Source organism: Kitasatospora sp. MBT63, from assembly GCF_000710465.2.
Lineage (GTDB): Bacteria > Actinomycetota > Actinomycetes > Streptomycetales > Streptomycetaceae > Kitasatospora.
The window spans coordinates 1-44,324 of record NZ_JAIZ01000137.1 but is presented as its reverse complement, the minus strand read 5'-3'; the positions used below and the strand labels follow the sequence as shown (position 1 = coordinate 44,324).

Genomic DNA, 44,324 nt, shown 5'->3' with positions numbered 1-44,324 from the left:
TACGGCGGGGTCGGGCGGCGAGGCCGGGGGGAAGGGCGGGTACGCGGTGGACGTCCCGTCTGCGGCGTAGCCGCCCGGGTCGGGGTGGCCGCTGTCGTACCCGGTGGTGGCCGGCGCGGCCGGGGCGCTGTCGTAGGGGAGGTAGCCGCCGTAGCCGTCGCCGGTGTCCGCGGGGGCGTACAGCTGCTGGTCCTGGCCGGCCCCGGCCGGGTGACCGGGGGCAGCGGGGTAGCCGTACTGCTCGGCCTGGTACGGCTGGTAGTAGCCGGCCGTCGGGTCGGGTTGGGGGGCGGCGTTCTCCCACTGGTCGCCGGGCTGCCAGGCCGGGGTTCCGGCCTGGGTGCCGTACGGCTGCTGCTGGTAGCCGGTGTCCGGCGCCCACCCGGTGGCGGCCTCGGTCTGCTGGGGATACCAGGGCTGCTGCTGGTCGTAGCCGACCGGCTGCTGCTGCCCGTTGGTGTCGTGCGGGTATCCCTGGCCCGAGGCTGGGGGATGGTCCTGAGCCATGCGTTCCGTCCGTCCCGACTGCGTGCTGCCGTGTGCCAGCATCTCATGGTGGACGGGACGGGCCCGCCGCCGCGGGCTCGGGTGGGCGCTGACCGGGGGTCAGTCGGCGGTCCGCAGGGCCTGGTCGATGAGCCCGGCGAGGGTGAGGTCGAGGGCGGTCAGGCCGCCCTCGCTGTGGGTGGAGAGCACGAACCGCAGGGTCCGCCAGCGGATGTCGATGTCGGGGTGGTGGTCCAGCCGTTCGGCGTCCTCGGCGACCGCGTCGACCACCCGGATCGCGGTCGGGAAGCTCGCGGTCTCCGCGGTGCGGACGATCGAGTCGCCCTCGCGCCGCCAGTCGGGCAGGCCGGCCAGGCCTGCGGCGATCTCGTCCTCCGTAAGCCTGACCCTGCTCATGCGTCGGTACCTCTCGTTGGTCCCGGCCGGTCGGCCGGGGGGCGGCGGCGGGGCCCGTCGTCCGGGCCTCCGGGTCAGCCGGTGGTCCGTCGCGGCCGGGTGAGCAGCTCGCCACCGCAGTTGGGACAGGTGGCGGCCATCGCCCCGGTGCAGGCCGGGCAGAAGGTGCACTCGTAGGAGCATATGAAGGCGGGGCCGTCCGCCTTGAGCGACACCTCGCAGCGTTCGCAGATCTCGCGCATTTCCAGGGCCATCGGGGTCCTCCCGGGTGGGGTGGCGGGTGACGGTGGATCAGGGCGGTCCACCGGTACGAGGGTGGGGCAGCCTGATCGAGTGCGCCTGGGGTGTGGGCTGAGCAGGGCGTTCCGCCGAGGACGGCACCGTTCGGGTGCGTCAGCCGAAGAGCATCCGGCCGACCGCGACCAGGCCGACCACCACGATCAGGCCGCGCAGCGCCGCGGGGGGCAGCCGGCGGCCGACCTTGGCGCCGAGCTGGCCGCCCGCGGCGGACCCGACGGCGATCAGCAGGACGGCGGTCCAGTCGATGGTGGAGGTGAAGAGGAAGAAGACCGCGGCGACCGCGTTGACGATCATGGCGAGGACGTTCTTGGTGGCGTTGATCCGCTGCATCGAGTCCTGCAGCAGCATGCCCATCAGCGCGAGCAGCAGGACGCCCTGGGCGGCGCCGAAGTAGCCGCCGTAGACGCCCGCCAGCAGGACGCCGGTGAACAGCACCGGGCCGACCTCCTCGGCGGGCGCGCCGTCGCCGTTCGCCCGGCGAGCGGCCATCGCACGGGCCACCCGGGGCTGGAGGACCACCAGGACCAGGGCGAGCAGGATCAGGACGGGGACGATCGCGTCGAAGGCCTCGGCCGGCAGCCGGATCAGCAGGACGGCGCCGGCCAGGCCGCCGATCAGCGAGGCGACCGAGAGCCGGGCGAGCCGGCGGCGCTGGCCGGTGAGCTCGCGGCGGTAGCCGATGGCGCCGCTGAGCGAGCCGGGGACCAGGCCGAGGGTGTTGGAGACGTTGGCGGTCACCGGGGGCAGGCCGACCGCCAGCAGGACCGGGAAGGTGATCAAGGTGCCCGAGCCGACGATGGTGTTGATGGTGCCGGCACCCACACCGGCGAGCAGCACGGCCACACCCTCCCAGAGTGTCATCTGCCATCCCCTCGCTCGGTCCTGTCGGGACGATCATGCCGGAGGGAGCGGCGGACGGGCCAGCGGCCATCCAGGATGCGGACCCCGGACGGCCGGACCCCGGACCCCTGACCTCGCACGGCCGGACCTCGCACGGCCGGACGGCCGGTGCCCGGACGGCCCGAGGGCCCGTACCGGCGGTGCGGTGCGGGCCCTCGGGGCGGTTCCGGTACGGCTACCGGCGGGGTGTCCCGGTCACTCGGGGTCGATCTTCGGGTACTCGCGGGTCGGCTCGACCCGCGGGCGGGCCGCCGACTTGGTGTCGGTGTCCACCGGGCGCGGCCCCGCCGTCGGGTCGACCGGGATGCGGCCGCTCGGCGCCGCGGCGGGCGCCGCGCCGTTCCCGCCGCCGGTCAGACCGGTGAAGGCACCGCCGAGGCCCTTGAGCGCGTCGCCGACCTCGCTCGGGATGATCCAGAGCTTGTTGGAGTCGCCCTTGGCCAGCTCGGGCAGGGTCTGCAGGTACTGGTAGGCGAGCAGCTTCTGGTCCGCGTCGCCGTCGTGGATGGCCTCGAAGACCGTCCGGATCGCGGCGGCCTCACCGTCGGCGCGCAGCACCGCGGCCTGCGCCTCACCCTCGGCCTGGAGGACCGCGGCCTGCTTCTCGCCCTCGGCGCGCAGGATGGCGGCCTGCCGGGAACCCTCGGCGGTGAGGATCGCGGCGCGCTTGTCCCGGTCGGCGCGCATCTGCTTCTCCATCGAGTCCTGGATGGAGGTCGGCGGCTCGATCGCCTTCAGCTCGACCCGGTTGACCCGGATGCCCCAGCGGCCGGTGGCCTCGTCCAGGACGCCGCGCAGGCCCGCGTTGATGACCTCGCGGGAGGTCAGGGTGGACTCGAGGTCCATCGAGCCGATGATGTTGCGCAGCGTGGTGACGGTGAGCTGCTCGATCGCCTGGATGTAGCTGGCGACCTCGTAGGTGGCGGCCCGGGCGTCGGTCACCTGGTAGTAGATGACGGTGTCGATGTTGACGACCAGGTTGTCCGAGGTGATCACCGGCTGCGGCGGGAACGGGACCACCTGCTCGCGCAGGTCGATCCGGTTGCGGATGGTGTCGATGAAGGGCACCACGATGTTCAGCCCCGCGCCGAGCGTGCGGGTGTAGCGGCCGAAGCGCTCCACGATCGCCGCGCTGGCCTGCGGGATGACCTGGATCGTCTTGATCAGTGCGATGAAGGCCACCACGACCAGGACGACCAGCACGATAAGGACGGGTTCCACGACTCTCCCCTAGACGACCAGGGCGGTTGCGCCCTGGATTTCGACGACGTCGACCTGCTGCCCCGGCTCGTAGACGCTGCCGGGGTTGAGCGCGCGGGCCGACCAGATCTCCCCGTTGAGCTTGATCCGGCCGCCCTCCCCGTCGACCCTCTCCTGTACCACCGCCGAGGCGCCCGGGAGCGCATCGACGCCCGTGCGGATCTGCGGCCCCTTCTGCAGCAGCCGGTACGCGACCGGTCTGACCAGTACCAGCAGGGCGACGGAGACCCCCACGAACACCAGGAACTGGAGGACCACCCCCGCTCCGAGCGCGGCCGCCAGGGCCGCCGCGCCGGCGCCGAGCGCGAACATGGCGAACTCCGGCATGGCCGTGAGCACCAGAGGTATGCCCAGGCCGACGGCGGCGAGGAGCCACCAGATCCAGCTGTCCACAGGTCCATCCTAGGGAGGGAACGGTCTTGCGGCGGAAAGTTCCCGCAGGTGGACGGGCGGAAACCGGCCGCACGTACGACCGGCCCGCTTCAGCCGAAGTTCAGTTGTTCAGTACCGCGTGCCGGGCCGCGCGTCGCGGGGCTCAGCCGAGCGGCAGGCCCTGCGCGGACCAGCGGTCGCCGTGCCGCTCCAGGGTCAGCGGGAGGCCGAAGCAGAGCGAGAGGTTGCGGGCCGTCAGCGTGGTGTCGAGCGGGCCGGCCACCAGCACCTTGCCCTGACGGATCATCAGGACGTGGGTGAAGCCCGGCGCGATCTCCTCCACGTGGTGGGTGACCATCGCCATCGCCGGGGCGTGCGCGTCCTGGGCCAGCGCGCCGAGCCGGCGGACCAGGTCCTCGCGGCCGCCGAGGTCGAGGCCGGCGGCCGGCTCGTCCAGCAGCAGCAGCTCGGGGTCGGTCATCAGGGCGCGGGCGATCAGGGTGCGCTTGCGCTCGCCCTCGGAGAGGGTGCCGAACTTGCGGGTGGTGTACTCGGACATCCCGAGGCGGTCCAGCAGGGCCAGCGCACGCTGCTCGTCGGTGGTGTCGTACTGCTCGCGCCAGCTGACCGTCATGCCGTACGCGGCGGTGAGCACGCACTGCAGCACGGTCTGCTCGGCGGGCAGCTTCTCGAACATCGCCGCGCTGGCGAGGCCGATCCGCTGGCGCAGCTCGAAGACGTCCACCTCGCCGAGCTTCTCGCCGAGCACCGCGGCGGCGCCCGAGGTCGGGAACAGGTAGGTCGCGGCGACCTGGAGCAGAGTGGTCTTGCCGGCGCCGTTCGGGCCCAGGATGACCCAGCGCTCGCCCTCGGCGACCGACCAGGAGACCTGGTCGATGAGCGCGCGGCCCTCCCGGACCACGGATACGTCCACCAGCTCCAGCACGTCGCTCATGCCTACGCCTTCCCCAATGCAGATTCGGCCGTCCTGGGGCCTGCGCGAAGGCCCAGGGGTGCGGTCCAGTCGTGTCGACAGTCCGTGCGGGCGGGCAGCCTACTCCGCCGACCGGTGGGCGGGGAGCGGGTGCGGCGCACGCACAGGGCAAACCTACGCCACCCGGATGTCGGCGTTGTCCGTAGGCTGGCTGGATGCTCGCTACTCCTTCCGAGAATCCGTACGAAGAGCCGCGATCGGGCCGGCTGACCGCCTGGGGCAACGCCCTGCTGAGCGGCGCCGCCTCGCCCGACGACGCGGCGGCGGCCGTGCTGGGCGCCGACGAGAACCACCGGGTGACCGGGCTGCCGGGCGACGCCGAAGGGGAGCTGCACGGGCTCACCTGGGCGCTCGGGCGGCTGCGGGTGCTGGGGGTGAAGGGGCTGCGGCTGGCACTGCCGACGGCCGGGCACCCGCTGGGGCTGACCGGGCCGGCCGCCTTCAACGCGCTGGCGCTCGGCGCCGGCGAGGCGGTGCTGGCGGTCGGGGTGCCGGTCGGGCTGGTCCCCGAGGTCGAGGTGTTCGGGCCGGCCGGGGACCGCTCGGCCACCGTGCTGTGGCGCTGCACCGAGGTGAACGACGGGCCGCCCGCCGACGTGCCGTCGCTGCACGAGGCCGAGCGCGAACTCGCCGACGGGCTGCGCGAGGCGACCGCGCTGCTGGCCCGCCTCGACGTGGCCGGGGCCGGGCCCGAGACGCTGCGGGCACTGGAGGCGTACCGGCGGCGCGGGCACGCCGAGCTGCTGGCGCCCGGCTACCCGCCGCGGGCGGTACGGATCCTGGAGTCGGCCCGCCAGGTGTCGGCGCTGCTGTCGATCGCCTCGGGCAGCCACGGCGCGGCCGTCAGCGCCTCCGAGATGGCCGCCCGCCGCGCCACCCTGGCCCCGCTGGAGCGCACCGCCCGCCGTGCCCAGGTCGCCGCCTACAACGCGATGACCGACGAACGCTGACCCCAGGCCCCATCAGGGGCGCCCCGGAGGGTCAACACCCGTCAGGGCTCGCCGGCCGCGCCGTTGCGGACCGCCCAGAGGGCGGCCTGGGTGCGGTCGGCGACGTCGAGCTTCATCAGGATGTTGGAGACGTGCGTCTTGACCGTCTTCTCCGAGAGGTGCAGCGCGCGGGCGATCTCGCGGTTGGAGCGGCCGGCCGCGATGTGGCCAAGCACCTCGCGCTCACGGTCCGTCAGGGTGCCGCCGCGGCCCTGCGGGACGTGCGGCCCGCTGTCCGCAAGCAGGGCCGCGGCCAGCTCCGGCTGGAGCAGCACGTGCCCGGCGTGCACCGAGCGGATCGCTCCGGCCAGCGCCTCCGGATCGACGTCCTTGTAGACGTACCCGGCGGCGCCGGCCCGCAGGGCGGGGACCATGGTGCGGTGCTCGGTGAAGCTGGTGACGATCAGGATCCGGGCCCGGCTGCCGTCCTCCTTGAGCAGCCGCAGCGCCTCGATGCCGTCCACGCCGGGCATCTTGAGGTCCATCAGCACGACGTCGGGGGCGAGCTCCTGGGTCCGGGCGACGGCCTCGGCGCCGTCGGCGGCCTCCCCGACCACCTCGATGTCGTCCTGGACCTCCAGGAAGGTGCGCAGGCCGCGCCGGACCACCTGGTGGTCGTCGACCACCAGGACGCGGATCGGTGCGTCGGTGTCAGGCACCGGGGACCTCCATCTCGACGACCGTCCCCTTGCCCGGGGCGGATTCCAGGGTGAGCCGGCCGCCGACGGAGGCGGCCCGGTCGCGCATCGACACCAGGCCCAGGTGGCGTCCGCCGCGGCGGACCGACTCCGGGTCGAAGCCCCGGCCGTCGTCGGTGATCCGCAGTACCGCGCCGCGGTCGGCGGTGCCGGTGAGCGAGACGGTGACGGCCCGCGCCCCGGCGTGCCGCAACGCGTTGTGGAGGGCCTCCTGGGCCACCCGCAGCAGGGCGGCCTCGCGGGCCGGCGGCAGGGCCCGGACCTCGGCCGGGCGGAAGCTGACCTCGGCGCTGTGCGCCCGGTCGAGCACCTGGACCTGCGAGGCGAGGGTGGCCACCAGGCCGTCCTCCTCCAGTGCGGCCGGGCGCAACTCGACGACCACGGCGCGCAGTTCGTCCGCCGCCTCGGCGGCCAGCCGGGCCACCTCGGCCAGTTCGGCCCGGGCGCGGGCCGGGTCGCGGTCGACCAGGGTGGCGGCGGCCTTGGCGGTCAGACGCAGCGAGAACAGCTTCTGCGAGACGGCGTCGTGCAGGTCGTGGGCGATCCGGGCGCGTTCGCCGGCCAGGGTGAGTTCGCGGCTGCGCTCGTACAGGCGGGCGTTGCCGAGGGCGAGGGCGGCATGGGCGGTGAGGATCCGCAGCAGTTCCTCGTCGTGGGCGGTGAAGCCGGCCGTGGAGCCCTGCTTGTTGGCGAGGAAGAGGGCGCCGAGCACCTCGGTGCCGTCCAGGATCGGCATGCCGAGGAAGTCGGTCATCTCCGGGTGGGCGGGCGGCCAGCCGCCGAAGTCGGGGGCCCGGCGGACGTCCTTGAGCCGGGTGGGGGTGAGCCGGTGCAGCATGCCGGCCAGGACGCCGTGCTGGCGGGGCAGCGGGCCGATGGCCTTCCACTGCTCGTCGCTGACGCCGTCGACCACGAACTGGGCGAAGCCGCCGTGGTCGTCGGGCACGCCGAGGGCGGCGTACTCGGCGTTCAGCAGGGTGCGGGCGGACGCGGTGATCCGGCGCAGCACCTCGCGGACCTCCAGGTGGCGGCTCATGCCCAGGACGGCGGAGCTGATCGCTTCGATGCCGCCGAGGCAGGGGTCGCAGCCGGGCCCGGGGTGGGCGTTCTCCAACGACATGCCCTCACGCTACCGCCGGGCACCGCCGCGCCGCGTCAGCCGTCGGCCCTCCTCCCCGGGGACTAGGACCGGTGGGGAGGAGGGCCGACAGCGACTGTGCGGGGGGTGCGGGGCGGGATCAGCCCTTCTGCATGACGTCGGGCTCGTGGCGCTTCTGGAAGCGCTGGATGGCGAAGGCCAGGCCGGTGGACAGGACGATCAGGGCGATCCAGTTGAGGATCATGTGGCCGGCCGAGTGGTCCCACAGCGGGTCGATCGGCGGCTGCTCGGGCGGGCGGACCGCGACCACCGGCGAGATGTGCGCCAGGTCGAGGGTGTTGCCGCTGGCCGCGACGCCCCAGCGGGCGGGCATCAGCCAGGCGAGCTGCTCCAGGCCCGGCTTGTCGAAGAGCTGGAAGATCGCACCGGTCATCACCATCTGGACGATGGCGAACATGACCAGCAGCGGCATGGTCTTCTCGGCCGTCTTGACCAGCGAGGAGATCGCCAGGCCGAACATCATCGAGGTGAAGCTCAGCAGGATGACGCCGATCGACATCTCCAGCGCCGGGGAGTGCGTGAAGATCAGGCCCTCGGCGGGCAGCGTGCGCACCTTGAAGGCGATGGCCGAGATCAGCCCGCCCTGGACGAAGCTGATCGCGCCCAGCACGATGATCTTCGACATCAGGTACGCCGACCGGGACAGGCCGGTGGCCCGTTCCCGTTCGTAGATCGCCCGTTCCTTGATCAGCTCACGGACCGAGTTGGCCGACCCGGACAGGCAGGCGCCGAACGCGACCACCAGCAGGATCATCCGGGCCACGTCGTTGCGGCCGCTGCCGGCGCAGGCGGCCAGGCCGCACTTGTCCGGGATGACGGTCGACACCCCGCCCAGTACCAGCGGCAGCAGCAGCGACAGCGCGATGAACCCCTTGTCGGAGGCGATCACCGCCAGGTAGCGGCGGATCAGCGTCCACAGCTGGGAGCCCCAGCTCTGCGGCTTGGGCGGGCGCACCTGGGTGTGCACGTTGGGCGCGCTCTGGGCGGCCACCGCGTCCACGTTGGCCGAGTACTCCTGGTAGTGCACGGATCCGCGGTAGCGGCCGGCCCAGTCGTGGTCGGGGTAGTTCTCGAAGGCCTGGAAGACGTCGGCCCAGGTCTCGTAGCCGAAGAAGTGCAGGGCCTCGGCCGGCGGGCCGAAGTACGCCACCGAGCCGCCCGGCGCCATCACCAGCAGCCGGTCGCACAGGGCGAGTTCGGCCACCGAGTGGGTGACCACCAGGACCGTGCGGCCGTCGTCGGCGAGGCCGCGCAGGGTCTGCATGACCTCGCGGTCCATGCCCGGGTCGAGGCCCGAGGTGGGCTCGTCCAGGAAGATCAGCGAGGGCTTGGTGAGCAGCTCCAGGGCGACCGAGACGCGCTTCTGCTGGCCGCCGGACAGGGCGGTGATCCGGTTGTCGGCGCGCTTGTCCAGGCGCAGCTCGTACAGCACCTCGTCGATCCGGCGCTCGCGCTCGGCGGGCTCGGTGTCGCCGGGGAAGCGCAGCCGGGCGGCGTACTTGAGGCCGCTGCGGACGGTGAGCTCCTTGTGCAGGATCTCGGACTGCGGCACCAGGCCGATCCGGGAGCGGAGCTCGGCGAACTGCTTGTACAGGTTGCGGCCGTCGTAGCGGACCTCGCCGCGGTCGGCCGGGCGGTAGCCGGTGAGGGCGCGCAGCAGGGTGGACTTGCCGGAGCCGGACGGGCCGATCACCGCGACCAGGGACTTCTCCGGGACGGAGAAGCTGACGTCGTTGAGCAGGACCTTCTTGCCGCCCTTGTGGTCGACCTCGACGGTCAGGTGGTGGGCGGAGAAGGTGACGGCGCCGGTGTCGACGAACTCCTGCAGCTGGTCGCCGACCAGCACGAAGCTGGAGTGGCCGACGGTGAGCCGGTCCTGCGGGCCCATCAGCTGACGCTGGACCGGCTGGCCGTTGAGGAAGATCCCGTTGTGGCTGCCGAGGTCGACGATCTCCCAGCGGCCGTCGGCGAGCTGGCGCAGCTCGGCGTGGTGGCGGGAGACCTGGAGGTCGGAGACGACGATGTCGTTGTCGAGCGCGCGGCCGATCCGGATGGTGCGCATGCCGGCGGTGAGGCTGCGGACCATGGTCGGGTTGCCGAGGCCGGGGGCCGGGGCCGCCTGGCCGGGGTGCGCCTGCTGCGGTACCGGCGCGTGCTGCGGGCCGGTCCGGAACTCGCCGGGCTCGCCCGGGAAGGACTGCTGCTGCGGGAAGCCGGGCTGCGGGGTGGGTGCGTCCCAGCGCTGCTGCACGGGCGGCTGCTGGGCCGGTGCCTGCTGGGCGGCCGGCTGCTGGACCGGCGGCTGCGGCTGGGCGGCCCACGGCTGCGGGGCGCCCGGGGTGACCCGGCGGGTGGTCGCCTCGTGGATGGAGCCGGCGGCCTCCGCCGGGGCCGCGGGTGCGGCGGCGGGGGCGCTGAAGCTCAGCCGCGGGCCGTTCTCCGGGTTGCCCAGGTTGACCACGCTGCCCGGGAACAGCTGGACGTGCAGCGTCCGGGTGCCGCCGGCGAAGGTGCCGTTGGTGGAGCCGTGGTCGTCCAGCTGCCAGGCGGCCCCGGTGAAGGAGATGGTGGCGTGCCGCCAGGAGACCCTGGCGTCGTCGAACGTGAGGTCCGAGTTCGGATCCCGCCCGATGGTGTAGCTGCGGCCGGGTTCCAGTACCCGCCGCTGCCCGTTGAGTTCCAGTACGAGTTGCGGCACTGTCGGCCTGCCCCGCTCTCTCGGTCCCCCGGTTCGCCCCCGGTCGCGGGGGTCATGTGATGTGACGGGGGGAATCATTCCAGCCGTTGTGCCGTACCTGAAAGTCACCTAGGAGACTGTGACCGGGTGGCAACACAGCTCGTGGGGGCCGGTGACACGGGCGGTGCAGGCGAACGGTCCGGCCGTCCCAGGGTGCGGACCGGTGCGGTGGGCCCGGCCTCCGGCCCGGTAGCGTGGGAGGCACCATGGACGCAACTGATCCGGCCGCTGAGCCTCTCCCCGCCGCACAGTCCCGGACCGCCGACGAGCGCACGCTGCTGGTCAAGGTGTTCGGCAAGGACCGCCCCGGTATCACGGCGGGCCTGTTCACCATGCTCTCCGACTTCGGCGTCGACGTGATCGACTTCGAGCAGATGGTCACCCGGGGGCGGATAACGCTCTGCACCCTGGTCACTCCCCCGCACGCCGCGGACGCCGAGGGCGAGCTGCGGGTCGCCGTGCACCGCTGGGCCGAGGAGATGAAGCTCCAGACCGAGATCATCTCCGGGCTCGGCGACAACCGGCCCCGCCGGGAGGGCCGCTCGCACGTCACCGTGCTCGGCCATCCGCTGACCGCCGCCGCCGTGGCCGCGCTGAGCGGGCGGATCTCCGACGTCGGCGCCAACATCGACCGGGTGTTCCGGCTCGCCAAGTACCCGGTCACCGCGGTCGAGCTGACCGTCTCGGGCGTCCCCACCGAGGTGCTGCGCACCGAGCTCGCCCAGGAGGCGGCCGCCCAGCGGGTGGACGTCGCGGTGGCGGAGGCGGGGCTGCACCGGCGGGCCAAGCGCCTGGTGGTGATGGACGTCGACTCCACGCTGATCCAGGACGAGGTGATCGAGCTGTTCGCGGCGCACGCCGGCTGCGAGCAGGAGGTCGCCGAGGTGACCGCCGCGGCGATGCGCGGCGAGCTGGACTTCGCGGAGTCGCTGCGGGCCCGGGTGGCGCTGCTGGCGGGCCTGGACGCCGGTGTGGTGGAGAAGGTCCGCACCGAGGTACGGCTGACGCCGGGCGCCCGCACCCTGATCCGTACCCTGCAGCGGCTCGGCTACCAGGTCGGCATCGTCTCCGGCGGGTTCACCCAGGTCACCGACCACCTGGTGGAGCTGCTCGGGCTGGACTTCGCGGCGGCCAACACCCTGGAGGTGGCGGACGGGAAGTTCACCGGCCGGGTCACCGGGGAGATCGTGGACCGGGCCGGCAAGGCCCGCTGGCTGGCCAGGTTCGCCGAGCAGGCCCGGGTGCCGCTGGCCCAGACGGTGGCGATCGGGGACGGCGCCAACGACCTGGACATGCTGAACGCGGCCGGGCTCGGGGTTGCCTTCAACGCCAAGCCGGTGGTCCAGGAGGCCGCCGAGGTGGCGGTGAACCTTCCGTTCCTGGACACCGTGCTGTACCTGCTGGGCATCACCCGCGAAGAGGTCGAGGCCGCCGACGAGCTGGACGGCACGCCCACCGAGTGACCGCGCCCGTCCGGTGGCCGTGCCCACCGGACGGGCACGCCGGCACACGACGGCGAAGGCCGGGACCACCGTGGCGGTCCCGGCCTTCGCCGTGTGCCGGCCTACTCCGGCAGCGTGTGGTACGAGTCGAGCTGGGCCGCGCCGGGCTCGATGCCCTTCCAGTGGCCGGTGAAGCTGAGCACCGCGATGGCGCCGGTGGGGAAGCCGTTCAGCCGCAGCCGGTTGAGCGCGTCGGCGTCGCCGGCGTCCCCGGCGAGCACCTGGGTGAGTCCGAGCACCCCCGGGTTGTGGCCCACCAGCAGCAGGTCGGCGCTGTCGTCCGGGGTCTCCTGGAGGACCTCGATGATCTGGCCGGGGCTGGCCTCGTACACCCGCTCCTCGAACACCGTCCTGCGGTGCCGCTTGGGCAGCTCGTGGGCGACCAGCTTCCAGGTCTCCCGGGTGCGCAGCGCGGAGGAGCAGAGCACGTGGTCGGGGTTGATGCCGGAGTCGACCAGCCACTGGCCGGCCTCGGTGGCCTGGACACGGCCCCGGTCGGCCAGGGGGCGCTCGTGGTCGGCGACCTGGTTGGGCCAGTCCGCCCGGGCGTGGCGGAGAACGATGATCCTTCGGGGTGTGTCGGCGCTCATACCCCCAGAGCTTCGCAGAAAATCAGCCGCCGGGCGCGGGCTCCACGGCGGCGCCACCCGCAGGAGTGGAGCGGTTGCGGTGGGCCACCGTCAGCCGAGGTTGGCGGCGACGATGGCGACCACGGCCACCGCCACCACGACGCCGGCGATCATGCCGAGCAGCTGCAGCAGCTTCTTCTGGCCGTTCGGGGGGTTGGGTTCGAGAACTGGCATACCGGAAAGTCTGCCATCCCTTACGACGCCACCCGCCCGGGGGCGGCGGGCTGCGCCTCGTCCTCGATGTGCCTGGCCCTGGCGGCCCGCAGACCGACCGCCATCTGCGGGACCAGCAGCACCGCGAGGAAGCCCAGCGGCAGGTACCAGCCGCCGGTCCACTGGTAGAGGCTGCCGATCAGGATCGGGCCGGGGATCGAGATCAGGTAGCCGACGCTCTGGGCGAAGGCCGACAGCTGGCCGACGCCGCCCGGGGTGCGGGCGCGTAGGCCGATCATGGTCAGGGCCAGCGGGAAGGCGCACATCGACAGGCCCACCAGGCAGGCCCACAGCCAGGACGCGGTACCGGCGGCCAGCGCCAGGCCGGTGTAGCCGGCGATCCCGCACAGGGCCAGCACCACCACGAAGATCCGCTGGTCACCGCGGCGCACCGCGAGGTTCGGCAGCACGAAGGAGGCGGGCACGCTGATCGCCATCACGATCGCCAGCAGCACCCCGGAGCTGGACCCGGAGACCCCGGCGTCCTGGTAGATCTTGGGCAGCCAGCCCATCGCGGCGTACGCGCTGGTGGACTGCAGGCCGAAGAAGACGGCCAGCGCCCAGGCGGTGCGGCTGCGCAGGATGGGCAGCTTGGCGGCGCCCGGGCGGTTCGGGCCGGCCTCGCCGCGGTCGCGGCGCAGGAAGGCCGTCACCGCCCACAGCGCCAGCGCGGCGGCGGCCAGCAGGCCCCAGACGCCGAGGCCGAGCCGCCAGCTGCCGCCGAGCGCGGAGGTCAGCGGGACGGTGGCCGCCGCGGCGGCCGAGGTGCCGACCGACAGCGCCATCGAGTACAGGCCGATCATCGGGCCGACCCGGTCCGGGAAGTACCGCTTGATGACCACCGGCAGCAGCACGTTGGAGACCGCGACCCCGGCCAGCGCCACGGCGGTGAGCAGCAGGAACAGGGCGGTGGAGCCGGTGAACGCGCGGGCCAGCAGGCCGACGGCGATGGCGCCCATGCCGGCGGCCACCACCGCGATCGGTCCGGTCCGTCGGGCCAGCGCGGGCGCGGCGATGCCGAAGCCGGCGAAGCAGAGCGAGGGGACGGCGGTGAGCAGCCCGGCCACCGTGGCGCTCATCCCGAGGCCGGAGCGGACCTGGTCGAGCAGCGGGCCGAGGCTGGTGACCACCGGGCGCAGGTTGAGGGCCGCGGCCACGATGGCGGCCGCCAGCAGCCAGGAGAGGTGGCGGGAGCGGGTGCCGGCGGGCGTGGTCGCGTCGGCGGCGGGGTGCTCGGCGGGTGCGTGCTCGGAGGGTGCGTGGTGCGGTGCCCCGGACGCGGGCCCCTCGGTCGTGGTGGTGTCTGCTGCGGTCGCCATAGCGGCCATCATAGAATCATGGGATGAATTAATGCACGCCGGTATCCTGGAGACCCTCACCACAGCAGCAAGGAGCCCTGACCCATGGCCCTGTCGACCACGCGTCGCGCACCGCTCTCCGATCAGGTGATCGCGCAGTTGCGCGCCCAGATCACCTCGGGCGAGTGGCCGGTCGGCTCGCGCATCCCCACCGAGGCGGAGCTGGTCGAACAGCTCGGGGTGGCCCGCAACACCGTCCGCGAGGCCGTGCGGGCCCTCGCGCACAACGGGCTGCTCGACATCCGCCAGGGCTCCGGCACCTACGTGCTGGCCACCAGCGAGCTGGCCGGGGTGATGCACCGCCGGTTCGCCGACGCCGACGGCGCGCAGGTCGCCGAGTTGCGGGCGACCCTGGAGACCGCCGCCGCCGGGCTGGCGGCGCTGCGCCGCACCGACCGGGACCTGGAGCTGCTGGAGTCGACCCTGACCCGCCGGGACGCCGCCTGGCACGCCGGCGACCCGGAGCACTTCGTCCAGGCGGACGCCGCCTTCCACCAGGCCGTGGTGGCCGCGGCCCACAACGACGTACTGGCCGCGGTCTACGCCGACCTCGGCGAGGTCACCCGTGCCCACCTGCGCCGCGACGTCGGCCCCGAGCTCACGCCGGACCGCTTCCTCGACCACCGGGGCATCATCGACGGCATCCGGGCGATGGACGCCCAGGCCGCCTCCGCCGAGGCCGGCCGGGCCATCGGCTGCGGGCAGGACGGCTGACCCGCCGCCCGCCGCGCACGCACCCACCACAGCACGCTGCCCGGCCCGCTCCGAGGAGCGGGCCGGGCAGTGGTGCTTCGGGGCGGGACGCGGGGCGTCAGGCGCCGATCGCGTGCAGACCGCCGTCGACGTGGACGATCTCGCCGGTGGTCTTCGGGAACCAGTCCGAGAGCAGGGCGACCACACCGCGGCCGGCCGGCTCCGGGTCGTTCAGGTCCCACTTCAGCGGGGACCGGTGGTTCCAGGTGTCGGCCAGCTCGCCGAAGCCCGGGATGGACTTGGCGGCCATCGAGCCGATCGGACCGGCCGAGACCAGGTTGCAGCGGATGTTCCGCGGCCCCAGGTCACGGGCCAGGTAGCGGGAGGTGGCCTCCAGCGCGGCCTTGGCCGGGCCCATCCAGTCGTACTTCGGCCAGGCGAACTGCGCGTCGAAGGTCAGGCCGACCACCGAGCCGCCGTCCTGCATCAGCGGGAGCAGCGCCATGGTCAGCGACTTCAGCGAGAACGCCGAGACGTGCATCGCGGTCGCGACCGACTCCCACGGGGTGTTCAGGAAATTGCCGCCCAGCGCGTCCTGCGGGGCGAAGCCGATCGAGTGGACGATGCCGTCCAGGGTCGGCAGGTGCTCGCGCACCTGGTCGGCGATGCCCGCGAGCTGCTCCTCGCTGGACACGTCCAGCTCCAGCACCTTGGCCGGGGCGGGGAGCTTCTTGGCGATGCGCTCGGTCAGGCTGGGGCGGGGGAAGGCGGTCAGGATGACCTCGGCGCCCTGCTCCTGGGCCAGCTTGGCGGTGTGGAACGCGATGGAGGACTCCATCAGCACACCGGTGATGAGGATCCGCTTGCCTGCAAGGATTCCGCTCATGTCGGTCAGTGACCCATGCCCAATCCGCCGTCGACGGGAACGACGGCTCCGGTGATGTATGCGGCCTCGTCCGAGGCGAGGAAGCGCACGGCCGAGGCGATCTCGGCGGGCGCCGCGTAGCGGCCCAGCGGCACGCCCGCGACGATCTCCGCGCGGCGCTCGTCGGTGAGCACGGCGGTCATGTCGGTGTCCACGAAACCCGGGGAGACCACGTTGACGGTGATGTTGCGCGAGCCGAGCTCGCGCGCCAGCGACCGGGCGAACCCGACCAGGCCGGACTTGGACGCTGCGTAGTTGACCTGCCCGGGCGAGCCGGTCAGACCGACCACCGAGGAGATCAGCACGACCCGGCCCTTTCGGGCCCGCAGCATCTTCGCCGAAGCCCGCTTGACCACCCGGAAGGTCCCGGTGAGGTTGGTGTCCAGGACCGAGGTGAAGTCGTCCTCGGTCATCCGCAGCAGCAGCGTGTCCTTGGTGATGCCGGCGTTGGCGACCAGCACCTCGACCGGTCCGTGCGCGGCCTCGACCTCGGTGAACGCCGCATCGACCTGCGCGGCGTCGGTGATGTCGCAGCGGACCGCGAGCACGTCGAACTTGGCCAGCTGCTCCGGGACCTCGCCCGAGCGGCTGGTGATCGCGACCTTGTCGCCGGCCTCGGCGAAGGCCTGGGCAATCGCGAGGCCGATGCCCCGGTTGCCTCCGGTGACGAGAACCGAGCGGCTCACCATCCACCTCTCTCCTGGTTGACCTGCATGCGTACGCACTGTGACGGTATCGGTCCGGCCGAAGGTCGGGCCCATACGGCTCCGACAGGTACGCCTCGCGGTATCTGTCGCTTCCCGACAATACGTACGGCCGGACCTGGCCCGGGAGGCCCCCGAGGGGGAACCATGGACCGGTCACACCCGTTGCCCACTGGGCCTCGCACCCCACGAGGCACGGTGAGCAGCCGGCCGGGCGGCCGGAGAACCCACACAAGGGAAGCGGAACGCGGATGACCAACCACCCCCGTAACAGCGGCAGCGGCCGACGTGCCCGCCTGCTGGCCCTGACCGCGCTGGCCACCGCGGCCGGCGCCGCCGCCTGGTCGCTGCGCGACCTGCCGGCCGCGTTCGGCCGCCGGCCGGACGGCAGCAAGGACGCCCGGGTCCGCAACTCGCCGCAGTTCCGCGACGGGGTGTTCCACAACGCCCCGAGCGCGCTGGCGCAGCAGGAGCCCGGCCGCCCCGACGGCGACACCTTCCGCCGGATGCTGCTGGACGACCGGGCGGGCCGCCGCCCCAGCCTGCCGGTGCCGCTGGAGCGGGCCGCCGGCGGCGCCGCCCGCCCGGCCGCCGAGGGCGTCGAGGTGGTCTGGTACGGGCACGCCTCCGCGCTGGTCGAGGTCGAGGGCGCCCGGGTGCTGATCGACCCGATCTGGTCCGACCGCTGCTCCCCCGTCCACCAGGTCGGCCCGAAGCGGCTGCACCCGGTGCCCGTCGCGCTGGCCGAGGTGCCGCCGGTGGACGCGGTGCTGATCTCCCACGACCACTACGACCACCTCGACATGGCGACCGTCAAGCAGCTGGTCGAGCTGCAGTCCGCGCCGTTCGCGGTGCCGCTCGGCATCGGCGGCCACCTGCGCCGCTGGGGCGTGCCCGAGCACCGGATCATCGAGCTGGACTGGGACGAGACCTGCACCCTCGGCGAGCTGACCCTCACCCTCACCTCGGCGCACCACTTCTCCGGCCGCGGCACCACCCGCAACACCACCCTCTGGGGCTCCTGGGTGATAGCCGGCCCGACCCGGAAGGTCTACTACACCGGCGACTCCGGGTACTTCGAGGGCTACGCCCGGATCGGCGAGCAGCACGGCCCGTTCGACGCCGCACTGGTCCAGATCGGCGCGTACGACGTGGCGTGGCCCGACATCCACATGACGCCCGAGGACGCCGTCCGGGCCCACCTGGACCTGCGGGCCGAGCTGCTGATCCCGGTGCACTGGTGCACCTTCAACCTGGGCCTGCACCCGTGGGCGGAGCCGATCGAGCGGCTGCTGGCGGAGGCCAAGGCGCAGGCCGTCCCGCTGGTGGTGCCGCGGCCCGGCCAGCGGGTCGACGTGGACAACCCGCCGGAGCTGGACGGCTGGTGGGAGACGGTGATCTGACGGCGGGTCGGACCGGCGCAGCCGGGCCGACCCGCCGCGGCCCGAAATTCCCTGGCCACAAACGGCTGGACGGGAAATGATGCGATGCGGGTTCCCCTGCGGTCCGCGGGGTGCCCGCCGCCGACCCCCCGACCCAGGGAGCCCGATGCCGCCCACCTCCAGCGCCGGCGCGCCGCACAGCCGTGCCGTCGACCCGCTGTTCCTCGCGTACCCGCTGCGCACCCTCGCCGACGCGGCGCTCACCCGGGCGCGAGAACTCGGCGTCTCGCACGCCGACTTCCGCCTGGAACGGGTGCGCAGCGCCTCCTGGCGGCTGCGCGACGCCCGCCCGTCCGGCAGCTCCGACACCGTGCAGCTGGGCTTCGCGGTCCGGGTGCTGCTGGACGGCGCGTGGGGCTTCGCGGCCGGGGTGGACCTGACCACTGCGGCGGCGGCCCGGGTCGCCGAGCAGGCGGTGGCGGTGGCGCGGCTGTCCGGCGGGATCAGCCGGGCCGCGGGCTCCGAGGACCTGGTCGAGCTGGCGGCCGAGCCGGTGTACGCCGACGCCACCTGGGTCTCCTCCTACGACGTCAACCCGTTCGACGTCCCGGACGCCGAGAAGAGCGCGCTGCTGGCGGACTGGAGCAGCCGCCTGCTGGCCGCCGACGGCGTCTCGCACGTGATGGCCTCGCTGCTGACCGTGCAGGAGAACAAGTTCTACGCGGACACCGCGGGCACCGTCACCACCCAGCAGCGGATCCGGCTGCACCCCTCGCTGGAGGCCACCTCGGTCGACGAGCGCACCGGCGCCTTCGACTCGATGAGCACCATCGCCCCGCCGGCCGGCCGCGGCTGGGAGTACCTCCAGGGCAAGGGCTGGGACTGGGACCAGGAGCTCGCCGAACTGCCCGGCCTGCTGGCCGAGAAGATGAAGGCCCCCAGCGTCGAGGCCGGCCGCTACGACCTGGTGATCGACCCGTCCAACCTGTGGCTGACCATCCACGAGTCGATCGGCCACGCCACCGAGCTGGACCGGGCGCTCGGCTACGAGGCCGCCTACGCGGGCACCTCCTTCGCCACCTTCGACAAGCTGGGCTCGCTGAAGTACGGCTCCGAGCTGATGCACGTCACCGGTGACCGCACCGCCGAGCACGGCCTGTCCACCATCGGGTACGACGACGAGGGCGTCGCCACGCAGTCCTGGGACCTGGTCAAGGACGGCGTCCTGGTCGGCTACCAGCTGGACCGCCGGATGGCGGAGCTCAAGGGCCTCGGCCGCTCCAACGGCTGCGCGTTCGCCGACTCCCCCGGCCACGTGCCGGTGCAGCGGATGGCCAACGTCTCGCTGCAGCCGGTCGAGGGCGGCCCCGACACCGAGGGCCTGTTCGAGGGCGTGGAGAAGGGCCTGTACATCGTCGGCGACCGGTCCTGGTCGATCGACATGCAGCGCTACAACTTCCAGTTCACCGGCCAGCGCGCCTACGCGATCAGGAACGGCCGGCTGGCCGGTCAGGTCAAGGACTTCGCCTACCAGGCCACCACCACCGACTTCTGGGGCTCGATGAGCGCCGTCGGCGGCCCGCAGACCTACGTCCTCGGCGGCGCCTTCAACTGCGGCAAGGCCCAGCCGGGCCAGATCGCGGCGGTCAGCCACGGCTGTCCGTCCGCGCTCTTCCGCAACGTCAACGTGCTCAACACCCAGCAGGAGGCGGGTCACTGATGTCCGACACCACACCCCGGCCGCACGAGCTGGTCGAACGCGCCCTGGAGCTGTCCCGCACCGAAGGCTGCGTGGTGATCGCCGACGAGGAGTCGACCGCCAACCTCCGCTGGGCGGGCAACGGCCTGACCACCAACGGCGTCACCCGGGGCCGGCGGCTCACCGTGATCGCCACCGTGGACGGTGCCGAGGGCACCGCCTCCGGCGTGGTCTCCCGGGAGGCCGTCACCCGGGACGAGCTGGAGGACCTGGTCCGGGCCGCCGAGGCGGCCGCCCGCGACGCCGGCCCGGCCGAGGACGCCCGGCCGCTGCTGTCCGGCCCGCCGGAGTCGCCCGGCTTCACCGATGCCCCGGCCGAGACCTCCGCCGAGGTCTTCGCCGCCTTCGCGCCCGCCCTCGGCGAGGCCTTCGCCCGCGCCCGCGCCGGCGGCGAGCTGCTGTACGGCTTCGCCCGGCACGAGCTGACCACCAGCTACCTGGGCAGCTCCACCGGTCTGCGGCTGCGGCACGAGCAGCCCACCGGCTCGGTCGAGCTCAACGCCAAGACCGCCGACCTGACCGGCTCCGCCTGGGGCGGTGCGGCCACCGCCGACTTCACCGACGTCGACCTGGCCGCCCTGCACGGCTCGCTCAGCACCCGGCTCGGCTGGGGCCGCCGCAAGCGGATCGACCTGCCGGCCGGCCGGTACGAGACCCTGCTGCCGCCCTCCGCCATCGCCGACCTGATGGTCTACCTGACCTGGTCGGCGGGCGGCCGGGACGCCGCCGAGGGCCGCTCGGTGTTCAGCCGGCCCGGCGGCGGCACCCGGGTCGGCAACCGGCTCAGCGCCCTGCCGCTGACGCTGCGCTCCGACCCGGCCGAGCCCGGCCTGGCGGCCGCGCCGTTCGTGCTCGCGCACTCCTCCGGCGACAACTCGTCGGTCTTCGACAACGGCCTGCCGCTGACCGCCACCGACTGGATTCGCGACGGCGAACTGGCCAACCTCTCCACCACCCGGCACTCGGCCGCGCTGACCGGCCTGCCGGTGACGCCGTCGGTCGACAACCTGGTGCTGGAGACCGCCGACCAGGCCGGCGCGCCCACCCTGGAGGAGATGGTCGCCCGCACCGAGCGCGGGCTGCTGCTCACCTGCCTCTGGTACATCCGCGAGGTCGACCCGGCCACCCTGCTGCTCACCGGCCTCACCCGGGACGGCGTGTACCTGGTCGAGAACGGCGAGGTGGTCGGCGCGGTGAACAACTTCCGGTTCAACGAGTCCCCGGTCGACCTGCTCGGCCGGATCACCGAGGCGGGCCGCACCGAGCGCTGCCTGCCCCGCGAGTGGAGCGACTGGTTCACCAGGGCCGCGATGCCGCCGGTCCGGGTGCCGGACTTCAACATGAGCTCGGTCAGTCAGGCCTCCTGACGGAGGCCCATCCAGGAGGGAACACGGAGAAGGTGGACGAGAAGCAGACGGTCCGGGTGTCCAAGACGCTGTCGCGCGTGCTGCGGCACGACCCGGCGTCGGTCGGGATCACGCTGGACACGGCCGGCTGGGTCCCGGTGGACGAGCTGCTGGCGGGCCTGGCCCGCAGCGGGCGGCGGATCAGCCGGGCGCAGCTGGACCACGTGGTGGCGACCAACAACAAGCGCCGTTTCGCCTTCTCCGAGGACGGCCGGTCGATCCGGGCCAGCCAGGGCCACACCGTCGAGGTTGACCTGGGCCTGCCGCCCGCCGAGCCGCCCGCGGTGCTCTACCACGGCACCGGCTCGGCGACGGTGGGCGTCATCCTCGCCGAGGGCCTGCGCCCGATGGCCCGGCAGGACGTCCACCTCTCCGCGGACACCGACACGGCCGTGCGGGTGGGTGCCCGGCACGGCCGTCCGGTGGTGCTGGTGGTGGACGCGGCGGCGATGTCCGCGGCGGGCCACGTCTTCCGGGTCAGCGCCAACGGCGTCTGGCTGACCGACTCGGTGCCGCCGCGGTACCTCACCCTCACCGGCTGACCCGCGGGCCCGCCCCGGCCGCTCCCGTCCCGCCGCGCCGCGACCCGCCCGCGCACCCGCTCTCCTGCACCGCCGTCCGGCGGCGTACCGTGAAGAGGCCGCGGCCGGGCCGGGCGGCGGAGACGGGACGAGGGCGGTACACATGGGCAAGAGCCAGGACGACGGGCAGGTCTTCCGGATCACCGGGGCACGGACCAGCCTCTCCGAGGACGTCCGGGGGCGTCAGCGGCGCTATGTGATCTCGATGCTGGTCCGCACGGCCTGTGTGGTGCTGGCCGTGGTCATGTGGGACGTGCAGCGGTACGTGGCGTACGTGGCGCTGGTCGGCGGGGTGCTGCTGCCGTACTTCGCGGTGCTGATCGCCAACGCCGGGCGGGAGCGGGCGCCCGGCCTGCCGAGCACCTTCGCGGTGCCGCCCGAGGTGCCGCTGATGCTCGGCCCCGGGGGCAGCGGCGGCGGTGGCCGGGCCGCCGAGGGCCGTCCGGCGGACTGAGGAGCGGACGGCGGAATCCGCTGAGGAAAACGCTGGAACTCACCCCGATCTGTCCTGGTTTATGGACGATTGACCGGCAGAAAGCTCAGAGCAACCTCAGATTAATCATGAAAGAGGCCCCCACGGGGGCCTCGGACCGTGCCATACTGCGTAGGCGCTCCGCATCCCCCGTCGGAGCGACAGACCGACGCCGGGCAGCTCCCCCCGTGGCTGCCCGGCGTCGTCACGCCCGGATCCGGGCGGGCCCCGCGGCCGCACGGGCCGGCGCAGGTGCGAGACTGGCCGCAGACATCCACGCCAGCGGCACCCGGGACGGCATCACCATGGACACCCCCTCGCTCGGTCTCTTCGGCTCGGCGGACGGCCCCGAGGGCCCGCCGGTCTGCTCGGGCAAGGGCTGCCGGGAGGCCGCCGTCTGGGTGCTGGTGTGGAACAACCCCAAGCTGCACACCCCGGACCGCCGGAAGACCTGGCTGGCCTGCGAGGAGCACCGCGAGCACCTGTCGCAGTTCCTGGGCGTGCGCGGCTTCCTCAAGGAGGTCGTCCCGCTCGCCGGGTTCGAGGGCTGAGCGAGGTTCGAGGGCTGAGCGGGGTTCGGGCTGAGCGGCAGGCGGGGACGCGTCCCGCCCGTCAGCCCCCGATGGCGGACATCGGCCGGTCGGGCTGGAGGAACTCGGGGTCGTCGATGCCGGCGCCGGCCTTCTTGCCCCACATCGCGGTACGCCACAGCTCGCCGATCGCGGCGTCGTCGGCGCCGCCCCGCAGCGCCGCCCGCAGGTCGGTCTCCTCGGTGGCGAACAGGCAGTTGCGGATCTGGCCGTCGGCGGTGAGCCGGGTCCGGTCGCAGGCCCGGCAGAACGGCCGGGTCACCGAGGCGATCACGCCGACCCGGCCGGGGCCGCCGTCGACCAGCCAGCGCTCGGCGGGCGCCGCACCGCGGGCCGCCGACGGCTCGGCGGTGAGCGTGAAGCGCTCCCGGAGCCGGTCCAGGATCTCCTCGGCGGTGATCATGCGGGAGCGGTCCCAGCCGTGCTGGGCGTCCAGCGGCATCTGCTCGATGAAGCGCAGCTCGTACCCGCGCTCCAGGCACCAGCCGAGCAGGTCGGCGGCCTCGTGGTCGTTGACGCCGCGCATCAGGACGGCGTTGAGCTTGACCGGGGTCAGCCCGGCGCGCTCGGCGGCGGCGAGGCCCGCCAGCACGTCCTGGTGGCGGTGACGGCGGGTCAGGATGTGGAAGGTGTCGGGGTCGAGGGTGTCCAGCGAGACGTTGACCCGGTCGAGTCCGGCCTGCCGCAGGGCGGCGGCGGTACGGGCCAGGCCGATGCCGTTGGTGGTCACGGAGAGTTCCGGCCGGGGGGTCAGTGCCGCGCAGGCCTCCACGATGGCGACCAGTCCGGGGCGCAGCATCGGCTCGCCGCCGGTGAAGCGGACCTCGCGCACGCCGAGGTCGCGGACCGCGATCGAGACCAGCCGGACGATCTCCTCGTCGGTGAGCAGCTCCGGCTTGGCCAGCCACTGCAGGCCCTCCTCGGGCATGCAGTAGGTGCACCGCAGGTTGCACCGGTCGGTGAGGGAGACCCGCAGGTCCACGGCCTGGCGGCCGTAAGTGTCCAACAGCATGGGGGCTCCCTTCCCGCAGCGCACGGCCGGCCCGGCCGCCTGGTGGGGCGGACCGGGCCAGCTTAGCCGCAGGGGCGCGGAGCGGTTCTTACGGTTTCAGTGCGCACCCAGTCCGGTCAGCGAGCGGACCTCCAGTTCAGCGTACTTCGCCGGGTCGGCGGGTTCGCGGGAGAGCAGGGGCCCGATCAGCCCGGCCAGGAAGCCGACCGGGATGGAGACCAGCCCGGGGTTCTCCAGCGGGAACCAGTGGAAGTCGCTGTGCGGGAACAGCGAGGTCGGCTTGCCGGAGACCACGGTGGAGAAGACCACCAGCAGGACCGAGGTGACCAGGCCGGCGTAGACCGAGCAGACCGCGCCCGCCGTGTTGAACCGCTTCCAGAACAGCGAGTAGAGCAGCGTCGGCAGGTTGGCGGACGCCGCCACCGCGAAGGCCAGCGCGACCAGGGCGGCGGTGTTCAGCTTGTCGGCGAAGATCGACAGCAGGATGGCGACCGCGCCGATCGCGACGGCGGCCAGCTTGGCGGAGCCGATCTCCTCCCGTTCGCTCGCCCGGCCGCGGCGGATCACGTTGGCGTACAGGTCATGGGCGAAGGAGGCCGAGGAGGCCAGGGTGAGCCCGGCGACCACGGCGAGGATGGTGGCGAAGGCCACCGCGGAGATCACCGCGAGCAGGACCGCCCCGCCGGTGGTGCCGGCGCCGCCGCCCAGGTGCTCGGCGAGCAGCGGGGCCGCGGTGTTGCCGGCCGCGTTGGACTTCTTGATCACGCCGGGTCCGACCAGGGCGGCGGCGCCGAAGCCGAGCGCCAGGGTCATCAGGTAGAAGCCGCCGATGATGCCGATCGCCCAGAGCACCGACTTCCGGGCGGCCTTGGCGGTGGGCACGGTGTAGAAGCGGACCAGGATGTGCGGCAGGCCCGCGGTGCCGAGGACCAGGGCGAGGCCCAGGCTGAGGAAGTCCAGTTTGCTGGTGTCGCTCGCGCCGTACTTCAGGCCCGGTTCGAGGAAGGCCGTGCCCTTGCCGCTGGCGTCGGCGGCGGCGCCCAGCAGCGCGGAGGGGTTGAAGTGGTACTTGGCGAGGACCAGCACCGTCATCAGGGCGGTCCCGGCGATCAGCAGCACCGCCTTGACGATCTGCACCCAGGTGGTGCCCTTCATCCCGCCGATCACCACGTAGACCACCATCAGCGCGCCGACCGCGACCACCGTCCAGCGCTTGGCGGCGTCGCCGTTGACGCCGAGCAGCAGCGCGACCAGGGAGCCCGCGCCGACCATCTGGGCCAGCAGGTAGAAGATCGACACCACGATGGTGGAGATGCCGGCCGCGGTCCGCACCGGACGCTGGCGCATCCGGAAGGCCAGCACGTCGGCCATGGTGTAGCGGCCGGAGTTGCGCAGCGGTTCGGCGACCAGCAGCAGGGCGACCAGCCAGGCGACCAGGAAGCCCACCGAGTAGAGGAAGCCGTCGTAGCCGAACAGGGCGATGGCGCCGGCGATGCCGAGGAAGGACGCGGCCGACATGTAGTCGCCGGAGATCGCCAGGCCGTTCTGGAAGCCGGAGAAGCCGCGGCCGCCGGCGTAGAAGTCGGAGGCGTCCTTGGTCTGCCGGCCGGCCCGGACGGTGATGCCGAGGGTGGCCAGCACGAAGACGCCGAACAGCGTCATGGTCAGGCCGCGGTGCTCGGTGGCGGAGCCGGCGGCCAGCAGGGTCGTGGTCATTCGGCCACCTCGTCCTCGGGGGTGCGGGCCGCGGCCCCGGCCGCCCGGGCGCGGATCCCGGCGGCCGTGGGGTCGAGCCGGGCGCCGGCATAGCGGGCGTACCACGCCGCGATGGCGAAGGTGGAGACGAACTGCAGCAGGCCGAGCGCGAGGGCCGTGTTGACGTGCCCGAACAGCCTGATGCCCATGAAGTCCGGGGCGTAGCAGGACAGCAGCACGTACAGCAGGTACCAGAGGATGAAGCCGGCGGTGACGGGGAACGCGAAGCCGCGGAAGGAGCGGCGCAGCTGCCGGAACTCGGCGCTGCGGTCGGTCGCGATGAGCCGGTCGGGCGGGGCGGGACGGGCGGTCGACGGGTTGTCCACTCGGTGTCCTCCTGGGGTCGGCGGGTGCACAGGTGGAACGATCGGACGTGAGGGGCGTCACAGTCGCGCGTGCCGCTGCATGCTAGGTCCGCGGCCGGCGCCCGGCCAGACTCCGCGCGACGAAAGCACGCGTGTACACCTCAATTGGCCGAAAACCGCCGGACACGGCGACGGGGCGCCACCGGTGCGGGTGGCGCCCCGTCGGGCCCGGGACGGCGTGCGGGTGGGATCAGAACGCGATCCGCACCTTGAGCGCCGAGCGGTCGTCCATCGCGCGGTAGCCGTCCGGCACGCCGTCCAGGTCCACCGTGCGGTCGAAGACCAGGCCGGGCTCGATCGCGCCCGAGAGCACGTCGGGCAGCAGCTGGGGGATGTACGCGCGGGCCGGGGCGACCCCGCCGCGCAGCTGGACGTTGCGGTCGAACATCTGGCCGATGTCCACGCCGGCGCTGCCGCCGTGCGGGACACCGACGTACCCGACCGAGCCGCCGTCCCGGGTGATCGAGACCGCCGTACGCATCGACTCCTCGGTGCCGACCGCCTCCAGCACCGCGTGCGCGCCCTGGCCGCCGGTCAGCTCCCGGACCGCCTCGACCGCAGCCTCGCCCCGCTCGGCGACCACGTCGGTGGCCCCGAACCGGCGGGCCAGGTCGGTCCGCGCGGTGTGCCGTCCGAGTGCGATGATCCGGCCGGCGCCGAGCCGGTGCGCGGCGAGCACCCCGCACAGCCCGACCGCGCCGTCCCCGACCACCGCGACCGTCGCACCGGGCCGCACCCCCGCACTGACCGCCGCGTGGTGGCCGGTGGCCATCACGTCGGAGAGCGCCAGCAGACCCGGCAGCAGCTTCTCGTCGCCCGCCGCGTCCTTCGGCAGCGCCACCAGGGTCCCGTCCGCGAACGGCACCCGGACCGCCTCGCCCTGGCCGCCGTCGGAGCCGACCGAGCCCCAGAACCCGCCGTGCGGGCACGAGGTCTGCAGCCCCTCCCGGCAGAAGTCACAGGTGCCGTCGGACCACACGAAGGGCGCCACCACCAGGTCGCCGGCCCGGAAGCCGGTCACCTGGGCACCGACCTCCTCGATCACCCCGAGGAACTCGTGGCCGATCCGCTGCCCGGGCTTGCGCGCCGCGACCCCGCGGTACGCCCACAGGTCACTGCCGCAGATGCAGGCGTTGACCACCCGCACCACCGCGTCGGTGGGCTGCTGGATCCGGGGGTCCGGCACCTCCTCGATCCGGATGTCGTTGGGGCCGTGGATCACGGTGGCGCGCATGGGGATGTCCTTTACCAAAGCCGCCGCCCCGGGGTGCGGGCGGCGTGGGAGAGCTTCGAGAGGTTGTACGACTGCTCCGCCGTCCACTCTATGCGCAGGTGTGGTGCACGCCACCGCTCGTACCGGTTCGGCCACCGGCGTCGGTGACGGCCCTTAAGCTGGTTGACCATGCACGCGATCCAGTCACCGTGGGACGGCTCCGCCCTGCCTGTTCCGCTCCCGGCGCAGCGCACCGAGGAGCGCGGCCCGGGCTTCGCCGTGGTCGACGTCGAGACCACCGGGCTCGGCCGTTCCGACCGGGTCATCTCGGCCGGCGTCTACCAGCTGGACGGGCACGGCGAGGTGACGGACCACTGGTACACCCTGGTCAACCCGGAGCGCGATCCGGGCCCGGTCTGGATCCACGGCCTGACCAGCGCCGCACTCGCGGGTGCGCCGACCTTCCCGGAGATCGCCGACGAGCTGGCCGACCGGCTGGCGGGCCGGGTGATGGTGGCCCACAACGCGCTCTTCGACTGGAACATGATCTCCCGCGAGTACTCCCGGGCCGGCCGCCGGGCCCCCGTCGAGCAGCGGATCTGCACCATGGTGCTGGCCCGCGACCTCGCGCTGCCGCTGCCCAACGGCAAGCTGTCCTCGCTCGCCGCGTACTTCGGCGTCCAGCAGCGGCAGGCGCACAACGCGCTGGACGACGCCCGGGTGCTGGCCGAGGTGTTCCGCCCGAGCCTGCGGCTGGCCCGGGAGGCCGGGGTGCCGCTGCCGCTGACCACCTGTGTCGCCGTCACCGACCTCGGCGAGGAGTCCCCGGCGCCGCAGCGGGGCACCTGGAGCTCCTCGTACCGGCCCGCCCGCAAGCGTCCGCCGTGCCCGCACCCCAACCCCGGGCGGTGGGTGGACGGCACGCCGCTGATGCAGGGCATGCGGATCGCGATCACCGGCGACACCGCCACCGACCGGGAGCTGCTGGAGGACCGCGCGGTCGAGGCGGGCCTGCACATCGCCACCTCGGTGAGCCGGCTCACCAGCCTGCTGGTCACCAACGAGCCGGGCAGCTGGAGCGGCAAGGCGCGCAAGGCCCGCGAGCACGGCACGCCGGTGGTCGGCGAGGACGCCTTCCTCCAGCTGCTGCGCGAGGTCGCGCCGCACCCCGGTGTCTGACGCGCGTGTGAGGTGGGCGTAGCGTGCCGGGTGTGTACCGTTTTCTGCTCTCCCGGCGCTGGGCGATCATCACCCTGATCGCCCTGCTGCTGATCCCCGCCATGATCCGGCTGGGGTTCTGGCAGCTGCACCGGCACGAGGCCCGGGTCGCCCGCAACGAGCTGATCGCGAGCAGCCTGACCGCGCCGCCGGTCGCCTTCGACTCGCTCTCGCCCGCCCCCGGCTTCGCGGTGCCCACCGGGCTGACCTGGCGGACGGTCACGGCGTCGGGCCACTACGACCCGGCGCACGAGTTCGTGGTGCGCGGGCGCACCGAGCCCGGCGGCAGCAGCATCGGGTACTTCGTGGTCACGCCGCTGCAGCTGGCCGACGGCCACGGCGAGGTGCTGGTCAACCGGGGCTGGGTGGAGTCGGGAGCCGACGCCACCAGCTACCCGCCGGTGCCGGCCCCGCCGGCCGGCGAGGTCACCGTCACCGGGCGGATGCGGGCCGACGAGACCACCGCCAGCAGCGGGATCCGCGACCGCGGCGGCCTGCCCGACCGCCAGTACAAGCTGATCAACAGCCGCCAGCAGGCCGAGGCGAGCGGCGCCAGCGTGCTCGGCGGCTACCTCGAACTGGTCTCCACCCGGCCGGACCCCGGCACCGGCCCGGAGCCGCTGGCCGAGCCCGACCACTCCGACATCGGGCCGCACATGGCGTACGCGGTGCAGTGGTGGCTGTTCTGCGCGCTGGTCCCGGTCGGCCTGGTGGTGCTCGCCCGGCGCGAGGCCAAGGACAACGCCGAACAGGCCCGCACCGCGGCCGAACCGGAGCTGGTCGAGGCCTAGGGCGCGACCGGCGGCCGGGCGGCCGGACCCCGCGGCAACCGGACGGGTGTCCGATTGCGTCGGGTTCGGTGTGATCGAAGCCGTTCTGAGTGCGTCCCCGCTGTTCTGGCCCGGCGTCCTGTGCTCCCTGCTGCTGGCCGCCCTGCTGAGCCGCCCGGTGGGCCGGCTGCTGCGCGCCCACCGGGCGGCGGGCTTCCTGCTGGTCCTCGCGCTCGGCGGGATCATCACCCTCACCGTGCTGCCGGGCACCCGGCTGCCGCTGTGGGACAACGCCCGGTACGCCGTGCGCCAGTGCACCTTCGACCGGGTCGGCCCGCACCCGCTGTCCGAACTGCTCACCGCCACCCAGAGCAGCCTCAACGTCGCGCTGTTCGTCCCGCTCGGCGTGACCGCGGCGCTGGCCGGCACCTGGGGGCGCCGGTGCGCGGCCGGGGCCGTCGCCGTGACCGTACCGGTGCTGGTCGAGTCCGTGCAGTACGCGTTCCCCGTCCTCGGCCGGGCCTGCGACGGCCAGGACCTGCTGGACAACTACCTCGGCCTGGCGATCGGCCTGCTCCTCGGCGCCCTCGCCGGGCCACTGGCCCGAGCCGCGGTCCGGGCCCGCCGCCGCTGAACCCCTCCCGCCGGGACATCGGGCCCGCGCCGGGCCGCCGACCGGGCAGGATGGGCCCATGGATCTAGGACTTCAGCAGAAGGTGTTCGTGGTCACCGGCGCCACCCGCGGCCTCGGCCTGGCCTCCGCCCGCGAACTGCTCGCCGACGGCGCCCGGGTGGTCATCAGCGGCCGCACCGAGCAGTCGGTGGCCGCCGCCGTGGCCGAACTCGGCGACGGCACCCGGGTGCACGGCGTGGTCGCCGACAACGCCGACCCCGCCACCGCCGACCGCCTCGTCGACGCGGCCCGGGAGCGCTTCGGCCGGCTCGACGGCGTACTGATCAGCGTCGGCGGCCCGAGCGCCGGCCCGGTGACGGCCACCGGCGACGACGCCTGGCGGACCGCCTTCGAATCGGTCTTCCTCGGTGCTCTGCGGATCGCCCGCACCGCGGCCGCCGCGCTCGGCGAGGGCGGGGTGATCGGCTTCGTGCTGTCCGGCTCGGTCCGGGAACCGATCGGCGGCCTCGGCATCTCCAACGGGCTGCGCCCGGGGCTCGCGATGGCCGCCAAGTCGCTCGCCGACGAGCTGGGTCCGCGCGGCATCCGGGTGATCGGCCTGCTGCCGGGCCGGATCGAGACCGACCGGCTCCGCGAGCTCGACGCACTCGGCGGCGACCCGGCCGCGGCCAAGGCCCGCGCGACCGCCACCATCCCGCTGGGCCGCTACGGCAGGCCGGAGGAGTTCGGCCGGGTCGCGGCCTTCCTGCTCTCCCCCGCCGCCTCCTTCCTGACCGGCGTCATGGTCCCGGTGGACGGCGGCGCCCTGCGCGGACTCTGACCGACGGTCGGCGGCCTCCCGGTCCGCACCCGTCCGTCCGCGGGCCACGTACGGCCCGGCCCGGCCCGCCGCAGCGGCTCAGCGCACCCGGGGCTGCTTGCGGCGGCTCGGCCGGCGTTGCGGGGCCACCCGCAGCCGCAGCTCCGAGCGCAGGGTGGGCAGCCCGAGGCTGCGCCGGGTCCGGGCGAGCGGGCCGGTCCTGAACCCCTCCAGCAGCTCGGCCGGGGAGCCGTGGGTCGTCAGCCGGACCGCCGCCCGGACCACCGGCGCACCGGGCGGGCCGCCCAGCTGCGCGCTGACCCGCTCCACCCCCGGCAGGGCGACCGTGGCGGCCTCGACCACGTCCTCCACCGCCCGCCCGCGCACCAGCAGCGCCGTCGCGGCGAGCGGCGGGGCCAGCTCCAGCGAGCCGGACCGGGTACGGCGCAGCTGGGCGGCCAGCCAGGCCAGCGCCCCGATCACCAGCAGCACCAGGACGGCGATCACGACCGGCCACCACCAGCTGTGCCCGGCCACCCGGGCCCGCGCGGCCACCCCGAGCAGCGGCCGGGTCCGCGCGGTGAGCGGCCAGCCGGCCGGCATCGACAGCCCGAGCCGCCGGTACAGGTCGAGCCCGCCGGCCAGCACCAGCAGCCCGCCGGCGACCAGCAGCGCCCCCGCGACCGCGAGGATGGTCCGGTTGACGGCGCCGCGGCTCATGACGCGGCCCCCCGGGACGGCCCGGCGGGCTCTTCCAGGCCGCCGTGGCGGTGCGGGTGGGCCGGGCGGCCCGCCCGGACGCGGACGTCCAGCCGGTTGGGGGCGGCCAGCGGGATGGCGGCCAGCTCCGCCCGCAGGGCCCGCTGGACGGCGGCGGGGTCGACCGCACCGGTCACCCGGACCACGGTCCGCCGGCGGACGACCCGGACCCTGGTGCCCTGTACCCCGGGCAGTTCCGCCGCCCGGACCGCGATCAGCACGGCCACCCCCGACCTGTCGATCACCGCGCCCGGTTCCCGCAGCGGCAGCCAGCGCCGCGCCCCGGCGGAGAACGCACCCCACAGCAGCAGCGCCCCCAGCACCACCGCCACCCCCGCCCCGGCCAGTACCCAGGGATCGTCGGGGCCGCGGACCGCCAGTTCGTGGGCCACCCGGGCCCGCCACGGCGCGGCCGCGAACCCGCTGCGGACCGCGATCACGTCGTACAGCAGACCGCCGGCCAGCACCAGGACGGCCAGCACGGTCAGGAACGCGGGTGCGGTGCGCGGCGAGCGCGGGCCCCTGGCCTTCGGGTCCTGCTCCACCTCCGGCCCGCCCGCGACTCCCGACCCGGCCACCGTCTGCGCCGCCTCCGGCTCCGGCGACTCCACCGGCTCCACCGGCTCCGCGGGCCCCGCCGCCGCGCCGTCCCCGGCCGGACCGGCGTTCACCGGGGAGCCTCGGCCTGGACCAGCCGCTCGACCACGACGGTGACCTCCTCGACCGGGGTGCCGGTGAGTTCGGCGACCCGCCCGGCCGCCGCCCGGCGGGCGGTCCCGGCCAGGGCGGCCAGGTCGGCGGGGAACGGCAGGTCGAGGTGGAGGGTGAGCCTGGCGATTCCGCGTACCAGCCGGACCGAGACGGTGGGCGGTCCGCCCCGCTCGGCCCGTCCGGCCCAGTGCTCGGCCAGCGAGTCGCCGATCGCGCGCTCCGCGATCCGGCTGAACACCCGGTCGGCGATCCGCAGTTCACCTCGGCGGGGAGCGGGCGGCAGTGCGCCGGGGCCGGACGTCGCGACCCCGGCCGAGGGGGTGAGCGCGGACATCAGCGGCGCCGGTCCCGGCCGCCGCGCAGCAGGTCGCCGAGGTCGCGCAGGTCCAGGTCGCCCTCCAGCACCCGGCCGGCCACGAAACCCGCCCCGCCCAGGACGGCGACCAGCAGGAACGCGGCGAAGCCGCCGAAGTACCCGGCGAAGCCCAGCCCCATCCCGGCCAGCAGGCCCACCAACGCCAGATTCATCCGCTCTCCTCGTCAACCGCTCCTACTGGACCCGGGGGCGCCGGCCGGCCTGGCCGGGCACCTCCTCCTCCTCGACCTCGTCCGGCTCGTCCGGCAGGTGGACGTCGTTGACGGCGATGTTGACCTCCACCACCTCCAGGCCGGTCATCCGCTCCACGGCCGCGATGATGTTCTCCCGGACCTCGGCGGCCAGCCTGGGGATGACCACGCCGTACTCGACCACCAGGGCGATGTCGATCGCCGTCTGCCGTTCGCCGACCTCCGCCTTGATCCCTCGTCCGATGCTGGACTTCCCGCCCGGCACCCGGTCGCGCATCGCGCTGAAGGTGCGGGAGAAGCCCGAGCCGAGCGCGTGGATGCCGGAGACCTCGCGGGCCGCCATGCCCGCGATCTTCTCCACCACACCGACCGCCAGCGCGGTGCGGCCCCGGTCGGCGCTGGTCCGGCCGCCGCCCTGCTCGGCGGCGCTCTTCTGGAGGTCGGCGGGGGTCGGGGTCTGCGGCATGGGGATCTCCTGTGGTCGCGGTCCAGCTATATCGCAAATCACCACTAACTCTGACATTCCGGCACATCTCGCGCGCGTCGCGTGGGGCAGCCGGACCGCCCGGGGCCGGCCAGGGGTCCGGACATGCCGAGGGCCCGGCCGTGGCACGGCCGGGCCCCGGACAGGCAGGGGTGCGGGCGGTCAGTCCCCGATGCCCGCGAGGTCGCGCAGCCGGCGGGCCTGGGCCGCCCGCTCGGCGGCGCGCTGCTCCTCGTACGAGCGGCCGGCCGCACCCTGGAGCAGCGCCTTGGTCTCGGTCACCGCGTTGCGCGGGGCGGCCAGCAGGGCCGCGGCCAGGTCCCGGGCCGCCGCGTCCAGCTCGGCCGCCGGGACGGCGAGGTTGGCCAGCCCGGTCGCCACGGCCTCCTCGGCGCCGACCCACCGGCCGGTCGCGCAGATCTCCAGCGCCCGCGCCGGGCCGACCAGGTCGGTGAGCGGCTTGGTGCCGGCCAGGTCCGGGACCAGCCCGAGCGAGGTCTCCTTCATGGCGAACTGCACGTCGTCGGCGACCACCCGCAGGTCGCAGCCGAGGGCGAGCTGGAAGCCGGCCCCGACCGCGTGCCCCTGGACCGCGGCGATGCTCACCAGGTCCGCCCGCCGCCACCAGGTGAACGCCTCCTGGTACCCCGCGATGGCCTCGTCCAGCTCCTTGTCCCCCGCGGCGGCGAGCTCCAGGAAGGTCAGCTCGCCGGGGATCCCCTCGGGGCTGAACATCGCCCGGTCGAGCCCGGCCGAGAAGGAGACGCCCTCGGCCCTCAGCACGACCACCCGGACCGTACCGGGCAGGCTGCGCCCGGCCTCGGCCAGCGCCCGCCACATCGCGGGGGTCTGGGCGTTGCGGCGCTTGCCGTGACAGAGCGTCACCAGCGCCAGTTCGCCGTCGAGCTCCAGGCGGACTCCGTCCTGCTCCCACCGGGCGGAGTCGGGGTGGGCTGCGGGCACGGTCATGGGGATACCTCCAGCGAAGGGGCAGTGAACCTACTGGAGAGTAACAAAGCCGCGTCCGGGCGGACAGTACCGATTACCGGAGAGCGCCCGAAATGACGATCGGCGGCCCGGGAGACCCCGTCCGCCGATACGTCTGGAACTGTCGACTGCGCGTTCTGCTCGGTGGCGCACCCATGTCGCGCAGCCGCTCCGCGACGACCTGGGCCACCGCCGCCGACACATATGATGGATCGTCAGGAACCTGCTGCGGCAGTAGCCTTGCTCTTGCCACGCGTGGCACCACCGCGGCCCCGGAGAATGACCCCGGACTCGCTCAGCATGCGGTGCACGAAGCCGTACGAGCGGCCCGTCTCCTCCGCCAGCGCGCGAATGCTCGCCCCGGAGTCGTACTTCTTTTTCAGATCGGCCGCGAGCTTCTCACGCGCGGCACCTGTCACCCGGCTGCCCTTTTTCAGAGTCTCGGCCACCCGTGCCTCCTCGTAGCTGTGCTCGGTCAGATTCCCATGATCACCCATAGCCAGGCTCCTGGCCACCCATTCGACAAGGTCGATACCGGGAAAGCGCAGTCTGCCGGTGGTGCTCGCTGCGCACAAGGGCGCTCACACAGGGTGCACGCGCCCCCCACGATGCGCGTGTTCGATGATGAATCTGCTGATCAGCACAGCAGGCCCCGCCGCAAACCGCGGCGGGGCCCAGCAAAACGGAATCACCGGATCGGGAATTCCCACCGCTCCCCGAAGCTGAGTTTTTCTCGCCCGGACGGTGGATTCCGCGTCTACACCGGCGTCTACACCCGGCCCGGGCCGGGGACGGCTCAGGCCAGCGACACCAGATCGTGGTACGCCGGGCTCCACAGGTCCTCCACACCGTCCGGCAGCAGGATGATCCGCTCCGGCTGGAGCGCGTCCACCGCGCCCTCGTCGTGGGTGACCAGCACCACCGCGCCGGTGAAGGTGCGCAGCGCGCCGAGGATCTCCTCGCGGCTGGCCGGGTCGAGGTTGTTGGTCGGCTCGTCGAGCAGCAGCACGTTGGCGCTGGACACCACCAGCGAGGCCAGCGCGAGCCGGGTCTTCTCACCGCCGGAGAGCACCCCGGCCGGCTTGTCGACGTCGTCGCCGGAGAACAGGAACGAGCCGAGGATCTTGCGGATCTGCACCAGGTCGGTGTCGGGTGCGGCCGACCGCATGTTCTCCAGCACGCTGCGCCCGGGGTCGAGCGTCTCGTGCTCCTGGGCGTAGTAGCCGATCTTCAGACCGTGTCCGGCGATCACCTCACCGGTGTCCGGCTGCTCGACCCCGGCCAGCATCCGCAGCAGGGTGGTCTTGCCGGCGCCGTTGAGGCCGAGGATGACCACCCGGGAGCCGCGGTCGATCGCCAGGCCCACGTCGGTGAAGATCTCCAGCGAGCCGTACGACTTCGACAGGCCCTCCGCGGTGAGCGGGGTCTTGCCGCACGGGGCCGGGTCCGGGAAGCGCAGCTTGGCGACCTTGTCGGAGGCGCGGACCTGCTCCAGTCCGGACAGCAGCTTCTCGGCCCGGCGGGCCATGTTCTGCGCGGCGACGGTCTTGGTCGCCTTGGCCCGCATCTTGTCGGCCTGCGAGTTGAGGGTGGCGGCCTTCTTCTCGGCGTTCGCCCGCTCGCGCTTGCGGCGCTTCTCGTCGTCCTCGCGCTGCTGCTGGTACTGCTTCCAGCCCATGTTGTAGATGTCGATGGCGGACCGGTTGGCGTCCAGGTAGAAGACCTTGTTGACGACCGTCTCGACCAGGTCGACGTCGTGCGAGATGACGATGAAGCCGCCCTTGTAGGTCTTCAGGAAGTCCCGCAGCCAGGCGATCGAGTCGGCGTCGAGGTGGTTGGTCGGCTCGTCGAGCAGCAGGATGTCGGCGTCCGAGAAGAGGATCCGGGCCAGCTCGACCCGGCGGCGCTGGCCACCGGAGAGGGTGTGCAGCTCCTGGCCGAGGATGCGGTCCGGCAGGCCGAGCGCGGCGGCGATGGTGGCGGCCTCGGCCTCGGCGGCGTAACCGCCCTTGGTGAGGAACTCGGTCTCCAGCCGGGCGTACTTCTTCATCGCGTTGTCGCGGGTGGCGCCCTTGCCGTTGGCCATCCGCTCCTCGTTGTCGCGCATCTTCTTGAGCACGGTGTCGAGGCCGCGGGCGGACAGGATCCGGTCGCGGGCGAGCACGTCGAGATCGCCGGTGCGCGGGTCCTGCGGGAGGTAGCCGACCTCGCCGGAGTTGGTCACCGAGCCGCCGGCCGGCAGGCCCTCGCCGGCCAGCACCTTGGTCAGGGTGGTCTTGCCGGCGCCGTTGCGGCCGACCAGGCCGATCCGGTCGCCCGGGGCGATCCGGAAGGTGGCGGACTCGATCAGGATGCGGGCGCCGGCGCGCAGCTCCAGGGCGTTCGCGGAAATCATGGCTGGGGTTACTCCTGAGACGTGGGCATGGCGCGGCGGCCGGGCGGGGAGGGGGAGGCGGCGACACGGAACGGCGGGCCGCTACGGGCCCTGCCGGACGGCGCGCTAATGCCAGCGGAGAACAGCCATGCGGACCAGTCTACCGGGCCCGGCCGCGGACCCTCCGGGAGTCGCCGCCCCATCCGCCGGGACGGGACGGGAGCGTCACTTCGCGGGACAGGTGTCCTTCGCCGGGACCGCCGCGAACGGGGCCGCCGGGCCGCCGCAGACCGCCTCGGGCCCGCCCTTGCGGGTGTCGAACACGTGGCTGCCGACGATCGGGCCGTCCTCGACGGACACCCGGTGGCCGTCGAGACGGCGCAGCACCACGTCGGGGCCGGCGTTCAGCAGCGCGGTCTGGCCGCCGTCCAGTTCGAAGACGCTGATCGCGCCCGGGAGCGCCCGGCCGAGGCCGTCGTTGGTGCAGCCGCGCGGGATGAGCACCGCGTCGTCGGTGTGCACCGAGCGCAGCGGGTCGAAGGTGCAGCCCGCCGGCGGGCGGGAGTTGAACCGCAGGTCGCCGTCGCGGTCGCGGAAGCCCATGGTCAGCGAGGGGGTGACCACCGCCACCCAGGACTCCGCCACCGACACCGGCTGGAGCGCGGCGGCGGCCCGCTTGACGGCGGTCGCCCGGCGGTCGGCCTCGGAGCGGTCGGCGGCACCGGGCTCGCCCTCGGCGTGCAGCCAGTCGGCCAGGCCGGGGACCGAACGGTGCCAGCGCACCGAGTGGTCGCTGGGCCGGACCGAGGTGACCATGCCGTCGTCCCAGACCACCACGGCGCTCTCGCCGGCCATCGCCAGGTGCAGGGCGGTCGCGCCCTCCCGGCGGTAGGACCACAGGTGCTCGCCGGTGGCCGGGGCGTACGCCTCCAGGCCGGGGCCGACCTTCAGCTCCATGCCGCCGGTGTCCAGGGACTGCGCACCCGCCGGGCTGGCGTCCGCGCCGCCCGGCTCCGCCACCCGGTCGCCGAAGGGCACCGGCTTGTTCGCATGCGCAGCGGCGCCCGCGCCGAGGACCAGCAGGACGGCAACGGCGGGCAGGGCCGATCGGGGCGTGAGACTACGCAGCGGATTCCAGGACACGGGCGGAGCGTACCCTCCGCACGGATGTACGTCAGCTCGACGCGGCCGCTCCCCTGGCCGGGGCGAGGGGGGCCGACGCCCGCGGGCGCACACCGCTCACCTGCGGTTGTCAACAGGGGGTAAGCGCCGCCCGGGGCCGGGGAGCGGGCCGGCGGGCGCACCGGACTGTTACAGAGGTGAGACAGCGCCGCGCACCCGGCCGGCCGTCGCTGCCGTTCGTCGTACGACCTGCCACGAATGGGTGACATGAGGCTTTTCGGACGGCTGGTGCCCGTACTGTCGGGTCAGCCGTCCCACCCTCCCCGCCTGGAGAATCCATGCGACTCGGCCGCCTGGCGCTGGCCGCCTCCGCGCTGCTGCTGGTGACCACCGCGAGCGTCCCGTCCGGGACCCCGCTGAGCCAGACCGAGCGTCACGCCGCGTTCTCCTCGGACGCCGTCGAACAGCGTGGTGCAGCGCCCCGGCCGGTGGTGCAGCGGGCCCGGCACGAGGTGCCGTTCGGCGCGTTCGTCGGCTCCTGGGACACCTACATCCCGAACATCGCCAAGATGGCCCGCTGGCTGGGCGGCGCCAACATGCAGGTCGGCCACACCTACCTGGCGGGCAACGGCTGGAACGACGTCGAGGGCGAGGCGGTGGTGCTCGGGCTGTGGTCGCAGTGGCGGCAGGCCGACCCCTCGCGCCGCCTCGTGCTCGGCGTGCCGATGCTGGTCCCCAACGAGGGCAACGTCCCGGACGCCGAGGTGGCGCGGCTGCTGGCCCGCGGCAACAAGGGCGAGTTCGACGCGCACTTCCTGAAGCTGGCCCGCAAGCTGACCGCGCTCGGCGGCGGCGACACCGTGATCACCCTCGGCTGGGAGATGAACGGCACCACCTACACCAGCCGCTGCCGGCCCGACCCGACGGCCTGGAAGGCGTACTGGCGGCGGATCGTCGGGGTGATGCGCTCGGTGCCGGGCCAGCACTTCAGCTTCGACTTCACCCCTACCCGCGGCCTGGACGCCATCCCCTGGACCCGCTGCTACCCCGGCGACGACGTGGTCGACATCATCGGCATGGACAGCTACGACCAGCCCGCCGGCGCCACGTTCGACGACTACGTGAACGAGCCGTACGGGCTGCAGGACCAGGTCGAGTTCGCCGCCAAGCGCGGCAAGCCGGTCTCGTACCCCGAGTGGGGGCTGTTCCGCAACGGCGACAACCCGGTCTTCGTGGAACGGATGGTGGACTGGATGCGCACCCACGACACCGCCTACCAGACCCTCACCGACTACTGCCCGCACGGCTTCTGGCAGTGCGACCGCAACCCCCGCTCGGCCGCCCGGTACAAGCAGCTGATGTCCGGCTCGGCCGGGGTGCCGGCCGGCACCGCCGCCAAGGCGCCGGCCGCCGCCCCGGCCGGCACCCCCGGGCAGCAGGCCTCAGCGCAGGCGGCGGGCCACTAGCGCGGCCTTCAGCCGGGGCAGCCGGCTGCGCAGCACCCCCACCACCGCCCGGCGCCCCCGGACCCGGAGCGCCCGCACGACGGCCGCCGGTGCCAGCCGCCCGGGGCCCAGCACCAGCCGCTGGTTGGACAGCTGGTCGGGGCGCCACCGCTGCTTGTACGGCTCCTGACCGCGCAGCAGGCTGAGCACCGGGATCCCGGCCTCCCGGACCTCGTCCAGCGCGACCCCGAACAGCAGCCCGGCGATGTCCAGGCGCTCGCGCAGCCCGGGGTGCGCGCCGTACATGTAGAGGCCGCCGAAGGCCGGGCAGAGCACCAGCAGGTTGACCGCGACCAGTTCGCCGTCCAGCCAGTAGCGGTGCATCGCGGCCCGGCCCGAGCCGACCAGCGCGGCGGTGGAGTCGGTCAGGTGGGCGGCGAACCGCTCGGTGCGGTGCTCCGGGGTGACCCCGCGGTCCTGCCACTGCAGGAAGTGCAGCCGCAGCAGCTCCCGGACCGCCTCCGGGACCTCCTCGGGCGCGGTCGCCCGGACCACCACCCCGGCCTCGGCGATCTTGCGCTGCTTGACCCGGCTGCGCTGGGCGGTCTTGCCCGGCAGCCGCTTCAGCAGCTCCTCCATCGGCACGGCGGGCAGGTACTGGCAGAGCGAGTCGTCGAACCGGTACCGGCGGCCGGGCCAGGCCCGGTGGACCCGGTGGACGGCCGCGTCCGGGTGCACCTCGCGCAGGTCCAGGCTGTGCCAGGGCCGGCGCAGCGGCAGCGCGGCGGCGAGTTCGGCGGCCGCGCGGTCGGCGCAGTCGTCGTCCAGCAGGACGTCGGTGAAGTCCACCAGGCCGCCGCCGAGGTTGGTCAGGCCGCCGAACGGGCCGCGGCGGCGCAGCGCCGCGGCGCCGACCAGCCGGCCGTCCCGGCGGACCAGCACCACCACCAGGCCGCCGGGCCGCCCGTACTGCCGCCACCAGGAGGCCAGCCAGCCGGCGGCCTGGAAGGAGGTGGCCGAGCCGCAGCGGGCCGCCAGCGCGTCCCACTCCCCGGTCAGCCGCTCCAGCGCGTCGTCCTGGCGCCGGACCTCGGTGGTCCAGACGGGCACCGCGGCCCGGGCCGGCAGGCCGGCCGAGGTCAGCTCGGTGGTCACCGGGGGCTCCTCGCCGCCGCCGGCCGCTTCGGGGCGGCGGCCTCGGTACCGGCCGGTACGGCGGCGGCAGGTTCGGTGGCGGCGGTGCCCCGCGGGCGCGGCGGGCCGGAGCGCTCCTCGGCCGGGGCGTCGGGCACCGCATCGGGCGACGGATCAGGCGCCGGGTCGGCGGCGGGCCGGCGGCGGGTCAGCATCACCAGCGCCCCCGCCAGCACGCCCGCCGCCGCGCCGACCCCGGTGTCCAGGGCGGCCGACGGCGTGGTCGGCTTCTCCGGCTCGGCGGCGGGCGCCAGCGGCACCAGCCGCACCCCCGTCTCCTTGCTGCTGGCGTTGGCGAAGGTGATCAGCGAACCGGCCACCGCGTCGGCCGCCCGGACCGCGTCCCGCGGCCGGCCGCCGGAACCACTGATGTCGATCACCGGTGCGTCCGGCGAGGTGGTGCCGCTGACCAGGCCCGCCAGCTCGGCGATGCTGTGCCCGGTCTGCGCCGCGGCCGCCGCCAGCACCTGCGGCTGCCCGGCCAGCCGGCCGTACGCCTGCGCGAAGTTGACCGCCGCGGCGCCGTCCCCCGTCTCCGCCGGGACCACCACCACGTAGGAGTCGGCGGTGTAGGAGGGGTGCGAGACGGCCGCGTAGCCGGCCCCGGCGACGGCCCCCAGCGGGACCGCCACGGCCACCGGCCACCAGCGGCGGGCCAGCGCACGGGCGCTTCGGCGCAGATCGGACATCGGTAGCTCCTCGCTCGACGCAGCGCCGGTACGTCCGGCCCGCTGCGGACTGACAGATGGTGGTTCAGACCCCGGCGCCGGCCCGGCGCCGCCGTCCGGCGGTGTCGGCGGGCGGCGCCAACCGGTCGTAGAGCGCGCCGAGTTCGGCGGCGATCCGGGTGATGTCGTAGTGCCGGACCGCGGGCGGCTGGGGCAGTGCGGCGCTGCGCCGGCTCCACAGCTCGCGCAGCGCGGCGGCGTACGCGGCCGGCTCCGAGGGCAGCCGGACCGCCTCCGGCGCGGCCTGCGGGCCGAGCCCGTCCAGCGCCGGGCAGGCACTGTGCCGCACCGGCAGTCCGGCGGCCAGCGCCTCCAGCACGGTCAGGCCGAAGGTCTCCTCGGCCGAGGGCGCGGCCAGCACGTCGATCGCGGCGAGCAGGTCGGGCACGTCCTCGCGCTCGCCGGTGAACAGCACGGTGGCGCCCACCCCGAGGCGTTCGGCGTGCTGCTCCAGCGCCGCCCGCTCGGGGCCGGCGCCGACCAGCAGCAGCCACGGCTCGCGCAGCGCCGGGTGGCGCTCGGCGACGGTGCGCAGCTCGGCCAGCGCGTCGATCAGCACGTGGAACCGCTTGCCCGGGACCAGCCGGCCGACCGCGCCGACCACCCAGGCCTGCTGCGGCAGGCCGAGCGCGGCGCGGAGGTTCTGCCGCAGGGCGTACCGGGAGGCGGTGGGCAGTTCGTAGCGGGCGGCGTCGATGCCGTTGGGCAGCAGGTGCACCCGGGCCGGCGGCACCCCCCAGTCGCCGAGGGTGCCGGCCACCTGCCCGGAGACCGCGATGGTGACGGTGCCGAGCCGCTCGGCCGCCAGGTAGAGCGCCTTGACGCCGCGCGAGGTCGGCCGGCCCTCGATCACGCCCGGCTGCAGCGAGTGCTCGGTGGCGACCACCGGCCGCACCCCGGCCAGCCGGGCCGCCAGCCGGCCGTACAGCCCGGCCCGGTACAGGTGGGTGTGGACCAGGTCGTAGCCGCCGGAGCGGATCAGCCGGGTCAGTCTGGGCAGCACCGCGAGGTCCCGGTTGCCGCGCATCGCGAGGTCGTGCACGGTGACGCCGTCGGCGCGCAGCGCGGCGGCGACCGTCCCCGGGTTGGTGAGGGTGGCGACCTCGCAGCGGTGCTCGGGCGGCAGGTGCCGCAGGACCAGCTGGAGCTGGCGCTCGGCGCCGCCGGAGGCGAGGCCGGTGATCACGTGCAGGATCTTCATGACCGCTCCTCGCGCGGGCGGACCAGGGTGGTGCGGCGCAGTCCGGTGACGGCGTCGCGCAGCCGGTGGCGGCCGTGCTTGGCCAGCAGCCGCAGCGCTCCGTCGCGGTCGCCGACGTAGCAGCGCGGCAGGGCGAAGCGGCCGGTCAGCTGGGAGTGCTGGATCGCGCAGGCGTAGTCGTAGCCGGCGTCGCGAACCGCCAGGGCGGCGGGCAGGTCGACCGCGCCGTACGGGTAGCAGAAGCCGGTGACCGGGCCGCCGACCAGGTCCTCCAGCGCCCGGCGGCTCTCCCGGCACTGGGTGGCCAGCAGGTCGGCGGGCAGCCCGGGCAGCGCCTGGTGGCCGAGTCCGTGCGAGCCGATCTCCCAGCCCGCGGAGGCGAGTTCGGTGACCTGGTCGACGGTCAGCAGTTTCTTGCGGGGGCCCTCGGCGTCCCAGCCGTTCTCGGTGCCGAGCAGGTCGGGCACCACGTAGGCGGTGGCGGTGAAGCCGTACTCGCGCAGCACGGGCACGGCGTACCGGGCGAAGTCGGCGTAGCCGTCGTCGAAGGTCAGCCCGACCAGGCCGGCCGCCCGGCCGGCCCGGCGCGCGGTCAGCAGCTCGCGCACGCTGACGCCGCGCCGGCCGGTGCGGTGCAGCCAGGCCATCTGGGCGGCGAACCGCTGCGGGCTGACGGTGAGCAGGTACGGGTCCTCCTCCTCCTCGGCCACCGAGTGGTACATCAGGATCCAGGGGGCCGGCCCCACCGCCGGCTGGGCCGGCAGGAGCGGATGCCGGGCTGTTTCAGCGTCCATGGGGCAGCTTCCCTTCAGCGGCCGTGGCAGGGGGGTACAGGGCTCGGGCCAGGGCGCGGACCGGTCCGCGCACCTCGGCGGCGCCGAGTGCGGTGCCCACCGCCGCGTACACCAGGACGACGGCGGCGCCGCCGGTCACGGTGGACAGCAGCGGGTCACCGCTGAGCGTGGCGGCCAGGGTGCCGGCCGCGGCCGCGGCCACCGCGGCGGCCAGCAGCCGCGCCTGGCCGGCCAGCACCCGGGGCAGCCGCAGTGCGATCCCGCGCAGCAGCAGCCCGCGCAGCAGCAGGGCGGCGGTGGTGGTGATGCCGGCGGCGTTGCCGGCCGCGAGGCCGAGCGCGCCGAACCCGGGGGTGGCGGCGAGTCCCACGGCGACGGTGACCAGCAGCCCGAGGGCCATCGCGGCGACCGGGTACCAGTCGAGCAGCCGGCGGCCGCCGTCGTCGGCCTTCGGGCCGTCCGCCCGGCGGACCACCGGCCGCAGCGAGAAGAACGGGCGGACCATCACCCCGATCATGGCCTGGGCCGGCAGGCCGAAGCTGTAGACCCGGATCACCGCCGCGGTGGCCGCGGTGTCGGGCGCCCCGAAGGCGCCGCGCTGGAACAGCAGCGCCACCACCGAGGGGGCGCAGGCCATCAGGAACGCGGTGCCCATCAGCACCACGGCGGCCGCCTGGCCGAGGTCCTTCTCCACCCGGTCGCGGGCGGCCGCGAGGTCCCCGGCCGCCAGCGCCCTGGCGACCAGCGGGAAGGTCACGGTGACGATCAGGATGCCCGCCGTCATGGCCAGTTGGGAGACCTTGGCGGCGTAGTTGAGGTGCGAGATGGTGCCGGGCGGCAGCCCCGAGCCGAGGAAGCGCTCGATGAACACCTGGGCCTGCCGGGTGAGCGTGAACGCGGCCACCGGCAGTATCGCCAGCGGGATCAGCACCAGGCCGCCGTGGCCCGCCGTACCCCGCCGGCGGCGCCGCCGGCGGCCCCCGCGCAGCCGCCGCAGGAACGGGCCGACCAGCACGCCGGCCATCAGCAGGCTGCCGAAGGCGACCCCGACGGCGGCCGAACGCACCCCCAGGAACGCCTGCCCGGTCAGCAGCACCGCGAGGATGCCGAGGTTGTAGGCGACGTAGATGGCGGCCGGCGCGGTGAACCGGTGGTGCGCCCGCAGCGCCGACCCCAGGTAGCCGGCGACGCCGAACGGCAGCACGGTGAAGGCGGTGATCCGGGTGCAGCTGACGGCGAGGCCCGGGTCGGCGAGGCCCGGCGCCAGGACGGCGACCAGCTGGGGGGCGCCCAGCGCGACCGCGAGGGACAGCGCGCACAGCGCCAGCAGCAGCCAGGGCAGGGTGGCCCGGACCAGCTGCCGGACCGGGTCCGGTCCGGCCGGGCGCTCCTCGCGCAGTACCAGGGCCAGGCTGAACGCCGGGACCATCAGGAAGGACATCGCGTCCTCGATCAGCAGCGGCGCCGCCGTCTCGGGGACCGTCCAGGCCACCAGGAACGCGTCGGTGCCCTGGTTGGCGCCGAAGTAGCGGGCCAGCAGCAGGTCGCGCAGCAGGCCGAGGGCCGAACCGGCCGCGCTCAGCAGCGCGGTGACGCCGAACGCCTTGGCCAGGAAACCGCGCCGGCCGGCGGCGGGGGCGGCCGGCGGCGCGTCCCCCCCCGGGGC

At 74.1% G+C, this 44,324-nt stretch carries 46 protein-coding genes and 1 pseudogene; 14 read left to right on the top strand and 33 right to left on the bottom strand.

The genetic code is table 11. From position 1 onward, the window contains the following. The 7 genes and pseudogenes from AA75_RS09235 to AA75_RS09205 all read right to left on the bottom strand — a co-directional run. Window positions 1-507: pseudogene (locus AA75_RS09235) on the bottom strand (hypothetical protein); the annotation flags it as partial. A gap of 99 nt (window positions 508-606) precedes the next feature. After that, the gene (locus AA75_RS09230; protein WP_033819342.1) at window positions 607-903 is read right to left on the bottom strand and encodes a 4a-hydroxytetrahydrobiopterin dehydratase; all 297 of its coding nucleotides are present in this window, start codon (window positions 901-903) and stop codon (window positions 607-609) included. Window positions 904-977: 74 nt separating this feature from the next. Further along, on the bottom strand, window positions 978-1,157 hold the full coding sequence (locus AA75_RS09225; protein ID WP_033819341.1) for a DUF1272 domain-containing protein: 180 nt from the start codon (window positions 1,155-1,157) through the stop codon (window positions 978-980). A 139-nt stretch (window positions 1,158-1,296) separates the two neighbouring features. Further along, window positions 1,297-2,064, bottom strand: coding sequence for a sulfite exporter TauE/SafE family protein (locus AA75_RS09220; RefSeq protein ID WP_033819340.1), 768 nt, complete (start codon window positions 2,062-2,064; stop codon window positions 1,297-1,299). Between the two features lie 234 nt (window positions 2,065-2,298). After that, window positions 2,299-3,324 (bottom strand): SPFH domain-containing protein, encoded by a 1,026-nt coding sequence (locus tag AA75_RS09215; RefSeq protein WP_033819339.1) that lies wholly within the window; start codon window positions 3,322-3,324, stop codon window positions 2,299-2,301. Between the two features lie 9 nt (window positions 3,325-3,333). After that, window positions 3,334-3,756, bottom strand: coding sequence for an NfeD family protein (locus AA75_RS09210; RefSeq protein ID WP_033819338.1), 423 nt, complete (start codon window positions 3,754-3,756; stop codon window positions 3,334-3,336). 142 nt (window positions 3,757-3,898) lie between these two features. Next, window positions 3,899-4,690, bottom strand: coding sequence for an ABC transporter ATP-binding protein (locus tag AA75_RS09205; RefSeq protein WP_033819337.1), 792 nt, complete (start codon window positions 4,688-4,690; stop codon window positions 3,899-3,901). A gap of 194 nt (window positions 4,691-4,884) precedes the next feature. On the opposite strand from AA75_RS09205, the gene AA75_RS09200 reads away from it, so the two are divergent. Beyond that, entirely contained in the window at window positions 4,885-5,679 is a 795-nt protein-coding gene (locus AA75_RS09200; RefSeq protein WP_033819336.1) for a hypothetical protein, read from the top strand. A gap of 41 nt (window positions 5,680-5,720) precedes the next feature. Here AA75_RS09200 and AA75_RS09195 read toward each other — a convergent pair whose 3' ends face one another. The 3 genes from AA75_RS09195 to AA75_RS09185 all read right to left on the bottom strand — a co-directional run bounded on the left by AA75_RS09195 (window position 5,721) and on the right by AA75_RS09185 (window position 10,273). Next, a complete protein-coding gene (locus AA75_RS09195) occupies window positions 5,721-6,377 on the bottom strand; it encodes a response regulator transcription factor (RefSeq protein WP_033819335.1) in 657 nt (218 codons plus the stop codon). Beyond that, the gene (locus AA75_RS09190) at window positions 6,370-7,536 is read right to left on the bottom strand and encodes a GAF domain-containing sensor histidine kinase (RefSeq protein WP_033819334.1); all 1,167 of its coding nucleotides are present in this window, start codon (window positions 7,534-7,536) and stop codon (window positions 6,370-6,372) included. Before AA75_RS09190 ends, AA75_RS09195 begins: the two co-directional genes overlap by 8 nt. 118 nt (window positions 7,537-7,654) lie before the next feature. Next, entirely contained in the window at window positions 7,655-10,273 is a 2,619-nt protein-coding gene (locus tag AA75_RS09185; protein WP_033819333.1) for an FHA domain-containing protein, read from the bottom strand. Between the two features lie 245 nt (window positions 10,274-10,518). Here AA75_RS09185 and serB point away from each other — a divergent pair, with 245 nt between their 5' ends. After that, complete coding sequence (serB, locus tag AA75_RS09180; RefSeq protein ID WP_051812043.1) at window positions 10,519-11,775, top strand: phosphoserine phosphatase SerB; 1,257 nt, start codon at window positions 10,519-10,521, stop codon at window positions 11,773-11,775. Between the two features lie 101 nt (window positions 11,776-11,876). Here serB and AA75_RS09175 read toward each other — a convergent pair whose 3' ends face one another. From AA75_RS09175 to AA75_RS09170, 3 genes are all read right to left on the bottom strand, one after another. After that, window positions 11,877-12,404 (bottom strand): histidine phosphatase family protein, encoded by a 528-nt coding sequence (locus AA75_RS09175; protein WP_033819332.1) that lies wholly within the window; start codon window positions 12,402-12,404, stop codon window positions 11,877-11,879. 90 nt (window positions 12,405-12,494) lie between these two features. After that, the gene (locus tag AA75_RS53425) at window positions 12,495-12,617 is read right to left on the bottom strand and encodes an SGM_5486 family transporter-associated protein (RefSeq protein ID WP_255369504.1); all 123 of its coding nucleotides are present in this window, start codon (window positions 12,615-12,617) and stop codon (window positions 12,495-12,497) included. Between the two features lie 20 nt (window positions 12,618-12,637). Next, complete coding sequence (locus tag AA75_RS09170; protein WP_033819331.1) at window positions 12,638-13,975, bottom strand: MFS transporter; 1,338 nt, start codon at window positions 13,973-13,975, stop codon at window positions 12,638-12,640. Between the two features lie 84 nt (window positions 13,976-14,059). Here AA75_RS09170 and AA75_RS09165 point away from each other — a divergent pair, with 84 nt between their 5' ends. Continuing rightward, a complete protein-coding gene (locus tag AA75_RS09165) occupies window positions 14,060-14,728 on the top strand; it encodes a FadR/GntR family transcriptional regulator (RefSeq protein WP_033819330.1) in 669 nt (222 codons plus the stop codon). Window positions 14,729-14,825: 97 nt separating this feature from the next. On the opposite strand, the gene fabI is transcribed toward AA75_RS09165, so the two are convergent. Both fabI and fabG read right to left on the bottom strand, forming a co-directional pair. Continuing rightward, window positions 14,826-15,593, bottom strand: coding sequence for an enoyl-ACP reductase FabI (fabI, locus tag AA75_RS09160; RefSeq protein WP_033819329.1), 768 nt, complete (start codon window positions 15,591-15,593; stop codon window positions 14,826-14,828). Window positions 15,594-15,598: 5 nt separating this feature from the next. Then, entirely contained in the window at window positions 15,599-16,318 is a 720-nt protein-coding gene (gene fabG, locus AA75_RS09155) for a 3-oxoacyl-[acyl-carrier-protein] reductase (RefSeq protein ID WP_033819359.1), read from the bottom strand. A 269-nt stretch (window positions 16,319-16,587) separates the two neighbouring features. On the opposite strand from fabG, the gene AA75_RS09150 reads away from it, so the two are divergent. From AA75_RS09150 to AA75_RS09125, 6 genes are all read left to right on the top strand, one after another. Next, window positions 16,588-17,739: an MBL fold metallo-hydrolase gene (locus AA75_RS09150; RefSeq protein ID WP_033819328.1), complete on the top strand. Its 1,152-nt coding sequence runs from the start codon at window positions 16,588-16,590 to the stop codon at window positions 17,737-17,739. A gap of 145 nt (window positions 17,740-17,884) precedes the next feature. Further along, window positions 17,885-19,438: a TldD/PmbA family protein gene (locus AA75_RS09145; protein ID WP_051812042.1), complete on the top strand. Its 1,554-nt coding sequence runs from the start codon at window positions 17,885-17,887 to the stop codon at window positions 19,436-19,438. Continuing rightward, complete coding sequence (locus tag AA75_RS09140) at window positions 19,438-20,844, top strand: metallopeptidase TldD-related protein (protein WP_033819327.1); 1,407 nt, start codon at window positions 19,438-19,440, stop codon at window positions 20,842-20,844. Before AA75_RS09145 ends, AA75_RS09140 begins: the two co-directional genes overlap by 1 nt. 32 nt (window positions 20,845-20,876) lie before the next feature. Beyond that, the gene (locus AA75_RS09135; RefSeq protein WP_033819326.1) at window positions 20,877-21,425 is read left to right on the top strand and encodes an RNA 2'-phosphotransferase; all 549 of its coding nucleotides are present in this window, start codon (window positions 20,877-20,879) and stop codon (window positions 21,423-21,425) included. A 142-nt stretch (window positions 21,426-21,567) separates the two neighbouring features. After that, complete coding sequence (locus AA75_RS09130) at window positions 21,568-21,918, top strand: DUF3099 domain-containing protein (RefSeq protein ID WP_033819357.1); 351 nt, start codon at window positions 21,568-21,570, stop codon at window positions 21,916-21,918. A gap of 323 nt (window positions 21,919-22,241) precedes the next feature. After that, the gene (locus tag AA75_RS09125) at window positions 22,242-22,487 is read left to right on the top strand and encodes a hypothetical protein (protein WP_033819356.1); all 246 of its coding nucleotides are present in this window, start codon (window positions 22,242-22,244) and stop codon (window positions 22,485-22,487) included. Window positions 22,488-22,548: 61 nt separating this feature from the next. Here AA75_RS09125 and moaA read toward each other — a convergent pair whose 3' ends face one another. From moaA to AA75_RS09105, 4 genes are all read right to left on the bottom strand, one after another. Then, window positions 22,549-23,538, bottom strand: a complete 990-nt coding sequence (moaA, locus tag AA75_RS09120) for a GTP 3',8-cyclase MoaA (RefSeq protein WP_033819325.1) — start codon at window positions 23,536-23,538, stop codon at window positions 22,549-22,551. A gap of 96 nt (window positions 23,539-23,634) precedes the next feature. Next, window positions 23,635-25,254, bottom strand: a complete 1,620-nt coding sequence (locus AA75_RS09115) for a cation acetate symporter (RefSeq protein ID WP_033819324.1) — start codon at window positions 25,252-25,254, stop codon at window positions 23,635-23,637. Continuing rightward, complete coding sequence (locus AA75_RS09110; RefSeq protein ID WP_082526367.1) at window positions 25,251-25,619, bottom strand: DUF485 domain-containing protein; 369 nt, start codon at window positions 25,617-25,619, stop codon at window positions 25,251-25,253. The genes AA75_RS09115 and AA75_RS09110 overlap by 4 nt, the downstream gene beginning before the upstream one ends. Before the next feature lie 229 nt (window positions 25,620-25,848). Then, window positions 25,849-26,892 carry a zinc-dependent alcohol dehydrogenase family protein gene (locus AA75_RS09105; RefSeq protein WP_033819323.1) on the bottom strand — a complete coding sequence of 348 codons (1,044 nt, stop codon included), beginning with the start codon at window positions 26,890-26,892 and terminating at the stop codon, window positions 25,849-25,851. Between the two features lie 168 nt (window positions 26,893-27,060). On the opposite strand from AA75_RS09105, the gene AA75_RS09100 reads away from it, so the two are divergent. From AA75_RS09100 to AA75_RS09085, 4 genes are all read left to right on the top strand, one after another. Continuing rightward, window positions 27,061-28,050 (top strand): DEDDh family exonuclease, encoded by a 990-nt coding sequence (locus AA75_RS09100; protein ID WP_082526366.1) that lies wholly within the window; start codon window positions 27,061-27,063, stop codon window positions 28,048-28,050. A 32-nt stretch (window positions 28,051-28,082) separates the two neighbouring features. Continuing rightward, window positions 28,083-28,880: an SURF1 family protein gene (locus AA75_RS09095; protein ID WP_033819353.1), complete on the top strand. Its 798-nt coding sequence runs from the start codon at window positions 28,083-28,085 to the stop codon at window positions 28,878-28,880. Between the two features lie 70 nt (window positions 28,881-28,950). Next, window positions 28,951-29,493, top strand: coding sequence for a VanZ family protein (locus AA75_RS09090; RefSeq protein ID WP_033819322.1), 543 nt, complete (start codon window positions 28,951-28,953; stop codon window positions 29,491-29,493). Between the two features lie 58 nt (window positions 29,494-29,551). Further along, window positions 29,552-30,313, top strand: coding sequence for an SDR family oxidoreductase (locus tag AA75_RS09085; protein WP_033819321.1), 762 nt, complete (start codon window positions 29,552-29,554; stop codon window positions 30,311-30,313). Between the two features lie 78 nt (window positions 30,314-30,391). Here the strand turns inward: AA75_RS09085 and AA75_RS09080 are convergent, their stop codons facing one another. The 9 genes from AA75_RS09080 to AA75_RS09040 all read right to left on the bottom strand — a co-directional run bounded on the left by AA75_RS09080 (window position 30,392) and on the right by AA75_RS09040 (window position 37,317). After that, window positions 30,392-31,012, bottom strand: coding sequence for a hypothetical protein (locus AA75_RS09080; protein WP_033819320.1), 621 nt, complete (start codon window positions 31,010-31,012; stop codon window positions 30,392-30,394). Beyond that, complete coding sequence (locus AA75_RS53650) at window positions 31,009-31,722, bottom strand: DUF6286 domain-containing protein (RefSeq protein ID WP_051812041.1); 714 nt, start codon at window positions 31,720-31,722, stop codon at window positions 31,009-31,011. The genes AA75_RS09080 and AA75_RS53650 overlap by 4 nt, the downstream gene beginning before the upstream one ends. Continuing rightward, on the bottom strand, window positions 31,719-32,096 hold the full coding sequence (locus tag AA75_RS09070; RefSeq protein ID WP_051812040.1) for a hypothetical protein: 378 nt from the start codon (window positions 32,094-32,096) through the stop codon (window positions 31,719-31,721). Before AA75_RS09070 ends, AA75_RS53650 begins: the two co-directional genes overlap by 4 nt. Continuing rightward, window positions 32,096-32,290: a hypothetical protein gene (locus AA75_RS09065; protein ID WP_033819319.1), complete on the bottom strand. Its 195-nt coding sequence runs from the start codon at window positions 32,288-32,290 to the stop codon at window positions 32,096-32,098. The genes AA75_RS09070 and AA75_RS09065 overlap by 1 nt, the downstream gene beginning before the upstream one ends. A 22-nt stretch (window positions 32,291-32,312) precedes the next feature. Beyond that, a complete protein-coding gene (locus AA75_RS09060) occupies window positions 32,313-32,795 on the bottom strand; it encodes an Asp23/Gls24 family envelope stress response protein (RefSeq protein WP_033819318.1) in 483 nt (160 codons plus the stop codon). A gap of 180 nt (window positions 32,796-32,975) precedes the next feature. Continuing rightward, complete coding sequence (locus AA75_RS09055; RefSeq protein ID WP_051812039.1) at window positions 32,976-33,782, bottom strand: enoyl-CoA hydratase/isomerase family protein; 807 nt, start codon at window positions 33,780-33,782, stop codon at window positions 32,976-32,978. 233 nt (window positions 33,783-34,015) lie between these two features. Further along, a complete protein-coding gene (locus AA75_RS09050) occupies window positions 34,016-34,249 on the bottom strand; it encodes a helix-turn-helix domain-containing protein (protein WP_033819349.1) in 234 nt (77 codons plus the stop codon). Between the two features lie 347 nt (window positions 34,250-34,596). Further along, complete coding sequence (locus AA75_RS09045; protein ID WP_033819317.1) at window positions 34,597-36,195, bottom strand: ABC-F family ATP-binding cassette domain-containing protein; 1,599 nt, start codon at window positions 36,193-36,195, stop codon at window positions 34,597-34,599. A gap of 204 nt (window positions 36,196-36,399) precedes the next feature. After that, a complete protein-coding gene (locus AA75_RS09040; RefSeq protein ID WP_033819316.1) occupies window positions 36,400-37,317 on the bottom strand; it encodes a hypothetical protein in 918 nt (305 codons plus the stop codon). Between the two features lie 317 nt (window positions 37,318-37,634). Here AA75_RS09040 and AA75_RS09035 point away from each other — a divergent pair, with 317 nt between their 5' ends. Beyond that, complete coding sequence (locus AA75_RS09035; RefSeq protein WP_149038033.1) at window positions 37,635-38,762, top strand: glycoside hydrolase family 26 protein; 1,128 nt, start codon at window positions 37,635-37,637, stop codon at window positions 38,760-38,762. Here AA75_RS09035 and AA75_RS09030 read toward each other — a convergent pair. From AA75_RS09030 to AA75_RS09010, 5 genes are all read right to left on the bottom strand, one after another. Beyond that, window positions 38,739-39,896 carry a GNAT family N-acetyltransferase gene (locus tag AA75_RS09030; RefSeq protein ID WP_063794314.1) on the bottom strand — a complete coding sequence of 386 codons (1,158 nt, stop codon included), beginning with the start codon at window positions 39,894-39,896 and terminating at the stop codon, window positions 38,739-38,741. The two genes, AA75_RS09035 and AA75_RS09030, sit on opposite strands and share 24 nt — an antisense overlap. Further along, window positions 39,893-40,624, bottom strand: a complete 732-nt coding sequence (locus AA75_RS09025; protein WP_051812038.1) for a Wzz/FepE/Etk N-terminal domain-containing protein — start codon at window positions 40,622-40,624, stop codon at window positions 39,893-39,895. The genes AA75_RS09030 and AA75_RS09025 overlap by 4 nt, the downstream gene beginning before the upstream one ends. Before the next feature lie 64 nt (window positions 40,625-40,688). After that, window positions 40,689-41,864, bottom strand: a complete 1,176-nt coding sequence (locus AA75_RS09020) for a glycosyltransferase (protein WP_033819315.1) — start codon at window positions 41,862-41,864, stop codon at window positions 40,689-40,691. Beyond that, complete coding sequence (locus AA75_RS09015) at window positions 41,861-42,658, bottom strand: polysaccharide deacetylase family protein (RefSeq protein ID WP_051812037.1); 798 nt, start codon at window positions 42,656-42,658, stop codon at window positions 41,861-41,863. The genes AA75_RS09020 and AA75_RS09015 overlap by 4 nt, the downstream gene beginning before the upstream one ends. Next, window positions 42,648-44,324, bottom strand: a 1,677-nt coding sequence (locus tag AA75_RS09010) for a lipid II flippase MurJ (RefSeq protein WP_051812036.1), incomplete at its 5' end; no start/stop codon positions are given. The genes AA75_RS09015 and AA75_RS09010, both read right to left, overlap by 11 nt.

Coding starts and splice junctions, on each gene's coding strand:
- AA75_RS09230 (WP_033819342.1), bottom strand. CDS start 903: ATGAGCAGGGTCAGGCTTACGGAGGACGAGATCGCCGCAGGCCTGGCC.
- AA75_RS09225 (WP_033819341.1), bottom strand. CDS start 1,157: ATGGCCCTGGAAATGCGCGAGATCTGCGAACGCTGCGAGGTGTCGCTC.
- AA75_RS09220 (WP_033819340.1), bottom strand. CDS start 2,064: ATGACACTCTGGGAGGGTGTGGCCGTGCTGCTCGCCGGTGTGGGTGCC.
- AA75_RS09205 (WP_033819337.1), bottom strand. CDS start 4,690: ATGAGCGACGTGCTGGAGCTGGTGGACGTATCCGTGGTCCGGGAGGGC.
- AA75_RS09200 (WP_033819336.1), top strand. CDS start 4,885: ATGCTCGCTACTCCTTCCGAGAATCCGTACGAAGAGCCGCGATCGGGC.
- AA75_RS09190 (WP_033819334.1), bottom strand. CDS start 7,536: ATGTCGTTGGAGAACGCCCACCCCGGGCCCGGCTGCGACCCCTGCCTC.
- serB (WP_051812043.1), top strand. CDS start 10,519: ATGGACGCAACTGATCCGGCCGCTGAGCCTCTCCCCGCCGCACAGTCC.
- AA75_RS09175 (WP_033819332.1), bottom strand. CDS start 12,404: ATGAGCGCCGACACACCCCGAAGGATCATCGTTCTCCGCCACGCCCGG.
- AA75_RS53425 (WP_255369504.1), bottom strand. CDS start 12,617: ATGCCAGTTCTCGAACCCAACCCCCCGAACGGCCAGAAGAAGCTGCTG.
- AA75_RS09170 (WP_033819331.1), bottom strand. CDS start 13,975: ATGGCGACCGCAGCAGACACCACCACGACCGAGGGGCCCGCGTCCGGG.
- AA75_RS09165 (WP_033819330.1), top strand. CDS start 14,060: ATGGCCCTGTCGACCACGCGTCGCGCACCGCTCTCCGATCAGGTGATC.
- fabI (WP_033819329.1), bottom strand. CDS start 15,593: ATGAGCGGAATCCTTGCAGGCAAGCGGATCCTCATCACCGGTGTGCTG.
- AA75_RS09150 (WP_033819328.1), top strand. CDS start 16,588: ATGACCAACCACCCCCGTAACAGCGGCAGCGGCCGACGTGCCCGCCTG.
- AA75_RS09145 (WP_051812042.1), top strand. CDS start 17,885: ATGCCGCCCACCTCCAGCGCCGGCGCGCCGCACAGCCGTGCCGTCGAC.
- AA75_RS09140 (WP_033819327.1), top strand. CDS start 19,438: ATGTCCGACACCACACCCCGGCCGCACGAGCTGGTCGAACGCGCCCTG.
- AA75_RS09130 (WP_033819357.1), top strand. CDS start 21,568: ATGGGCAAGAGCCAGGACGACGGGCAGGTCTTCCGGATCACCGGGGCA.
- AA75_RS09125 (WP_033819356.1), top strand. CDS start 22,242: ATGGACACCCCCTCGCTCGGTCTCTTCGGCTCGGCGGACGGCCCCGAG.
- moaA (WP_033819325.1), bottom strand. CDS start 23,538: ATGCTGTTGGACACTTACGGCCGCCAGGCCGTGGACCTGCGGGTCTCC.
- AA75_RS09115 (WP_033819324.1), bottom strand. CDS start 25,254: ATGACCACGACCCTGCTGGCCGCCGGCTCCGCCACCGAGCACCGCGGC.
- AA75_RS09105 (WP_033819323.1), bottom strand. CDS start 26,892: ATGCGCGCCACCGTGATCCACGGCCCCAACGACATCCGGATCGAGGAG.
- AA75_RS09100 (WP_082526366.1), top strand. CDS start 27,061: ATGCACGCGATCCAGTCACCGTGGGACGGCTCCGCCCTGCCTGTTCCG.
- AA75_RS09085 (WP_033819321.1), top strand. CDS start 29,552: ATGGATCTAGGACTTCAGCAGAAGGTGTTCGTGGTCACCGGCGCCACC.
- AA75_RS09080 (WP_033819320.1), bottom strand. CDS start 31,012: ATGAGCCGCGGCGCCGTCAACCGGACCATCCTCGCGGTCGCGGGGGCG.
- AA75_RS09070 (WP_051812040.1), bottom strand. CDS start 32,096: ATGTCCGCGCTCACCCCCTCGGCCGGGGTCGCGACGTCCGGCCCCGGC.
- AA75_RS09065 (WP_033819319.1), bottom strand. CDS start 32,290: ATGAATCTGGCGTTGGTGGGCCTGCTGGCCGGGATGGGGCTGGGCTTC.
- AA75_RS09060 (WP_033819318.1), bottom strand. CDS start 32,795: ATGCCGCAGACCCCGACCCCCGCCGACCTCCAGAAGAGCGCCGCCGAG.
- AA75_RS09055 (WP_051812039.1), bottom strand. CDS start 33,782: ATGACCGTGCCCGCAGCCCACCCCGACTCCGCCCGGTGGGAGCAGGAC.
- AA75_RS09045 (WP_033819317.1), bottom strand. CDS start 36,195: ATGATTTCCGCGAACGCCCTGGAGCTGCGCGCCGGCGCCCGCATCCTG.
- AA75_RS09035 (WP_149038033.1), top strand. CDS start 37,635: ATGCGACTCGGCCGCCTGGCGCTGGCCGCCTCCGCGCTGCTGCTGGTG.
- AA75_RS09025 (WP_051812038.1), bottom strand. CDS start 40,624: ATGTCCGATCTGCGCCGAAGCGCCCGTGCGCTGGCCCGCCGCTGGTGG.
- AA75_RS09020 (WP_033819315.1), bottom strand. CDS start 41,864: ATGAAGATCCTGCACGTGATCACCGGCCTCGCCTCCGGCGGCGCCGAG.
- AA75_RS09015 (WP_051812037.1), bottom strand. CDS start 42,658: ATGGACGCTGAAACAGCCCGGCATCCGCTCCTGCCGGCCCAGCCGGCG.